General features: G+C 70.8%; 44 protein-coding genes. 20 read left to right on the top strand and 24 right to left on the bottom strand.

Annotation, left to right across the window (positions count from 1 at the left end; genetic code table 11):
* Nucleotides 1-419 (bottom strand): hypothetical protein (locus VGR37_12420; GenBank protein ID HEV2148200.1); only part of this gene is annotated, 419 nt, incomplete at its 3' end.
* 159 nt (nt 420-578) lie between these two features.
* Between VGR37_12420 and VGR37_12415 the strand changes: the two genes are divergently transcribed.
* The 10 genes from VGR37_12415 to VGR37_12370 all read left to right on the top strand — a co-directional run bounded on the left by VGR37_12415 (nt 579) and on the right by VGR37_12370 (nt 10301).
* Nucleotides 579-1253 carry a TetR/AcrR family transcriptional regulator gene (locus VGR37_12415; GenBank protein ID HEV2148199.1) on the top strand — a complete coding sequence of 225 codons (675 nt, stop codon included), beginning with the start codon at nt 579-581 and terminating at the stop codon, nt 1251-1253.
* Nucleotides 1254-1284: 31 nt separating this feature from the next.
* The gene (locus VGR37_12410; GenBank protein ID HEV2148198.1) at nt 1285-2115 is read left to right on the top strand and encodes an enoyl-CoA hydratase/isomerase family protein; all 831 of its coding nucleotides are present in this window, start codon (nt 1285-1287) and stop codon (nt 2113-2115) included.
* A gap of 96 nt (nt 2116-2211) precedes the next feature.
* Nucleotides 2212-3681, top strand: coding sequence for an aldehyde dehydrogenase family protein (locus tag VGR37_12405; protein HEV2148197.1), 1470 nt, complete (start codon nt 2212-2214; stop codon nt 3679-3681).
* A 4-nt stretch (nt 3682-3685) separates the two neighbouring features.
* A complete protein-coding gene (locus tag VGR37_12400) occupies nt 3686-4885 on the top strand; it encodes an acetyl-CoA C-acyltransferase (protein HEV2148196.1) in 1200 nt (399 codons plus the stop codon).
* Nucleotides 4882-5685: an enoyl-CoA hydratase-related protein gene (locus tag VGR37_12395; protein HEV2148195.1), complete on the top strand. Its 804-nt coding sequence runs from the start codon at nt 4882-4884 to the stop codon at nt 5683-5685. Before VGR37_12400 ends, VGR37_12395 begins: the two co-directional genes overlap by 4 nt.
* 163 nt (nt 5686-5848) lie before the next feature.
* The gene (locus VGR37_12390) at nt 5849-6718 is read left to right on the top strand and encodes a 3-hydroxyacyl-CoA dehydrogenase family protein (GenBank protein ID HEV2148194.1); all 870 of its coding nucleotides are present in this window, start codon (nt 5849-5851) and stop codon (nt 6716-6718) included.
* A complete protein-coding gene (locus tag VGR37_12385; protein ID HEV2148193.1) occupies nt 6715-7494 on the top strand; it encodes an enoyl-CoA hydratase-related protein in 780 nt (259 codons plus the stop codon). The genes VGR37_12390 and VGR37_12385 overlap by 4 nt, the downstream gene beginning before the upstream one ends.
* 230 nt (nt 7495-7724) lie before the next feature.
* Nucleotides 7725-9308 carry an SIR2 family protein gene (locus tag VGR37_12380; GenBank protein HEV2148192.1) on the top strand — a complete coding sequence of 528 codons (1584 nt, stop codon included), beginning with the start codon at nt 7725-7727 and terminating at the stop codon, nt 9306-9308.
* A 536-nt stretch (nt 9309-9844) separates the two neighbouring features.
* Nucleotides 9845-10045, top strand: coding sequence for a hypothetical protein (locus tag VGR37_12375; GenBank protein HEV2148191.1), 201 nt, complete (start codon nt 9845-9847; stop codon nt 10043-10045).
* A 70-nt stretch (nt 10046-10115) separates the two neighbouring features.
* Entirely contained in the window at nt 10116-10301 is a 186-nt protein-coding gene (locus VGR37_12370) for a hypothetical protein (GenBank protein ID HEV2148190.1), read from the top strand.
* Nucleotides 10302-10316: 15 nt separating this feature from the next.
* On the opposite strand, the gene VGR37_12365 is transcribed toward VGR37_12370, so the two are convergent.
* The 4 genes from VGR37_12365 to VGR37_12350 all read right to left on the bottom strand — a co-directional run bounded on the left by VGR37_12365 (nt 10317) and on the right by VGR37_12350 (nt 14825).
* A complete protein-coding gene (locus tag VGR37_12365) occupies nt 10317-10766 on the bottom strand; it encodes a hypothetical protein (GenBank protein ID HEV2148189.1) in 450 nt (149 codons plus the stop codon).
* 82 nt (nt 10767-10848) lie between these two features.
* Complete coding sequence (locus tag VGR37_12360; GenBank protein ID HEV2148188.1) at nt 10849-11307, bottom strand: hypothetical protein; 459 nt, start codon at nt 11305-11307, stop codon at nt 10849-10851.
* Nucleotides 11304-13982, bottom strand: coding sequence for a DNA ligase D (gene ligD / locus VGR37_12355; protein ID HEV2148187.1), 2679 nt, complete (start codon nt 13980-13982; stop codon nt 11304-11306). Before ligD ends, VGR37_12360 begins: the two co-directional genes overlap by 4 nt.
* A gap of 3 nt (nt 13983-13985) precedes the next feature.
* On the bottom strand, nt 13986-14825 hold the full coding sequence (locus tag VGR37_12350) for a Ku protein (protein HEV2148186.1): 840 nt from the start codon (nt 14823-14825) through the stop codon (nt 13986-13988).
* Nucleotides 14826-15009: 184 nt separating this feature from the next.
* Between VGR37_12350 and VGR37_12345 the strand changes: the two genes are divergently transcribed.
* The 4 genes from VGR37_12345 (at nt 15010) to VGR37_12330 (ending at nt 17404) form a co-directional block, all read left to right on the top strand.
* Nucleotides 15010-15597, top strand: a complete 588-nt coding sequence (locus VGR37_12345; protein ID HEV2148185.1) for a HigA family addiction module antitoxin — start codon at nt 15010-15012, stop codon at nt 15595-15597.
* 121 nt (nt 15598-15718) lie between these two features.
* On the top strand, nt 15719-16516 hold the full coding sequence (locus VGR37_12340) for a ParA family protein (protein ID HEV2148184.1): 798 nt from the start codon (nt 15719-15721) through the stop codon (nt 16514-16516).
* A gap of 285 nt (nt 16517-16801) precedes the next feature.
* Nucleotides 16802-16993 (top strand): hypothetical protein, encoded by a 192-nt coding sequence (locus tag VGR37_12335; protein HEV2148183.1) that lies wholly within the window; start codon nt 16802-16804, stop codon nt 16991-16993.
* Between the two features lie 60 nt (nt 16994-17053).
* Nucleotides 17054-17404 (top strand): hypothetical protein, encoded by a 351-nt coding sequence (locus tag VGR37_12330; GenBank protein ID HEV2148182.1) that lies wholly within the window; start codon nt 17054-17056, stop codon nt 17402-17404.
* Between the two features lie 10 nt (nt 17405-17414).
* On the opposite strand, the gene VGR37_12325 is transcribed toward VGR37_12330, so the two are convergent.
* From VGR37_12325 to VGR37_12290, 8 genes are all read right to left on the bottom strand, one after another.
* Nucleotides 17415-18110, bottom strand: coding sequence for a hypothetical protein (locus tag VGR37_12325; GenBank protein ID HEV2148181.1), 696 nt, complete (start codon nt 18108-18110; stop codon nt 17415-17417).
* A 170-nt stretch (nt 18111-18280) separates the two neighbouring features.
* Nucleotides 18281-19297, bottom strand: a complete 1017-nt coding sequence (locus tag VGR37_12320; GenBank protein HEV2148180.1) for an ectonucleotide pyrophosphatase/phosphodiesterase — start codon at nt 19295-19297, stop codon at nt 18281-18283.
* 147 nt (nt 19298-19444) lie between these two features.
* On the bottom strand, nt 19445-20689 hold the full coding sequence (locus VGR37_12315; GenBank protein HEV2148179.1) for an aminotransferase class I/II-fold pyridoxal phosphate-dependent enzyme: 1245 nt from the start codon (nt 20687-20689) through the stop codon (nt 19445-19447).
* A 137-nt stretch (nt 20690-20826) separates the two neighbouring features.
* Entirely contained in the window at nt 20827-21132 is a 306-nt protein-coding gene (gene rpmA, locus VGR37_12310) for a 50S ribosomal protein L27 (GenBank protein ID HEV2148178.1), read from the bottom strand.
* A 12-nt stretch (nt 21133-21144) separates the two neighbouring features.
* Nucleotides 21145-21459, bottom strand: coding sequence for a 50S ribosomal protein L21 (rplU, locus tag VGR37_12305; protein HEV2148177.1), 315 nt, complete (start codon nt 21457-21459; stop codon nt 21145-21147).
* Nucleotides 21460-21560: 101 nt separating this feature from the next.
* The gene (locus tag VGR37_12300) at nt 21561-23105 is read right to left on the bottom strand and encodes an Rne/Rng family ribonuclease (protein ID HEV2148176.1); all 1545 of its coding nucleotides are present in this window, start codon (nt 23103-23105) and stop codon (nt 21561-21563) included.
* Nucleotides 23106-23404: 299 nt separating this feature from the next.
* The gene (locus VGR37_12295) at nt 23405-24616 is read right to left on the bottom strand and encodes an acyl-CoA dehydrogenase (GenBank protein ID HEV2148175.1); all 1212 of its coding nucleotides are present in this window, start codon (nt 24614-24616) and stop codon (nt 23405-23407) included.
* A gap of 79 nt (nt 24617-24695) precedes the next feature.
* Complete coding sequence (locus VGR37_12290; protein HEV2148174.1) at nt 24696-27083, bottom strand: RecQ family ATP-dependent DNA helicase; 2388 nt, start codon at nt 27081-27083, stop codon at nt 24696-24698.
* Between the two features lie 217 nt (nt 27084-27300).
* On the opposite strand from VGR37_12290, the gene VGR37_12285 reads away from it, so the two are divergent.
* On the top strand, nt 27301-27987 hold the full coding sequence (locus tag VGR37_12285; protein HEV2148173.1) for a hypothetical protein: 687 nt from the start codon (nt 27301-27303) through the stop codon (nt 27985-27987).
* 137 nt (nt 27988-28124) lie between these two features.
* On the opposite strand, the gene VGR37_12280 is transcribed toward VGR37_12285, so the two are convergent.
* Nucleotides 28125-29183: a hypothetical protein gene (locus VGR37_12280; protein ID HEV2148172.1), complete on the bottom strand. Its 1059-nt coding sequence runs from the start codon at nt 29181-29183 to the stop codon at nt 28125-28127.
* 167 nt (nt 29184-29350) lie between these two features.
* Here VGR37_12280 and VGR37_12275 point away from each other — a divergent pair, with 167 nt between their 5' ends.
* The 5 genes from VGR37_12275 to VGR37_12255 all read left to right on the top strand — a co-directional run bounded on the left by VGR37_12275 (nt 29351) and on the right by VGR37_12255 (nt 34766).
* Nucleotides 29351-30775, top strand: coding sequence for a M28 family metallopeptidase (locus tag VGR37_12275; protein HEV2148171.1), 1425 nt, complete (start codon nt 29351-29353; stop codon nt 30773-30775).
* Nucleotides 30776-30938: 163 nt separating this feature from the next.
* Complete coding sequence (locus tag VGR37_12270) at nt 30939-31742, top strand: hypothetical protein (GenBank protein ID HEV2148170.1); 804 nt, start codon at nt 30939-30941, stop codon at nt 31740-31742.
* The gene (locus VGR37_12265; GenBank protein ID HEV2148169.1) at nt 31742-33556 is read left to right on the top strand and encodes a fumarate reductase/succinate dehydrogenase flavoprotein subunit; all 1815 of its coding nucleotides are present in this window, start codon (nt 31742-31744) and stop codon (nt 33554-33556) included. Before VGR37_12270 ends, VGR37_12265 begins: the two co-directional genes overlap by 1 nt.
* Nucleotides 33553-34410, top strand: a complete 858-nt coding sequence (locus tag VGR37_12260; GenBank protein ID HEV2148168.1) for a succinate dehydrogenase/fumarate reductase iron-sulfur subunit — start codon at nt 33553-33555, stop codon at nt 34408-34410. The genes VGR37_12265 and VGR37_12260 overlap by 4 nt, the downstream gene beginning before the upstream one ends.
* Complete coding sequence (locus VGR37_12255; GenBank protein HEV2148167.1) at nt 34407-34766, top strand: hypothetical protein; 360 nt, start codon at nt 34407-34409, stop codon at nt 34764-34766. The genes VGR37_12260 and VGR37_12255 overlap by 4 nt, the downstream gene beginning before the upstream one ends.
* Before the next feature lie 60 nt (nt 34767-34826).
* Here VGR37_12255 and VGR37_12250 read toward each other — a convergent pair whose 3' ends face one another.
* The 10 genes from VGR37_12250 to VGR37_12205 all read right to left on the bottom strand — a co-directional run bounded on the left by VGR37_12250 (nt 34827) and on the right by VGR37_12205 (nt 42043).
* The gene (locus VGR37_12250; GenBank protein ID HEV2148166.1) at nt 34827-35582 is read right to left on the bottom strand and encodes a succinate dehydrogenase iron-sulfur subunit; all 756 of its coding nucleotides are present in this window, start codon (nt 35580-35582) and stop codon (nt 34827-34829) included.
* On the bottom strand, nt 35582-37321 hold the full coding sequence (gene sdhA / locus VGR37_12245) for a succinate dehydrogenase flavoprotein subunit (protein HEV2148165.1): 1740 nt from the start codon (nt 37319-37321) through the stop codon (nt 35582-35584). Before sdhA ends, VGR37_12250 begins: the two co-directional genes overlap by 1 nt.
* Complete coding sequence (locus VGR37_12240; protein HEV2148164.1) at nt 37318-37752, bottom strand: hypothetical protein; 435 nt, start codon at nt 37750-37752, stop codon at nt 37318-37320. Before VGR37_12240 ends, sdhA begins: the two co-directional genes overlap by 4 nt.
* The gene (sdhC, locus tag VGR37_12235) at nt 37749-38246 is read right to left on the bottom strand and encodes a succinate dehydrogenase, cytochrome b556 subunit (GenBank protein ID HEV2148163.1); all 498 of its coding nucleotides are present in this window, start codon (nt 38244-38246) and stop codon (nt 37749-37751) included. Before sdhC ends, VGR37_12240 begins: the two co-directional genes overlap by 4 nt.
* 84 nt (nt 38247-38330) lie before the next feature.
* On the bottom strand, nt 38331-39251 hold the full coding sequence (gene mdh, locus VGR37_12230) for a malate dehydrogenase (protein ID HEV2148162.1): 921 nt from the start codon (nt 39249-39251) through the stop codon (nt 38331-38333).
* Nucleotides 39252-39412: 161 nt separating this feature from the next.
* Nucleotides 39413-39910 (bottom strand): tRNA (cytidine(34)-2'-O)-methyltransferase, encoded by a 498-nt coding sequence (locus VGR37_12225; GenBank protein ID HEV2148161.1) that lies wholly within the window; start codon nt 39908-39910, stop codon nt 39413-39415.
* Complete coding sequence (gene moaA / locus VGR37_12220; GenBank protein HEV2148160.1) at nt 39907-40962, bottom strand: GTP 3',8-cyclase MoaA; 1056 nt, start codon at nt 40960-40962, stop codon at nt 39907-39909. Before moaA ends, VGR37_12225 begins: the two co-directional genes overlap by 4 nt.
* Nucleotides 40959-41408 (bottom strand): molybdenum cofactor biosynthesis protein MoaE, encoded by a 450-nt coding sequence (locus VGR37_12215; protein HEV2148159.1) that lies wholly within the window; start codon nt 41406-41408, stop codon nt 40959-40961. Before VGR37_12215 ends, moaA begins: the two co-directional genes overlap by 4 nt.
* Nucleotides 41409-41410: 2 nt before the next feature.
* Complete coding sequence (moaD, locus tag VGR37_12210) at nt 41411-41656, bottom strand: molybdopterin converting factor subunit 1 (protein ID HEV2148158.1); 246 nt, start codon at nt 41654-41656, stop codon at nt 41411-41413.
* 81 nt (nt 41657-41737) lie between these two features.
* Complete coding sequence (locus VGR37_12205) at nt 41738-42043, bottom strand: hypothetical protein (protein ID HEV2148157.1); 306 nt, start codon at nt 42041-42043, stop codon at nt 41738-41740.
* Between the last annotated feature and the right edge of the window lie 72 nt (nt 42044-42115).

Below are 42115 nucleotides of genomic sequence, written 5' to 3'. Positions count from 1 at the left end.
GCCTCCAGCACCCCCTCCGCCTCCGCCGCCCAGGCGTCCAGCGCCGCCAGCGCCCGGCCGACCGTGGCGCGGTCCGGCGTCTTGGCGAGCGCTCCCGCGGCGGTCTGCGCCGCCAGCTCCTCCGCCCGCAGCGCCTCCTCGAGCCGCCCCGCGCGCCGGTGCTCCTTCGCCTTCGCGCGGAGCGCCTGCACCCGCTCCAGGGCGGGCGAGCGCTCCCCCTTGCGCGCGGCCACGAAGGGGAGCCAGGTTCGGTCGTCCGGGAGGGTGCTGGGCGGAGCGACGGCCGCCCACGTCCTCCCCCCCGCCGGGTGCGTCCGCGCCGACGGGCCGGTCACGTCGTCCTGGCACCCGGCGAGCGCCAGGGAGCAGCACGCGGGGACCAGGAGCGCGCGGAGACCGCCGAACGGGAAAAAGCGCATGGGCACCGGGGAGTCGGGAAACGGATGCCGGGCGGGCAAGCTGAAGCTACCCTGCGCCCGGGCGGGGGTCAAGCGGGGGGCGTTCTTGACACCCCTTCGGCGCGGCGGATAGGTTGGGATCGGACGTTCGATTGAACGAGGAAACGGATCCACGGGAGCATGGCCGCAACGCGCACCGCCTACGACGAGAAGCTGGAGAGCATTCTCCGGGCCGCCGCCGCGATCTTCGCGGAGAAGGGGTACCACCAGGCGAGCATCCGGGACATCGCGCGGGCGACGCGGGTCAGCCTGTCGGGGCTCTACTACTATTTCACCTCCAAGGAAGAGCTCCTCTTCCTGATCCAGGACCACGCCTTCGGCACCCTGGAGGACACGCTGGACCGGCTGCTGGAGGGGGTAAGCGACCCCCATCGCAAGCTCCGGCTCCTGGTTGAGAACCACCTACGGTACTTCGTCGGCAACATGGCGGAGATGAAGGTGCTCTCGCACGAGGCGGAGTCGCTGACCGGGGAGTACCGGGAGCGGGTCAACGCGCGCAAGCGGCGGCTCAGCGACCGGGCGGCGGCGATCCTGGAGGAGCTGGGCCCCGGGAACGGGATCGACCTCCGACTGGCGACGTTCTCGCTCTTCGGGATGATGAACTGGCTGTACAACTGGTACCGGCCGGGGAAGGACGTCCCGGTGGAGCAGCTCGCCGACCAGATGAGCCGCCTCTTCCTGGGCGGCTTCCTGCAGGACGGCACGGAAGTTCCCGCGGGCGCGCGCGAGGCCGCCCCCGGAGAGAACGCCCCCTCGATCTGGCGCTCCCAGGCCGACGGGGCCGCGTACGGCTGACCGCAGCACCAACCCTGAAACGGAGAGACGGATGGCTACCGCAACGACCGAGATCCCCGAGACCGCCGCCCAGACCCTGGTCCGCTACGAGGTCCGGGACGGGATCGCGATCTTCACGCTCGACGATCCGCCCGCGAACACGTACACGCACGAGATGATGCGCGACCTGGACGCGGCGATCCTCCGCGCGCGCTTCGACCCGTCGGTGGACGTGATCGTCGTCACCGGGAAGGGCGAGAAGTTCTTCTGCGCCGGCGCGAACATCAACATGCTGCAGAAGGCGGACCCCACCTGGAAGTACTACTTCTGCCTGCACGCCAACGAGACGCTGCTCCGCCTGGAGCACACTCCCAAGCTGGTGATCGCCGCGCTCAACGGGCACACCGTGGGCGGCGGGCTCGAGATCGCCATGGCGGCGGACCTCCGCGTCGCGCGCCGCGGCGCGGGCAAGGTGGGGCTCCCCGAGGTGGCGCTGGGCGTGCTCCCCGGCACCGGCGGCACCCAGCGGCTGACGAAGCTGGTGGGCGCCTCGAAGGCCATCCAGATCATGACCGAGGGGACCAACTTCGACTTCGACGAGGCGGAGCGCCTGGGGATCGTGAACCGGGTGGTCGACGCCGACTCCGGCGAGGCGTTCCTGGAGCAGGTCCTGGAGTACGCCCGCCAGTTCACCCGCCCCAACAAGGCCACCTTCGCCGTCGGCAACATCAAGCGCTCGTGCCAGAGCGGCGCCGAGCTGCCGCTGGAGCAGGGGCTGGCGCTGGAGCGTGAGCTGCAGGCGCTCCTCTTCAACTCGGAGGACGCGAAGGAGGGGCTGACCGCCTACGTCGAGAAGCGGCAGCCGAAGTTCTCCGGCAAGTAACCACCACGCGGGGAAGACGGGGGCGGGACCGCCGCGCGCCGGGAGCGCACGCGCGGGTCCCTCCCCCGCTTTCTCTTTTGGGAGACCGAGACCACCATGGCGACCGAAATCGAAGCGGGGGTGAGCCCCGGCAGGCTGTACATCGGCGGGGAGTGGCAGGACGCCGCCTCCGGCCGGACGTTCGAGACCGTGAACCCCTCCACCGGGGAGACGCTGACCACGGTGGCGGAGGGGGACGCGGAGGACGTCGACCGCGCCGTGCGCGCGGCGCGCGAAGCGTTCGAGGGAGGGAAGTGGGCGGAGATGTCCGCCCGCCAGCGCGGCAGGATCCTGTACCGCATGGGCGAGCTGATCGACCAGCGGCTGGACGAGCTGGCACGCCTGGAGACGCTGGACAACGGGAAGCCCTACCGCGAGGCCCGCGGCTTCGACATCAAGGACTCGGCGGAGTGCTTCCGCTACTACGCCGGCTGGGCCGACAAGGTGGAGGGGGAGGTGATCCCCGTCTCCGGCAGCTTCCTGAACTACACCCGCCGCGAGCCGGTGGGCGTCTGCGGGCAGATCATCCCCTGGAACTACCCGTTCCAGATGGCCGCCTGGAAGGTGGCGCCCGCGCTGGCGATGGGGAACACCGTGGTGCTGAAGCCCGCGGAGCAGACGCCGCTCACCGCGCTGGAGCTGGCCCGCATCGCGGAGGAGGCGGGGCTCCCCGCGGGGGTGCTGAACGTGGTCCCCGGCTTCGGCGAGACGGCCGGCGCCGCGCTGGTGGCGCACCCCGACGTGGACAAGATCGCCTTCACCGGCTCCACCGCGGTCGGCAAGCTGATCCAGCGCGAGGCCGCGGGCACGCTCAAGAAGCTGTCGCTGGAGCTGGGCGGGAAGAGCCCCAACATCGTCCTGGCGGACGCGGACCTGGACGCCGCGATCAAGGGCGCCACCATGGGGATCTTCTACAACACCGGCCAGGCCTGCACCGCCGGCTCGCGCCTGCTGGTGCACGAGAGCGTCCGGGACGAGTTCGTGGAGAAGCTCGCCAAGCGCGCCGCCGGGATGACGCCAGGCGACCCCTTCAACAAGGGCACGCGCATGGGCCCGCTCGTCTCGCGGGAGCAGCTGGACCGGGTGATGGGCTACGTCGAGAAGGGGAAGTCCGAGGGTGCCGAGCTGGTGCTGGGCGGCGACCGCCCGGTGGTCAACGGCGGCGGCGGCTTCTTCATGAACCCCACCATCTTCGACCGCGTCACGCCGGAGATGACCATCGCCCGCGAGGAGATCTTCGGCCCCGTGCTGGCGGTGACCACCTTCCGCGAGGTGGAGGAGGCGGTGGAGATCGCCCACAACACGGAGTACGGCCTGGCCGCGGCGGTGTGGACCCGCGACGTGGGCACGGCGCACCGGGTGGCGCACTCGCTCCGCGCCGGCACCGTGTGGATCAACATGTACCACGCGCTGGACGTCGGTGTGCCGTTCGGCGGCTACAAGCAGTCCGGGTACGGGCGGGAGCTGGGGAAGTACGCGCTGGACCTGTATACGCAGGTCAAGTCGGTGTGGGTGAACCTGACGTAGCGGAATGACCGAAGCCTACATCATCGACGCCTGCCGTACGCCCGTCGGGCGCTACGGCGGCGCCCTCGCCGCGGTGCGCCCGGACGACCTGGCGGCCATCGTCGTCCGGGCCATCGTGGAGCGCACCGGGGTCGAGCCGGAAGCGGTGGACGACGTGATCTTCGGGTGCGCCAACCAGGCGGGGGAGGACAACCGCAACGTGGCGCGCATGGCGTGGCTGCTGGCGGGGATGCCCGTCTCCGTGGCGGGGCAGACGGTGAACCGGCTCTGCGGGTCGGGGCTGCAGGCGGTGCGCTCGGCCTTCCACGCCATCTCCGCGGGCGAGGGGGAGGTGTTCGTCGCGTGCGGGGTGGAGAGCATGTCGCGGGCGCCCTGGGTGATGCTCAAGCCCGCCGAGGCGCCGCCGCGCGGGGTGCCCGAGATGGCGGACTCGCTCCTGGGATGGCGGTTCGTCAACCCGAAGATGCCGAAGGAGTGGACGGTGTCGCTCGGGGAGACGGCCGAGATCGTGGCGGAGGAGTTCGGCGTCTCGCGCGAGGACCAGGACGCGTTCGCGCTGGCGAGCCAGCAGCGCGCGGCGGCGGCCATCGCGGCGGGGCACTTCGCCGGGGAGATCGTCCCGGTGGAGGTGCCGCAGCGGAAGGGACCGCCCCGGGTGGTCCGCGACGACGAGCACCCGCGGGCGGACACGACGCAGGAGACGCTGGCGGGGCTGAAGCCGGCCTTCCGGAAGGAGGGGGGGACGGTCACCGCCGGGAACGCGTCGGGGCTCAACGACGGGGCCTCGGCGCTGCTGGTGGCGTCGGCCCCGGCGGCGGAGCGGGCGGGATGGAAGCCCATGGCGCGGATCGTCGCCAGCGCTGTGGCGGGGGTGGACCCGCACCGGATGGGGATCGGGCCGGTGCCGGCCACGCGCAAGGCGCTCGCGCGCGCGGGGCTGGAGGTGCGCGACCTGGGGCTGGTGGAGCTGAACGAGGCCTTCGCGGCGCAGTCGGTGGCGTGCATCCGGGAGCTGGGGCTGGACCCGGAGATCGTCAACGTCACCGGGGGCGCGGTCGCCATGGGGCATCCCCTGGGCTCCTCCGGCGCGCGCATCCTCACCACGCTGGTGCACGAGATGCGGCGGCGCGAAGTGCGCTACGGCCTCGCGAGCATGTGCATCGGCGTGGGACAGGGGATATCCATGATCGTGGAGCGCGTGTGAGCGCGGAGGGCACGTCGGACGCGGTCCTCCTCCGGGTCGAGGAGGGGGTCGCGTGGATCACACTGAACCGGCCGGACCGGCTGAACGCCTTCGCCGGAACGATGCGGGACGACCTGCACGACGCGGTGGACCGCGCGGCGGACCATCCGGAGACGCGGGTAATCGTCATCACGGGGGCGGGGCGCGGGTTCTGCACGGGCGCGGACGTGGAGGTGATGTCGGACCTCCTCGCGCGCGGCGACGCGGACACCTTCGAGCGCTACGTGGAGGCGGGGATGCGGGTGGTGCTCCGCCTCCACTCGGTGCGCCAGCCGGTGATCGCGGCGGTGAACGGGCCGGCGGCGGGCGCGGGCGCGTCGCTTGCACTCGCCTGCGACCTGCGCCTGGCCTCGGCGCGGGCGTCCATCGGCTTCACCTTCAACCGCATCGGGCTGCACCCGGACTGGGGGGCGAGCTGGTTCCTCCCCCGGATGGTGGGCGCCGGGCGCGCGGCGGAGCTGGTGTTCAGCGGGCGGATGGTGGACGCGGCGGAGGCGGAGCGGATCGGCCTCTTCGAGCGGGTGCTCCCGGAGGACGCCTTCGAGGAGGAGGTCCGCAAGGTAGCTCGAGAGTACGCGGCCCGGGCCCCGCTGGCGCTCGCGGCCGCCAAGGCGACGCTGGGACGCTCCTGGGGGAGCGACCTGAACACGATCCTCGCCGCGGAAGAGGAGGCGCAGCTCCGCTGCTTCCGCTCGGCCGACGCGCGCGAGGGGATCGCCGCCTTCCACGAGAAGCGGCGGCCGGAGTTCCGGGGGGAGTAAGCCCCCTCTCCCCCCGGCCCCCTCTCCCCCGCAAGCGGGAGAAAGGGGGAGAACGGCAGGAGCCGGTGCGGGGGAAGCGGCCGGGCAGTGATGATGACATACCTCCCCTCTCCCGCTTGCGGGGGAGGGGCCGGGGGAGGGGGCCTTCACGGAGGGAAGACGGGTGGACGAGAAGCTGGAGCGCGTGGGCGTCCTCGGCGCGGGGACGATGGGGCACGGGATCGCCCAGGTGTGCGCCATGGCGGGGTTCGGGGTCAGCCTTTTCGACCCGCAGCCGGGGCAGGTGGACGCGGCGCTGGCCGCGATCAAGGGGAACCTCGACAAGGGGGTGGAGCGCGGGAAGGTGTCCCCGGAGGTGCGCGGGATGGCGATCGCCAACCTGCACAAGGCGGCCGACCTGCGCGACGCGGTGAACGACGCGGACCTCGTCGTCGAGGCGGTGCCGGAGCGGATCGACGTCAAGCTGCGCACCTTCGAGGACGCGGACTGCCACGCGCCGGCGCACGCCGTCCTGGCGAGCAACACGTCGTCCATCAGCATCTCCCGGATCGCGGAGGCCACGGGGCGGCCGGCCCAAGTGGTGGGGCTGCACTTCTTCAACCCCGTCCACATCATGAAGCTGCTGGAGGTGGTGCGCGGCGAGGCCACCTCGCAGGCCACCGTGGACGCGGCGCTCGCCTTCGCGCGGAAGATCGGCAAGGAGCCCATCGTCGTGACGGACACGCCGGGGTTCGCGTCGTCGCGGCTCGGCGTGGTGCTCGGGCTGGAGGCTATGCGGATGGTGGAGCAGGGCGTCGCGTCGCCGCAGGACATCGACACGGCCATGACGCTGGGCTACAACCACCCCATGGGGCCGCTGCGGCTCACCGACCTGGTGGGGCTGGACGTGCGCCTCGGCATCGCGGAGTACCTGAACGACGCGCTCGGCGGGGAGCAGTACCGCCCGCCGGAGATCCTGCGGCGCATGGTGGCGGAGGGGAAGCTCGGGAAGAAGTCGGGCGAGGGATTCTACCGCTGGGAGGACGGCAAGTGAGCTACGAGACGATCCTGGTCGACATCGACGGCGCGGTCGCAACGGTCACCGTCAACCGGCCGGAGAAGCGGAACGCGCTCAACTCCCACGTCCGCGGTGACGTCGTCACGGCGCTGGACTTCCTCCGCGAGGAGGAATCGGTCCGCGTGGTGGTGTTCACCGGCGCGGGGGAGAAGGCCTTCGTCGCCGGGGCGGACATCGGCGAGTTCGCGCAGCGCACGCCGCTGGAGCAGCGCGCGGCCATGACGGGGCGCCGGGTGTTCGACGAGATCGCGGCATTCCCGAAGCCCACCATCGCCATGATCAACGGCTTCTGCCTGGGCGGCGGGTGCGAGCTGGCGCTGGCGTGCGACGTGCGGATCGCCTCGGACGGGGCGCGGCTCGGGCAGCCGGAAATCAACCTGGGGATCATCCCGGGCGGCGGCGGGACGCAGCGCCTCCCGCGCGTGGTCGGCACCGGGCAGGCCATGCGGCTGATCCTGTCCGGCGAGATCATCGACGCGGCGGAGGCGCTGCGGATCGGGCTGGTGGACGTGGTGCACCCCGCGGCGGAGCTGCGCGAGCGGACCATGGGATTCGCCCGCGGGATGGCGGCGAAGTCGCCGGTGGCGCTCCAGATGGCGAAGGCCGCGGTCCGCGCGGCGGCGGAGATGCCGCTCTCGGCCGGGCTCGCCTACGAGACGGAGCTGTTCGTGACCTGCTTCGGGAGCGACGACAAGCGCGAGGGCGTCGCCGCGTTCCTGGAGAAGCGCCCGGCGGAGTTCACCAGGCGGTAGCACGGACCTTCGGGGCGGGCCGGGAGCGCCGGCCTGCCCTGCCCTTCTTCCACGCTGGAACCGAGGTCGGCGGATCTGTGAAGACCGAGACGAAGCAGCGGTACATCGACTGGCGCTGGTGGCTGACGGTTCTCCTCGTCTCGGCGGTCGCGGCGGGAGCGGGGTTCGCCGTGGGGATGTGGCTGGGGCGATAGTTCAGAGAGGCTCTTAACCCGGATGCGCGACGTTCGATGACTGATACTGAGCTGACTGAGGCGTTACTTGAGCGGATTGGGGACGGGGAAAGCGCTCCGTTTCTCTTCGTCGGTTCAGGTCTTTCTCGCCGCTATCTCGGATTGGAGAACTGGGAGTCTCTACTCAGAAAGTTCGCTCTGCTGGGTGGGAACCCGTACCCGTACTACGCCGCACAGGCAGGGCGCGACAACCTGCCGAAAGTCGCCTCTCTTATCGCCGATGACTACTTCAAGCTGTGGTGGGAGAAGGACGAGTTCAGAGAGGAGCGCGAGAAGTACGGCGAGAGCTGTGCAAGTAAGAGTTCGCCTCTGAAATTCTCTATAGCAAACTACATCGAGGAGTCATCGGATCTCGGACGTATACCTGCCGAACTCCACGAAGAGGTTGAGTTGCTCTCCCAGGTTCAGATCGATGGAATAATCACGACGAACTGGGACAGCTTCTTAGAGCAGGTATTCCCAGATTTCACTGTATTTGTCGGGCAACGAGAGGCAATATTTGCCCGCTCATACTCGGTAGCGGAGATCTTCAAGATCCACGGCAGCCATACCCAACCGAATTCTTTAGTCCTAACCGAGGAGGACTACAGCGAATACAATGCACGCAATAAATATCTTGCCGCCAAACTCATAACGACCTTCCTAGAGCATCCAGTGGTCTTCTTTGGGTACTCCCTTAGTGACGATAACATCAGAGAAATTCTCAGCTCGGTTCTAGACTGCCTCGACGAGGAGCGAGTCGAATTACTCCGTAAACGGTTGGTCTTCGTTCAGCGAGCGACTGATGGGGTTGCTCCCTCTATCTCGGAATCGACTATCAGCATTGGTGATCGCGACCTTCGAGTGACTACTGCGAACGCTACGTCTTTTGGCCCGGTTTACCGTGCCCTTGCATCGACTGAGCGGCGTATCAGCGCGAAGCTCCTGCGGCAGCTCAAGGATCATTTATACGAACTGGTCAGAACTAATGATCCGACCGAGCAGATTGCGGTCGTGGATATCGAGAATCTAGACTCCTTCAAAGACGTTGACATAGTAGTTGGAGTGGGTATCGCAAGTGAGCTTGGCGAGAAGGGATTCAAGCCGATCACAATGTCGGAAATTTATTCCGATGTGGTTCATGGGGAGCATCGATTTGACGGCCGAGCAAAGGAAGTAGTTGAGTACACGCTCGCGAGTAACATCAAGGGCAACCGAAAGAACGTTCCGATTTTTAAGTATCTTCGTTTGGCGGGACTCCTTGATGAAAATGGGAGACCCTGTCGTGGGCAGATGCCTGAAAACGTATTTGAGAATGCAATGCTAGACAAAGCATCGTTCGAAGATACTGCATACGCGTACAAGCGCGGAGAAGTACAGGGCATGTCAATTCGGGATCTGGAGGCACAATACGGTCCAGGTCGCGCATGTGCGTACATCACGTTCACTTACCCCGACGTGAATGAGTTAGAAGAGTTTCTGCGTCGCAACTACTCCCTTCTAGACGACAAGAACTCTGGAAATTGGTACCGCAAGCTAATTTGTATCTATGATCGCCTAAAATACGGACCTGGCTTTCCGGTGGAGGCGGCTGACTGTTGAGTGTTGACACCGACGTTATCTCGCAATTCGACAAGGTCCCGATTTCTGACGCTCGTGCGAGGTCGCGGCTTAGAGCAGTTTTAATTTGCGCGTGGGTGCGGAGGAACCGCTACGACGGTCCGCCGCGCCATTCGAGCCTGAGGGGGAGAGGCTTTCTAACCCACAGGCAAACCGCTCCAACGAAAATTGAGCCGCAACAACATAGCCATTCGGCGGTCCGAGAAACGCTGGGCGAATTCCTTCAAAGGTGATGCAGGCTCTCTGGCGGCGCTCAAGGCCCTAAAGGAGCACGCCGCTGGGCGCTACCTGCTATGGATGCGTCCACACACTCTGCCTATTCTCGCCCCACCATCGCCCCCTCCGCCGCCCGCAGCAGATCGTCGCTCTCCGCCCGCAGCCGCCACCCCCCTTCAGCCGCCGCGCCCACCACATGTCCGCGTCCTCCGGCTGGCTCATCGAACACGAGCGGCTTGCGCGGAGCCTTCACATGCGTTCAGAGGATTGCTCGATGGCGACACCTGTCTAAAGTTCTAGGCATGAGTACAGTTCAAGAAATCGAGCGGGCAGTCATCGGGCTGTCGCTGGCGGAACTGGCCGAGTTCCGGGCCTGGTTCCTCGAGTTCGACGCTGCCGCATGGGACCGGCAGATCGAGCAGGATGTCGCATCAGGACGGCTCGACGCTCTTGCGGAGGAGGCACTCGAGGATCTGCGGGCCAACCGTACACGTAGGCTGTGACGCATCGCGGCAGCCCACGATTCTGGCGGGCAGCCGATGGGCTTCGTCCGGACGTCCGGCGCGTGCCGACGTGAGCTTGGAGCTGCTCAAGCGCGACCAGCGGCATCCGTCACTTCACTTCAAGAGAGTCGGCCGGTTCTGGTCGGCCCGGGTGGGGCTGCACTACCGGGCGCTGGCGGTGCGGCAGGACGCCGATCTGGTCTGGTTCTGGATCGGCTCTCACGCCGAGTACGACCGGCTGATCCACCCGCGTTGAGGATTCGCGCCCGTCCTACGCCACCATCACCCCCTCCACCGCGCGCAGCAGGTCGTCGCCCTCGAACGGCACCCGCAGCAGCCGCCCCACGGCGAGCCGGCGCGCCCACCACAGGTCCGCCTCCTCCGGCTGGTTCACAAGCGCCACCACCCCCACCCGCTCCGTCCGCGGATCGTCCCGCAGCCGCCGCACCACGGCCCAGCCGTTGTCGCGTGGGTCGCGCACGTCCACCACCGCCGCGTCCGGCGGGAACATCGCGGCCGTCTCCACCGGCAGCTCGCCCGCGGGCGGCTCCACCACAGTGAAGAGCGAGCGCAGCAGCCTGCGTCGGATCTCCGTGCGCAGCGCCTCGTCCACGATGGCGAGCACCACCGTGGGCCGGCGCGTCGCCTCCTCCCAGATTGCATCCACCAGCCCCTCGATGGCCGCCGGCGGGAAGCCGGCGTTCGGACGCGGACGGTTCATCGGCTCCTCCGCAGCGCGGCGGTGAGCCGGAAGGGCAGACCGCCCCCCCGGAAGACACCCTCTGGCACCGCGATCCTGGCGATCATCCGCGGTCGTCCCGCGCCGGCCCCTCCGTCACCCGCTCCATGACCGCCAGCAGCCCCTCCGGCGCAAACGGCACCGGCACCAGGCAGGCGACCCCGAGCTGCCGCGCCCGCGAGCGGTCCGCCTCGCGCGGCGCCGACACCAGCCCCACCACGGGGATGCGCCCGGCCCGCGGGTCCAGCCGGAGCCGGCGGACCCCGTCCCAGCCGGCCGGCGTGCGCAGGTCCGCCAGCACCGCCCCGGCCGCCGGGTCCTCCCCGGCGGGCCGAAGCTCCCCCTCCGGCGGCTCCACCACCGTGAACCATCCCCGCACCAGGATCCGGCGCACCTCACCGCGCAGCGGCTCGTCCGCGATGGCGAGCAGCGCGGTGGGGCGGCGCTCCGCCTCCTCCCACACCGCGTCCACCGCGGCGGCGATCTCCGCGGACCGGTCTGCGCCCAGCAGCAGGCGAGTCATCGCTTCCCCTTCAGCAGGCCGGCGAGCTTGTTCGGGCGGCGCATGGCCTCCGCCCACAGGTCGCCCACTTCGGCGACGCGCTCCGGCACGGTGTCGATGGTGAACGCCCGGAAGTCCAGGTCGTCCGTGAGCTCGTCCCAGCGAAGCGGAGTGGAGACGGTGGCGCCCGGCTTGGCGCGCACCGCGTACACCCCCGCGACGGTCTTTCCCAGGATGTTCTGCAGGTAGTCCACGTAGACGGTGCCTTTCGGGCGGCGGCGCGTCATCCGCTCGACCGTGGCGGCCTCCGGGTGGAGGGCGGCCACGCGCGTCGCGACGATCTGCGCCACCAGTGTGGCGGCCTCCAGCGGCGTCTTCGGAGGGAGAGGAAGGTAGACGTGCAGCCCCGACGAGCCCGACGTCTTCAGCGCGCCGTGCAGCCCGAAGCCGTCCAGCTCCTCCCGGATCCAGCGCGCCACCTGCACGACCGTGCGGAAACCGGCGCCGGGCCCGGGGTCCAGGTCCAGGATGGTGTAGTCCGCGAACTCCAGCCGCCCCACCCGCGAGTGCCAGGGATCGTAGGAGACTGCCCCGAGCTGGACGGTGTAGAGCAGCGTCGCCAGGTTCCCGCCCACGAAGCGGCGCTGCGGCTCCCCCTCCTCGCTCACCAGCGCCTCCACCCGCACCCCCGGGGGCACCGATTCGGGGGCGGACTGCTGGTAGAACGCTTCCCCCCGGATCCCGTCGGGGAAGCGCCTGAGCACCAGCGGCCGGTCCTGCATGGCGGGGAGGACAAGATCGGACATCCGGGCGTAGTAGTCCAGGAGGTCCCCCTTCGTCCGTTTCGGACGGGGGAAGAACGTCTTCCCCAGGCTGGACACCTCCAGCCTTCCCTCGGGCAGCTCCAGCACCCCGTCGCCCCCGCCCTCCCGGACCGCGGCGACCTGCTCCACCACGTCCGCGGCGCCCCTGCCGGCCGCGCGGCGACCCCGCCGCTTCTGCTTTGCCGAAGCGGGAGGCTCTGGAGCCGGAGCGCCGCCGACGGGCTCCCGCACCACCTCCTTGGGGTCCTTGTCGTCGCGGACGCCGCGGAAGACCGGCTGGCGGAGCTTGCCGTCCGCCGTCCATTCGTTGAAGCGGACCTCCACCACCACGCGCGGCGTCACCCAGTGCGCCGGCTGGTTCGTCTGCGGGCGGCTGGAGAAGGGCGGGGTCTTCCGCTCCAGCGGGCGGAGCCGGCGCGCCATGTCGGCCAGGCCGGCGCGGGTGAGCCCCGTCCCCGTGTGCCCCGCGTACACCAGCTTCCCCGCGGGGTCGTAGTAGCCCAGCAGCAGCGCCCCGATGTGCTGCCGGGTGTTGCGCGGCTCCGTCCACCCGCCCACCACGAACTCCTGCGTGTTCTCCAGCTTCAGCTTGCGCCAGGCGGAGGAGCGGCGCCCCGGCTCGTACGCTGCGTCCGTCCGCTTCGCCACGATCCCCTCCCACCCCTCCGCCCGGGCACGCCGCGCCAGCGCGTCGGGGTCCGCCTCCGTCTCGCCCAGCCAGAGCCGCTCCGTGGCGCGCCCGCCGAGCAGCGCCTCCAGCGCGGCCCGGCGCTCCGTCCACGGCTCCGCCAGGAGCACCTCGTCGCCGTCCACCAGCAGGTCGAAGGCGACCAGCGAGACCGGCGCCTCCTCCGCCCCGCGGCGGATCTCCCGCGCGTCCTCCAGGTGCATCCGCCCCTGCAGCTCCCCGAAGCGTCCCGCCCGCCCTCCCGAGACCGCCACGACCTCGCCGTCCAGCACCACGGGGCGCTCCGCCTCCGCCGCGAGGGCGCGCGCCGCCTCCGCGGCCTCCGGGAACTGCCGCGCCTTGTCGTTGCCGTTGCGCGTCAGCAGCACCGCGGCGTCCGGCGTGGCGAAGGCCAGCACCCGGATCCCGTCGTACTTGGGCTCGAAGGTCCACCCCGCGCCTTCGGGCGCCTCCGTTCCGGAGGTGGCGAGCATCGGCCGCAACGCGGACGCGTCCGGGAGGGTGGGCGCTTCGCGCGCGGGGGCGCCGGCCGGGGCCGCCGGCTTCGAGCGGTTGGAGCGCCAGGTGCGCCGCCCGCCCTTCCCGGCGGCGATCTCCTCCATGCTGCGCCCGGTAGCCACCGAGGTCGTCGCCTCGGCCGTGAGGTCGCGCGCGGCGTCGGCGGCGGGGTCCTCGTGCTTGATCAGCAGCCACTGCGGCTTGCCGTCCTCGTCGTCGCCGCGGCGCGTCCGCACCAGCGCCCACGAGCCGCGCAGCCGCTCGCCGTGAAAGGTGACGCTGAGCTTCCCCCGGCGCAGCCCCGCCCGCATCGCCCGCTCGGGGTCCTCACCCGCCTCCAGGTCGTCCGGGGCGTAGGTGCCGCGGTCCCAGAGCATCACCGTCCCGCCGCCGTACTCCCCCTTCGGGATCGTCCCCTCGAACGCGTTGTACTCCATGGGGTGGTCCTCCACCTCCACGGCCAGCCGCTTCACGGCCGGGTCCAGGCTGGGGCCCCTGGGCACCGCCCAGCTCTTCATCACCCCGTCCACCTCCAGCCGCAGGTCGTAGTGGAGGTGGCTGGCGGCGTGCTTCTGCACCACGAAGGCGAGCCCCTTCGCGCCGGTCGGCGAGCCGGTGCCGCGCGGCTCCGGCGTCCGGCGGAAGTCCCGCTTGCGGCGGTACTCGGCGAGGCGGGTCCCTGCCATGGATCAGGCCGTCTTCCGCTTCGCCGTCTTCTTCCCGGAGGACGCCTTCTTCCTGGGCGCCGCCTTTCCGCCCTTCTTCTCCAGGCTCTTCTGCAGCCGCTCCATCAGGTCGATGACGCCCGCCGTGTCCGGCTCCGGGGCCTCCTTGAGGTTGACCTTCTTCCCCTTGAGCTTGGCGTTGATGATCCGCAGCAGGTTCGCCTGGTACTCGTCCTTGTACTTCCCGGGCTCGAAGTCCGTGGTCAGGCTGGCGACCAGCTGCTGCGCCATCTTCAGCTCCTGCGGGCGGATCTCGTCCGCGGCCGGGAACTGGAACTCGCCCTGGTCGATCACCTCGGTGGCGAAGCGCATCAGGTCCAGCACCAGCGCGTCGTCCACCACCTTCACCGAGGCCAGGTACTGCTTCTGCCGCAGCGTGATGGTGCCGATCCCCACCGTCGCCGTCTCGCGCATGGCCTCGCGGAGCAGGGCGTACGCCTTCCCCCCCTGCCCCGTGGGCACCAGGTAGTAGGGCTTCTCGAAGTAGCGCGGGTCGATCTCGTCCTCGCGCACGAAGTCCTGGATGTCGAAGGTCTTCGAGGTGGCGAGCGCCGCCTGCTTGAAGTCCTCCTCCGCCATGACCACGAACTTCCCCTTCTCGTACTCGTAGCCCTTCACCACCTGGTCCCAGGGGACCGGCTCCCCCTTCTTGTCCTTGCAGACCCGCTCGTACCCCAGGGGGCACTGGTCCTTCTCGCGCAGGAGCTTGAAGCTGATCCCCTCGCTGCGGACGGCGCTGTGCAGCCCCACCGGGATGTTGACCAGGCCGAAGTTGATGCTACCCTTCCAGATCGTGCTCGCCATGAGTCCCTCGGATGTCGATCGATGGCCCTCGCCGGGTCGGGACCCAAGCGCAAGACGGATGCCGCAGATTCGTCTAAATGCCCATATAAGCGGCAGTTACGGGTTACGGGCCATGTAACAGCCCGCGTGCCGGGGCACGGGAAATGCTGTTCTCTTCCGCGACGCGACCAGCCACCGAGCAGAGATGATCTCCGCATCCGCCGTCGACGCACCCCGCAGCCCCGGGCAGCTCCTCAAGGAGGCGCTGCAGGGCTCCCCCGACGCCCAGGACCTCCACGCCGTGCGGCTGGGGATCTCCAGGCGCCGGCTGAACGAGATCCTGAACGAGCGCCGCGGCGTCACCGCCGACTCCGCGCTGCGGCTGGCCCGCTACCTGGGGACCACCCCGGAGTTCTGGCTGGAGTCGCAGGCGTGCCACGACCTGTCGCACGCGCGCCGCGACCGGAAGCTGATGCGGGAGATCGAGGGGATCCAGCCGCTTCGCTCCGTCGGGAGCGGGCGGCCGCACGGGGTGCTGAGGCTGGTGGGCGCCACGGGGGAGGACGGGCCTTCGGAGTCGTCCGGGAGGGCTGCGGAAGCCGACGCGGACGGGGCAGCGGCGCTCCGCCGGGAGGTGGAGCTGCTGCGCGCGGCGGTCGCGCGCCAGGGGCGCGAGCTGCGGGAGGCGGCCCTGCTTCGCGAGTTCCTGCGCGGCAGGGGGCTCCTCCGCGAGGCGGAGCGCTACGCCCGCGTCAAGTCAGAGCTGCAGGGGATGGAGACGGAGGAGCGATAGCCCCGGTGCGCGGAGCTTGCCCGGAAGGGCGGGCGCCGCCTACATTGCTCCGCTCCCCCGTCGCGCCACCGCTCTCCCGGCGCGCTCCCGTCCCCGGCGGCCACCACGCCGAACAGGCGCCATGTCCCACGTCATCGCCATCGCCAACCAGAAGGGCGGGGTCGGCAAGACCACGACCGCGATCAACCTCGGCGCCAGCCTGGCCGCCGCCGAGCGCCGCACGCTCATCATCGACATGGACCCGCAGGGGAACACCACCAGCGGGCTGGGGGTGGACCCGCACCGGGCGAGCGCGTCGCTCTACAGCGTGCTCCTCGACATGGCGCCGCTGGGGATGGCGATCACCCGGTCGGCGCACCTCCCGCTCCTGGACGTGGTCCCCACCACCACCGACCTCGCCGGGGCGGAGGTGGAGATGCCGGAGATGCCGGACTGGCAGCTCCGCCTGCGCGCCGCGCTCGCCAGCGTGCGGGGGCTGTACGATTTCGTCCTGCTGGACTGCTCCCCCTCCTTCTCGGTCCTGACGCTGAACGCCCTCACCGCCGCCGACTCGGTGGTGGTGCCCATGCAGCCGGAGTTCTTCGCGCTGGAGGGGCTCTCCCAGTTCACGGACCTCGTCCGGGTGGTGCGGCAGCACCTCAACCCGGAGCTGCGGATCGAGGGGGTGCTCCTCACCATGGTCGACCAGCGGCTGGGGCTCACCCGGCAGGTGCGCGAGGAGGTCCGCAGGCACTTCGGCGGCCAGCTCCTCCAGACCGTCATCCCGCGCAACGTGACGCTGGCCGAGGCTCCGGGGTTCGGGCAGCCGGTCCTCACCTACCGGATCGACTCGGCCGGGGCGCAGGCGTACCTCGCCCTCGCGCGGGAGATCATCGGCCGGACGAGCCCCACGGAGCTCCCCCGCAGGGCCGCCGGTTGAGCCGCGGCAGCCGCTCCGAAGGGGCCTGCACGGCCCGTCCGGGGCGGTAATCCGCGCCCCGAACATGCCCTTCGCAAGCAAGTGCCGCCGCCACATGGGCTTACGCGTAAGCTGTTGTCTCGATTGCGTTTACGAAATGCGAAGGATCCCGTTGACTCCCTCCCCGCCGGGCCCTATACTTGTCTCCCCGGGGGCCGCCGGCCCCCTCCCGCCGACCGATCCGATCCTGGCGCGCGGCGCTACGATCGCTCCTTTTTCTGTACCTGCCCGGGGGGGTGTTTCACGATGGGAGATCTGCGTCCGGTCACGTTGAGCCTCGCCCTTCCGGCCGAGGTCGCCGACAAGGTCGAGGAGCTGCAGCGCAACCAGCCCGAGGTTCTCAGCCAGGGGCTCCGCTACGTGCTGCTCCGGAGGGAGATCTTCGACGTGCTCTCGACGGCCGCGGGGGGCCGCCTGGAGCCGAAACTGTTGACGTAGCCCCGCGCGGACCGTATAAATGGGGTCGGGACGGCTCTTAGAACCGCTCTCGGACACCCCATGCCGCACCTGGACCAAGAGCTCCGCACCAAGTACTCGGACTGGTGCTCGGCGCGCATCGCCGAGCACCTGCTGGCGCTGAGCCCCGAGGACGTGTTCCTCCTCAGCGAGCGCGGCGCCCTGAGCGACGCGACCCCGACGCCGGACGAGGCGTCGGGGTCGTTTTCATTCAGGAGCGGGTACTCGCCCGCGGAGCGCACCATCCGGGCAGCGTTCGAGGAGCTGGGGCTCCCCCCGTTCGCGGAATGGGCGGCGGAGTACACCCGCGACCCGGACCGCTTCGAGCGCGACCTCCTGGGCTTCCGGACCGTCGCACGGGGCGGCGAGGGGCTCCCCCGCACCGGGACCTGACCGCCCCGCCTTACCCCTCCCCCCCTCGGGACAGGAACCAGTCCACCGCCTCGCGGGCGATCTCCGGCGGGACCGAGTGGCCGCCCTCGAACTCGTGGTAGGTCACGTCGTACCCCACGCTCTGCACCCGCGGCACGATCTTCCGGCTGCACGCCTCCACGGGGAGCACCCGGTCGCCCCTGCCGTGCGAGACGAAGAGCCGCGGCGCCCCCTCCTGCCCCGCGGGCGCCAGGAAGCCGGGCGAGAAGGCGATCACGTGCGTGAACAGGTCGCCGTTGGTGATCCCCAGGGAGAGCGCGTACGACGCCCCGTCGGAGAAGCCGCCCACCGCCAGGCGGGCGGGGTCCACCGCGCAGCGGTCGAAGGTCTCCAGCAGCGCGCGGTCCAGCACCTCCACGTCCGGCCCGAAGCCGCCCATGATGACGTCCCACGTCTGCCCGCGCGACTCCGTGGCGAGGAGGACGATCCCGGCCTCGTCCGCCAGCGGCATCAGCGGGACCAGCCCGTGCTGCGCGTTCCCGCCCGCGCCGTGGAGCATCACCGCGAGCGGCGCCGGGCGGTTCGCCAGGTGGCAGGCGGGCAGGTAGAGCAGCCCGTCCCGCTCGTCGTCCGGCCCCAGCCGGTGGAGCCCCGGCGCGCCGAGCGTGCGCGGCTCCCCGGGGCGCACCCGCAGGCGCCCGTCCTCGTAGCCGAGGTCCCGCTGCATCGTCTCTCCCCTGGAGGTTCGGCCCGCCCTGCCGCCCTTCGGCCGCGGCGGAGGCGCGGCAGCGTGCAGGTTGCAGGCCGCTGCGGATGCCGGATGCGGAACGGCCCCGCCACGTGCGCCGTGGCGGGGCCGTCCAGCGTGGCTCCCCGGGTCTCGTCTTCCGGCCGATCTTACCGCGCCGCGAGCGCCGGGCCGGCGGAGCGGCGGTTGAAGGCGTAGGAGACGGGGTTCCCGTCCTCGGCCGTGGCCGTGGTGACGCCCAGCAGCCAGAGCGCGGTCGCCGCGGTGTCCATGGTGCGGACGTCGCCGGCCAGCTGCGTCCCGGCGCGGACCCCCTTCCCCCAGGTGATCCAGGGGATGGTCACGTCACGCGGATCGGAGCTGCCGTGGTTCCACCCGTGGCCCCCGTGGTCGGCGGTCACGATCACCGTGTAGTTCCCCTTCCCGAAGGCGCCGTCGGCGGCCTCCAGCACCGACTCCACCGCGTCGTCGGCCTTGCGCACGTTCCGGCCGTACATGTAGCTCATCCACCCCCAGAAGTGTCCGGCGTAGTCCGGCTCGCCGATGTGCACGAACATCAGGTTCGGCTTCTCCGTCCGCAGGTACTTCCTCACCTCGCGCACCGTCTGGCCCGCGGAGAGCTTGCCGCTGGTCGGAGAGTTGACGAAGCTCAGCGACCGCGGCGCCTCGAGGTGGTGGAACTTGGTCTTGCTGAAGAACGCCGCCGTCTTCAGTCCCTTCGCGTGCGCCGCCGCGAAGATGGTGGGGACCTCCACCGTCCCGTGCGAGTGCGTCCTGTCGGTGTTCCAGGTGATGCCGTGGTCCTCCGGCTCCAGCCCCGTGAGCATGGAGGTGTGCGACGGGAGCGTCTTGCTCGGCATGATGGTCCGGGCGTTGAGCGTGTAGCTCCCCTCCCGCATCAGCCGCATCAGCGTCCCGGCCCGGAACCTCCGGATCGCGTCCGGGCGCAGCCCGTCCAGCGAGATCACCACCACGTGGTCCGTGAGGTCGCCCCGGAAGGGGTTGGTGACCGCGGGCGTCCCCGGGTCCACCGCCAGGGCCGCCGCCGCTTCCGCCCGGAGCGGCGCGGCCGGCCGGTCCACGAGGGGCGCAAAGGCACCGAGCAGGGCGACGGACGCAAGAGTGGAAAGCGCCCGAAGCGGGGTGCGAAGTCGATTGGATCGCATCGGCTGTCCTCCAGTTCGGGGTCGGGGGCGCGCGGCGACGCTCCCGGGGAGCAGGCGCCCCAGGGGCGCCCTACCGGAGGGGCGTCTCACCAGCTATGTGTTTTCGTAGTAACAATTTAACACATCTGCCGGTAAAATTCCAGGGCGTCAGGCCGCCACCCCGCCCCGCAGGACCGCTCCCACTCGCTGCGCGGCCTCCCGCAGCCGCTCCTCGTCCTCGATCAGGGCGAAACGGACGTGTCCCTCCCCCTCCGGCCCGAAGCCGATCCCGGGGGAGACCACCACCCCCGCCTCCCGCAGCAGCATCCGCGCGAACTCCACCGACTGCATCTCCCGGAAGGGCTCCGGGATGGGGGCCCAGACGAACATGGTGGCGCGGGGGGCGGCGATCTCCCACCCCGCGTCGCGGAGCGCCCCCACCAGGGCGTCGCGGCGGCTCCGGTAGGTGTCCCGGGTGTCCGCGACGCACTCCTGCCCCGCCCGCAGCGCGTGCGCCGCGGCGATCTGGATGGGCTGGAAGATCCCGTAGTCCAGGTAGCTCTTGATCTTGGTGAGCGCCTGCACCATGGCCGCGTTCCCCACGCAGAAGCCCACGCGCCACCCGGCCATGCAGTACGACTTGGACATGGAGAAGAACTCCACCCCGATCTCCTTGGCGCCCGGCACCTGCAGGAGGCTGGGTGGCTCCTCCCCGAAGCCGAAGTCCGCGTACGCGAAGTCGTGCACCAGGAGGATCTGCTCGCTGCGGCACAGCTCCACCGCGCGCTCGAAGAACCCCAGGTCGGCCGTCAGCGTGGTGGGGTTGTTGGGGAAGGAGAGGACCAGCGCCTTCGGCCCCGGCGTCCCGGAGTGGGCGGCCTCCTCCACCTCGCCGAGCAGGGCGTCCGCGTCCACCTGGCCGGCGCCGTCGTCCTGGAGCGGGATGGTGCGGACGTTCCCCCCGGCGAAGATCACGGAGTAGGTGTGGATGGGGTACGCCGGCGCGGGGACCAGCACCGTGTCGCCGGGCGCCAGGATGGCGAGCATCAGGTGCGAGATCCCCTCCTTGGCGCCGATGGTGACCACCGTTTCCGTCTCCGCGTCCAGCTCCACCCCGTAGCGGCGGGCGTAGTGCTCGGCGATCCCCTCGCGCAGCCCGTAGATGCCGCGGGAGGCGCTGTAGCGGTGGTGCTTCCCCTCGGCCGCGTGCGAGACCAGCTCGTCCACGATGTGCTCCGGGGTGCGCAGGTCGGGGTTCCCCATCCCCAGGTCGATCACGTCCTCCCCCGCCTCGATGCGCTCCCGCTTCTCGGCGTTGATCTGCGCGAAGACGTAGGCGGGGAGGCGCCCCACCAGGGGGAAGTCCGCGGGGGTGCGGGGAGGCCAGGGGGCCTGCTCGTTGGGCTCGCTCATGCGTTCTCCGGCTCCGGTTCCAGGGGTTTCCGGCCCGGGACCATGCAGGATCCTCGCCGCGCGGGAGCGGGGAGCAGAAAAAAGCGCCCCGGCCGTGGGCCGGGGCGCTTTCGCCGCGCTCGGGTGCGTCGCGTGCCTCAGTCGGCGGCGACGTCCATGGGGGCCTCGGCCTCTTCGGCCTCGACCAGCTGCAGCGGGGTCACGGAGACCTTCTTGCGCTTCTTGTCGAAGCGGCCGAACTGCACGTGGCCGTCGACGAGCGCGAAGAGGGTGTCGTCGCTCCCGATCCCGACGTTCTCGCCCGGATGGAGCTTGGTGCCGCGCTGGCGCATGATGATGTTGCCGGCGCGAACGAACTCGCCGCCGAACTTCTTCACGCCCAGGCGCTGCGCGTTCGAGTCGCGGCCGTTGCGGGTAGAGCCGCCGCCCTTCTTATGTGCCATGGCCGGCCTCCTTTAGCCGAGGTTGATCTCGTTGACGCGGACCTCGGTGAACTTCTGCCGATGTCCCTGCTTGCGCCGGTAGTTCTTGCGGCGCTTGTGCTTGAAGATGATGATCTTCTCGCCCTTGCCGTGCCGGAGCACCTCCGCCGTCACCGCCGCACCGGAAACCAGGGGGGCGCCGACCTGCACCTGGTCGCCGTTCGCGCCGAGGAGGATGTCCTCGAAGCGGAGGGTCTGGCCCGGCTCGATGTCGACGGACGGGATGCGAAGCGTCTTGCCCGGCTCGGCCCGGAACTGCTTGCCGCCGGTGCGGATGATGGCGTACATGGTGGTTGAACTCCGTGAATCGGACGAAAGCCGGAACAAATGCAAGCCCTGAATATCAGCCGAAACCGCGCCCCTGTCAACCCGGGAGCGCGGTTCTTCGTTTACCCGAGAGCGTACTTCTGGGTCAGGTCCTGGCCGGACGAGCCGGAGGCGATCCGGAACCCGTCCTGGTTGAGCAGGGGGTCGTCGCGCAGGGTGAGCTTGACCTTGGTCTCCCGCTCCAGGCGCTTCGTGAAGTCACGCTCCTGCTCCACCACGTAGAGCGCCACCTCCGGGTGGACGCGCGCCACCAGGGAGCGCTCCTTCCCCTCCGTGGCGGCGCGGCGCACCGCGCGCTCGATGCGGCGCACGATGGTCTCCGGGGTGAAGATGCGGCCGGTGCCCGAGCAGCAGGGGCACCCCTCGGTCTGCGACTGGTAGAGCGACTGGCGGACCCGCTGCCGCGTCATCTCGATCAGCCCCAGCTCCGACACCTGGAACGCCTTGGTGCGGGCGCGGTCGCGGGCCAGGTGCGAGCGGAGCTCCTGGAGGACGCGCTCGCGGTTCTGCTTCGACTCCATGTCGATGAAGTCGCAGACGATGATCCCCCCCGTGTCGCGCAGCCGGATCTGCCGCGCGATCTCCTTGGCGGCGTCCAGGTTGGTCTTGAGGATCGTCTTCTCCGGGTCCTTCTTCCCGGTGTAGCGCCCGGTGTTGACGTCGATGGAGACCAGCGCCTCGGTGGGCTCGATGATGATGTACCCGCCCGAGGGGAGGAACACCTTGCGCTGGAAGGCCTCGTGGATGGCCTTCTCGATCCCCATGGCGTCGAAGAGCGGGACCGGCTCCTGGTACAGGTGCACCCGCTCGTTCAGCGACGGGTCCACGGTGTCCAGGTACTGGCGGACCTCCGCGTACACGTCGCGGCTGTCCACCGTGAGCGAGTCCACCTTCTGGGAGAACAGGTCGCGGATGATCCCCGCCGTGAGCTTCGCCTCGCGGTGCACCGGCGCGGGGGCCCGCCCCTTGGAGGCGCGCTTGCGGATCTGCTTCCAGGTGCCGATCAGCGACTGCATCTCGCGCGCGAAGGTCTCCTGCGTCAGCTCCTCGCCCACGGTGCGCACGATGACGCCGCCCGCGCCCTCGGGGAGGATCTCCTTCGCCAGGGCGCGGAGGCGGGCGCGCTCCTCGCGGTCCTCGATCTTGCGGGAGACGCCGACGTGGTCGGAGCCGGGCATGTACACCAGGAAGCGCCCGGGGAGGGAGACGTTCGCGGTGACGCGCGGCCCCTTGGTCCCGATGGGCTCCTTGGAGACCTGGACGATCAGGTCCTGCCCCTTCTTCACCACGTCCTGGATGGGCGGGTACCGGCGGGTGCGCCTGCGGTCGCCCCCCTCGTCGTCGTCCTCGTCCTCGGCGCCGCCGCCGTTGCCGTTCTCCTCCGCGGCGACGTCGGAGACGTGCAGGAAAGCCGCCTTCTCCGTCCCGATGTCGACGAAGGCCGCCTGGATCCCGGGGAGGACGGCGTCCACCTTCCCCAGGTAGACGTCGCCCACCATGCGCGCGGCGTCGGGACGGTCCACCATCAGCTCTACGAGGACGTCGTCCTCCAGGATGGCGACGCGCGTCTCCTTCGCCGTCGTGTTCATGAGGATCTCGCGCTTCACGCCGCCCCTCCCTTCCGGGCGGCGGCGGGACGACGCACCGTCCCCGCGCGCGGTCTCCCCGGGCGGGCGCTCCACGGCGCCCGCCGCACCTTGTTGCTCGTCATCTCGGACACCTGCTTCCGTGCGCCCGCTCGCGCGGGCACCGCAAACGCCCGCCGGCCGGCAGCCGCCGGCTCAGGGTGCCCCGGCCCGGGACGAACGTCGCCCCCCGGCGCGCACGGAGTGCCCCGCCCGGAGGCGGTGGCGTGCGCGCGCGGGAGCGGCGTTCCCCCGGTGCCGGTGCGGCACCCGGCGAGCTATCAGTGGGACAGCTCCTTGAGGAGGTTGCGGGCGATCACCAGCCGCTGGATCTCGCTCGTCCCCTCCCCGATCTCGCAGATCTTGGCGTCGCGCATCATGCGCTCCACCGGGTACTCCTTGGTGTAGCCGTACCCGCCGTGGATCTGCACGGCCTTGGTGGTCGCGCGCATGGCCAGCTCCGAGGCGAAGAGCTTGGCCATGGCGGCCTCCTTGGTGTACGGCCTCCCCTGCTCCTTGAGCCACGCGGCGTGGTAGACGAGGTGCCTGGCGGCCTCGATCTCCGTCGCCATGTCGGCCAGCATGAACTGGATCCCCTGGAACTCCGTGATCGCCCTGCCGAACTGCTTGCGCTCGGCGGCGTACGCGAGCGCCTGCTCGTAGGCGCCCTCGGCGATCCCCAGCGAGAGCGCGGCGATCCCGATCCGCCCGGAGTCCAGCGTCTTCATGAAGTTGATGAAGCCCATCCCCACCTCGCCCAGGACCTGTTCGTCCGGGACGAAGGCGTCCTCCAGGATCAGCTCGCGGGTGTCGGAGGCGCGCCACCCCATCTTGTCCTCCTTCTTCCCCGCCCGCACCCCCTCGGTGAAGGGGAGGTCCTCGGCGTGGCCGATCCCCAGCTCGCGGGCCTTCTCCAGGTCCGTGGTGGGCTTGGCGACGATGAAGGAGGTGATCCCCTTGCTGCCGCGCTCGCGGTCGGTGACCGCCGTGGCGACGAACACCTCGCCTACCCCGGCGTGCGTGATGAAGATCTTGCTCCCGTTCAGCACCCACCCGCCGTCCTTCTTCACGGCGGTGGTCTGGGTGCCGCCCGCGTCCGAGCCGGCGCCCGGCTCGGTGAGCCCGAACCCGCCCAGCACCTGCCCGGAGGCGAGGAGGGGGACGAAACGCTCCTTCTGCTCCGGCGTCCCGAAGTTGACGATGGGGGAGGTGCCCAGCGTGGTGTGCGCGGAGACGGTGATGGCGTGCGACGCGTCCACCTTGGCGAGCTCGTGGATCACGATCATGTAGGCGATGCCGTCCATCCCCGTGCCGCCCAGCTCCTCCGGCCAGGGGACGCCGAAGAGGCCCAGCTCGGACATCTTCTTGACGTTCTCCCAGGGGAACTCGGAGGTCTGGTCCAGCTCGCCGGCGACGGGCGCGATCTCGTTCCGGGCGAAATCGCGAACCATGTCGCGGATCATCAGGTGGTTCTCGTCGAAGTAGCGTTCCATGATCGGGCGTTCGAGGGCGACGGGTCGCGCGCGAAAAACACCGGAATGTAAGCCCGCGCACGCCGCCCGGAAAGAGACCTCAGGCGCGGGAGCCCTCCGCCTCCCCGGCCGCGGCCTCGCGGATGGCCCGCAGGAACGCTTCGCCGTACTTCTCCATCTTGGCCGGGCCGATCCCCGGCACGTCCAGCATCTCCGCTTCGTCGCGCGGGGCGCGCTTCGCCAGCTCCACCAGCGTGCGGTCGGCGAAGACGCAGTACGGGGGGAGCTTCGCCTCGCGCGACAGCTCGGTGCGGAGCGAGCACAGCCGCCCATACAGCTCCGCCTCGCGCCCGTCGGCGGGGCCGGGGCGCTCCTCCTTCCGCCGCGCCCGGCGCGCGCGCGGCTCGGGCTCCGCGACCTCGGCGCCCGGGTGGTCGGGGGCGTGCCGCTGGAGGACCTCCAGGAAAGGGTGCCCGTACTTCTCCAGGGTCTTCTCCCCCACCCCGGGGACGGCGAGCAGCTCCTCGGGGGTGGCGGGGCAGCGCGACGCGAAGGTGCGCAGCACCGAGTCCGGAAACACGAAGTACGGCGGGATCCCGGCCCGCAGCGCCACCCGCTTGCGCACCTCCCGCAGCTCGGCGAAGAGCGCCTCCTCGGCCTCGGAAGGGGGCGCCTGGGGGGCGGCGGCGGCGGCGTGGGAGGGCGTCTCCCCCGGCGCGCCCGCCGCCCCGGCCGGTAGGATCCCGCCGCCGCCGGCCCGCATGCAGTTGTCGCAGGCGCCGCACTCGTCCATGGCGGCCGCGTCGCCGAAGTAGCGCAGGACGAAGCCGCGCCGGCACCCCTCCGCGTAGGCATAGCGCTGCATCTCGGCCAGCTTGCGGGTGTCGCGCCGCTTCTTGGCCTCCAGCCCCTGCCAGTCGATGGGGAGACGCTGCACGGGGGTGGAGCGGTCGAGCACCACCACGCCCTCGCCGCTCCAGGCGCTCCACTCCACGAAGCCCTCCGCCTCCAGCGCGTCCAGCAGCCCTGCCACGCGCGCGCGGGGCCCCAGGTCGCGCCACTCCAGCTCCACGCCGCGGTACACGGCCTCGCCCCCGCCGACCTTCCAGAGCTGGCGGAGGAGCGCCACCTCGGCGTCGCGCCCCGCCTCGCCCAGCTCGCGGGTGATGCGCTTGGGGGTGGCGATGAGCCGCACGCGCAGCGCGGCGCCGCCGGCGGGGCTCTGCCGCACCAGCCCGAAGTCCTGCAGGATGCGGAGCGAGGAGTACACCTGCCGGTCGCCCTTCATCCCCGGGAGGGTGGCCGCGAACTCCGGGATCGGGATGGAGAAGAGCCCGGAGGAGTCCACCCCGTTGCGCAGGCCGCGCATCACCTCCTCCACCACCTTGCGGGGCGGGTTGCCCTGTTCGATGAAGAACTCGTGGGTGAAGCGGTCCTGGTACGCGTGCAGCAGGACGCACTCGGAGGGGGCGCCGTCCCGCCCGGCGCGCCCGGCCTCCTGGTAGTACGCCTCCATGTTGCCGGGCATGTTGTAGTGCACCACGATGCGGACGTCGGACTTGTCGATCCCCATCCCGAAGGCGTTGGTCGCCACCACCGCGGGGACCTCGCCGCTCATGAACGCTTCCTGGATCCGCTTCCGCTCGCCGTCCACCAGCCCGGCGTGGTACCCCACCGCCCGCACGCCTACCCCGTTCAGGAGCGAGGCCAGGGCGTCCACGCTCTTGCGCGTGGAGGCGTACACGATGGCGGAGCCCTCGCGCCCGCGCAGGAGCTTTAGGAGCAGGCGGTCCTTCTCGGAGTCGTTCTTGGCCCGCAGCACGTGCCAGTTCAGGTTCCGGCGGTCGAACCCGGTGACCAGCACCTCGGGGTCGCGCAGGTCGAGCTGCCGGACGATGTCGCGGCGGACCTCCTCCGTGGCCGTGGCGGTCAGCGCCGCAACCGGCGGGCTGCCGAGCGCCTCGCGGACGCGGCCGAGCCGCAGGTACGAGGGGCGGAAGTCGTGCCCCCACTCGGAGACGCAGTGGGCCTCGTCCACCGCCAGGAGAGACACGTTCAGGCGCGCGAGGCGGTCCTGGAAGCTCTCGGCGTCGAACCGCTCCGGGGCGACGTAGAGGAGCTTGTACTCGCCCCGCTCGGCGCCGTTCAGGCGCGCCGCCATCTCGCTCCCGCTCAACGTGGAGTTGATGAAGGTGGCGGGGAGGCCCCGGGCGTCCAGGGTGTCGACCTGGTCCTTCATCAGCGAGATCAGCGGCGACACCACGATGGTGACGCCGGGGAGCATCATCGCCGGGACCTGGTAGCAGAGCGACTTCCCTCCCCCGGTGGGCATCACCGTGAGCGAGTCGCGCCCGGAAAGGACGTTGCGGACGGCCTGGTCCTGCCCCGGCCGGAAGTCCGGGTACCCCCAGCACCGGTGCAGGACCTCGCGTGCGGGGTCGAGCGTCGGGTCGGCGGGCGCGTCGGCTCTGGGGGCGTCGGATGCCATCACGGTCAGCGGGAGTTCACGAAGGGTACAGGATCACGGCGGCTGCCTGTACACGAATGGGGGCGGGAGGGTCCGCCGCGGGGGAGGGGCCGGACCGGGAGTATCGGCAGGTGCGGCGGGACGGATGAGGGACGGCCTGGAGAAGGCGCGGCTCCGCGATCGAACGATCGGCGGCGTTCCGGGTACGGTTCCGGCACACACGTCATCCGAGGTGATCATGCGAGCACTCCTCCTCCTGGCCGGGCTCACGCTCTCCGTGGCGGCCCCCGGCCCGGGTTCCGCGCAGGCGGCGGCCGGCTCCGGAGCGCCGCACGTCCGCGTGCACGCCCACGTCCTGCTGATCGACCGCGCCGAGGCCCGGCGCATCGGCCTTCGGTACGCCCAGGCGGGCGGCGGCCGCATCCTGGCCGACCCGGGGAGGGGCCGGCGCGGGAGAGGGGGCGTCGGCGCCGTCGGCGAGGTCGCCGGCATCCCCTTCTCCGCCTTCGTGGAGCTGGCCCACGACCGGCGGCTCGTCCGCTCCGACACGCGGATGCAGGTGCTGGCGCTCTCCGGCTCCACCGCCGCCCTGGGGAGCGGGAGCCTGCGCGTGGGGCCCTACGGCACCGCACGCGCCCAGGGCCCGGAGCTCGTGGTGACCCCCACGGTCCAGGACGACGGCCGGGTGCGGCTGGAGGTGCGGGCCCGTCTCCGCGACGAGGTGACGGACCCGTACGGCTACGGGGTGGACGCCTCCCCGGTGGACGCCGCGACGGTCGTGGTGGTGCGCTCCGGCGACGAGGCCACGGTGGGGAACGTGCAGACCTCGACGCAGCGGGAGGACGCCGCGCTGCTGCGCTGGGAGGACGCCTCGGGATCGCGCGACGTCCTGGTGGTGCTCCGGCCCGAGATCGAGGAGCCGTAGCGTTCTAACCCCCCGACCTGTCGGCGCGCGGACGGACGGAACGAGGCCCCGGCACCACTCACGGTGCGGGGCCTTTCTGTCTGCTGAAGCGTCTGCCGGGGGAGCAGGTTCCTGCCGGCTGTGTCGGCGGTCCGCCATCAGTGCTCCCGCGCATCCGGTGCGGCCGCCGCCGGCCGGCTCTCCTCCCCCGCGAGCGCCGCCTCCAGCCCCCAGCGCGCCCCGTGCTCCCGCTGCAGCTCCCGCACGCGGCGCACCACCTGGGCGTACGCCACGTCCTCCGCGGTGGCGCGCGGCGCGCGCTTGGCCGGGCAGCGCGACTCCAGCGCCATCACCGAGCGCCAGCTGCAGGTGTGGCCGAACCCGAGGGCGTGCAGCAGCTCGTGCGCGACCAGGCCGGCTCCGCTCGGCTCGGCGAGGAGGGAGCCCCGCTGCAGCCGCACCTCGCCGTAGACGATGTCGCGGCCGTAGGCCCCGCTCACTCCCAGCCCGGCCGCGCGGAGCGACGGGTCGATCTGCACGTAGATGATGTCGTTGGGCGTGCTGTCGCCCACGGCGGCCGCCTCGCTGAACCGGGCCGGGCGCACCAGCCGGGCGCCGAAGTCGCGCTCCAGCGCCTCCGCCCCGCGCCAGAACCAGACCGAGTCGCGCGCGGTGACCGGCGCGCCGGAGAACTCCCGGTCGAAGACGACCCGCAGAGGGAAGAACGCCTCCGGCCAGGTGCGCACCCCCGCCTCGGTGCCGGCGCCGCGCCGCAGGAACGCCGAGCACCCGTCGCACACCGGCGCGAAGGCGAGGCGCGGACTGATCTCCACCCGCTCGCCGGCGTACGCCCCCGCGGGGATGGTCCACTCCCGGGGCACGAGCACGAAGTCCTGCCCCTCGTCCACGTCCTTCGCCTCCACGCGCACCTCCGCCGGGTGGTAGCGCGCCGCCGCCGCATCGCCCTCGCGGACCGCCAGCGTCAACCCGTCGCGGCCGACCCCTTTCGGCAGCGGGAGCACAAACCTCCCGTCGGAACCGACCGTCGCCGATTCCGCGAACGCCCCGTCCGAGAGGACGACGCGCACCCCCGCGACACTCCCCCCGTCCGCCGCCACCACCCGGCCGGCCACCGCCGGGCCGTCCGCCTGGGCCGCCGCGGACAGCGCGGCGCCCCCCAGGAAGAGGAGACCGGCGGAGAGAATAAGAAGCTTCATGATCCTCTGGCGGGCAACGCGTTCGAGCGACACACGTGTTTCCCCGTACACGGCGGCGCCGATTTCGTTTGCCGTCGGCGCGTGACGTGGAAGGTTGGCGCCGGAGGTGCGCCCGCCGTATGTTCAAGCGTTCACGCCAGAACCGCTCCGCCCTGTCCCCGTATGCCATGAAGCGAGCATCGTTCTCCCGCGCCCTCGTCGCGGCGGCACTGGCCGCGGCCGCCCTGCCCGCGAGCGTCCCCGCGCAGACCCCCGGCGCCGCCCAGGCCGCCGGTCCCGTGACCGCCGCGTACCGGGAGCGCGCCGACCGGCTGATCGACCGCGCCCTGGCGGACAGCACCGGCTGGAACCGCCTCGCCGTGCTGGTGGACCGCTTCGGCCCCCGGTTCAGCGGCTCGCCCAACCTGGAGGCGGCCATCGACTGGATCCTCGCCGAGATGCGGAAGGACGGGCTGGACAACGTCCGCGGCGAGCCCGTGATGGTGCCGCACTGGGTGCGCGGCCGGGAGTCCGCAGAGATGGTCTCGCCCCGCCTGCAGAGCCTCCCCATGCTGGGGCTGGGCGGGAGCATCGCCACGCCGCCCGGGGGGATCACCGCCGAGGTTCTGGTGGTGGGGAGCTTCGACGAGCTGACCCGCCGCGCCGCCGAGGCACGCGGGAAGATCGTCGTCTTCGACGTCCCCTTCACCACCTACGGCGCGACGGTGCGCTACCGGACCAACGGCGCCATCGAGGCGGCCCGCGTGGGCGCAGTCGCGAGCCTGGTCCGCTCGGTCACGCCCTTCTCCATGAAGACGCCGCACACCGGCAGCATGCGCTACGACACCGCGGTCGCGAAGATCCCGCACGCCGCGATCACGGTGGAGGACGCCATGATGCTCCACCGCATGCAGGAGCGCGGCGAGCGCCCCCGGGTGCGGCTGGAGATGAACGCGCAGACGCTCCCGGACGCGCAGTCGCGCAACGTGGTCGCCGAGATCCGCGGGCGCGAGCGCCCCAACGAGGTGGTGGTGCTCGGCGGGCACATCGACTCGTGGGACGTGGGCCAGGGCGCCATGGACGATGCCGGCGGGAGCGTGGCCGCGTGGGAGGCGGTGCGGCTGATGAAGGAGCTGGGGCTCCGCCCGCGCCGCACGGTCCGCGTGGTGCTCTGGACCAACGAGGAGAACGGCCTGCGGGGCGCCAATGCCTACCGCGACCGGCACCGCGCCCAGGTCCCGAACCACGTCCTCGCCATCGAGTCGGACGCGGGAGTGTTCAAGCCCACCGGCTTCGGCTTCACCGGCCCGGACTCGGCGTACGCCCTGGTGCGCCAGGTAGGGAGCCTGCTGGAGCGGATCGACGCCGGCAACGTCACCCGGGGCGGCGGCGGCGCGGACATCGGCCCCATCATGGCGCTGGGGGTCCCGGGGATGGGGCTCGCCGTGGAGCCCACCGAGTACTTCTGGTACCACCACACCGACGCGGACACCCTGGACAAGCTGGACCCGCGCGAATTCGCCGAGTCGGTGGCGGCGATGGCGGTGATGGCCTTCGTCGTCGCCGACATGCCGGAGCGGCTGCCGTTCGGCACACCGGCCGCGGCGAACTGAAGCCGGGAGACGAGCCGCCGGGCCCGGGGCGAGGAGCCGGCCGTCCGGGTCCGCCGACGGCAGAAATCCTTGCCTGACGCCCCTCCGCCGCTCATCTATAGTTTATCGCCGGACCAACGAACTCCGAAGCTCGCCCTGTCCCCCACCAGGAGCGCAACGATCGATGTCCACTCTCCCCGTGGTGATCCAGCCACGCCGCTTCGGTCAGACCTCGCGCCGCGACGCCTGGTGGGTACAGCCCGCGGTGACCTTCACGATCCTGGCGTCCTTCGTCGTCTACGCCACCTGGGCCGCCCTCCAGGGCGAGCACTACACCTTCGGACCGTACCTCTCGCCCTTCTACTCGCCGGAGCTCTGGGGCAGCTCGCCGCACGCCTGGCTCGGACCGAAGCCGGCGTGGTGGCCGGGGTGGCTCCTCTTCTCCCCGGCGCTGCTCATCCTCCCCTTCCCCGGCCTCTTCCGCTTCACCTGCTACTACTACCGCGGCGCCTACTACAGGGCGTTCTGGGCCGACCCGCCCGCCTGCACCGTGGGGGAGCCGCGCAAGGGCTACCTGGGGGAGCGCTTCTTCCCCCTGATCCTGCAGAACGCCCATCGGTACTTCCTCTACATCGCCCTGTTGTTCCTCGTGATCCTGGCCTACGACGCCTGGAAGGCGTTCTGGTTCGCCGACGAGGCCACGGGGAGGACCGAGTTCGGCGTGGGGCTCGGGACGCTGGTGCTCACCCTCAACGTGGTGCTGCTGAGCGGCTACACGCTGGGCTGCCACTCGCTGCGCCACCTGGTGGGTGGGCGGATCGACCAGCTTTCCCGGCACCCGGCGCAGCACGCCTGCTACCAGGGGTGCAGCCGCCTCAACGGCCATCACATGAAGTGGGCGTGGGCCAGCCTCATCGGCGTGGCCTTCGCCGACCTCTACGTGCGGATGTGCTCGATGGGGATCTGGACGGACTGGAGGATCCTCTGATGGCCGAATACCAGACCCACGAGCACGACGTGCTGGTGATCGGCGCGGGGGGGGCGGGGCTCCGGGCCGCGATCGCCGCGGCGGCGGAAGGGGTCTCGGTGGGGCTGATCTGCAAGTCGCTCCTGGGGAAGGCCCACACCGTGATGGCCGAGGGCGGCGCGGCGGCGGCGATGGGGAACGTGGACGAGCGCGACAGCTGGCAGGTGCACTTCGCCGACACCATGCGCGGAGGTCAGTACCTCAACAACTGGCGGATGGCCGAGCTGCACGCCAGGGAGGCCCCGGAGCGGATCCGCGAGCTGGAGGCGTGGGGCGCGCTCTTCGACCGCACCGCCGACGGCCGCATCCTGCAGCGCAACTTCGGGGGGCACCGCTACCCGCGCCTGGCCCACGTCGGCGACCGCACCGGGCTGGAGATGATCCGCACCCTTCAGGACCACGGGGTGCACCGGGGGATCGACGTGCACATGGAATGCACGGTGCTCACCCTCCTGCTGGACGGGGAGCGGGTCTCGGGGGCTTTCGCCTACGACCGCGAGCGGGGGCGCTTCCGCCTCTTCCGCGCCCGAGCGGTGGTGCTGGCGACCGGCGGGATCGGGCGGGCGTACAAGATCACCAGCAACTCGTGGGAGTACACCGGGGACGGGCACGCCCTGGCCTACCACGCGGGAGCGGCGCTGCAGGACATGGAGTTCGTGCAGTTCCACCCCACGGGGATGGTGTGGCCGCCGAGCGTGCGCGGGATCCTGGTGACGGAGGGGGTGCGCGGCGAAGGGGGAATCCTGGTGAACAGCGACGGCCGGCGCTTCATGTTCGACGACATCCCCGAGAACTACCGTGCGCAGACCGCCGACTCCCCGGAGGAGGGGTGGCGCTACACCCAGGGCGACAAGGACGCCCGCCGCCCGCCGGAGCTCCTCACCCGCGACCACGTGGCCCGGTGCATCGTGCGCGAGGTGCGGGAGGGGCGTGGGAGCCCGCACGGCGGGGTGTACCTGGACATCGCCTGGATCCGCGAAAGGCTCCCCGACGCCGCGGAGCACATCCGCAGGAAGCTCCCCAGCATGTACCACCAGTTCATGCAGCTCGCCCACATCGACATCACCAGGGAGGCGATGGAGGTGGGGCCGACCACGCACTACGTCATGGGCGGGATCCGGGTGGACGGGGACACCCAGATGTCCACCGTGCCGGGGCTCTTCGCCGCCGGCGAGTGCGCGGCCGGCCTGCACGGCGCCAACCGGCTGGGGGGGAACTCCCTCTCCGACCTCCTGGTCTTCGGCAAGCGCGCGGGAGAGCACGCCGCCCGATTCGCCCGTGAGAACGGGCCGCCCGCCGCCGACCCTGCGACCGCGGACGAGGCCGCACGCCGCGCGCTGGAGCCGTTCGACCGCGGCGCCTCCGGCGAAGGCCCCTACCAGGTGCAGTACGACCTCCAGGAGATGATGCAGGAGCTGGTGGGAATCGTGCGCCGTGAGGAGGAGATGGAACGCGCGCTGGAGGGGATCGCCGAGCTGTGGGAGCGGGCGGCGCGGGTGGGGGTGGCGGGGAACCGGGAGTACAACCCCGGCTGGCACACCGCGCTCGACCTCCCCAACCTGCTCACCGTCTCCGAGGCGGTGGCGCGCTCGGCGCTGGAGCGGAAGGAGAGCCGCGGCGGGCACTTCCGCGACGACTACCCGGACAAGGACCCGGCGTACGGCAGCTTCAACGTCCTCGTCCAGAAGGGACCCGACGGGGAGATGCGGATCACGCGCGAGCCCATCCGCGAGATGCCGGCGGAGCTCAAGCAGATCATCGAGGAGAACCGATGAGCACGACCGAGAGGGCCGCGGCGCCCGCGGGCGCGCGGGGTGAGGAGGTCGTGCGCGCCGGCCAGCGCGCGGCGGAGAAGCTGGAGCGGGCCGCTCCACCGCCTGGACAGCGGGCGACCTTCCGCATCTGGCGCGGGGACGCTGCGGGGGGAAGGCTCCAGGACTACACCACAGACGTGTCCGAGGGGATGGTGGTGCTGGACGCCGTCCACCAGATCCAGGCGGAGCAGGCCAACGACCTGGCGGTGCGCTGGAACTGCAAAGCGGGGAAGTGCGGCTCCTGCTCGGCCGAGGTCAACGGGATGCCCAAGCTGATGTGCATGACCCGCCTCAGCGACCTGGACCTGGGCCAGCCGGTGACGGTGGAGCCGATGCGCGCCTTCCCACCGCTCCGCGACCTGGTGACGGACGTGTCGTGGAACTTCCGGGTCAAGGAGCGCATCAAGCCGTTCCGCCCGCGGGCGCCCGACGCCCCGGACGGCACCTGGCGGATGGACCAGCGCGACGTCGACCGGGTGCAGGAGTTCCGCAAGTGCATCGAGTGCTTCCTCTGCCAGGACGTCTGCCACGTGCTGCGCGATCACGGGAAGCACGAGGAGTTCATCGGCCCGCGGTTCCTGGTGCAGGTCGCCGCGCTCGAGATGCACCCCCTCGACACCGAGGACCGGGTGGACGAGCTCAGGGAGGCGTACAACATCGGCTACTGCAACATCACCAAGTGCTGCACCAAGGTGTGTCCCGAGCACATCACCATCACGGACAACGCCATCATCCCGCTCAAGGAGCGGGTGGTGGACCGGCACTACGACCCACTCGCCAAGCTCGTCCAACTCGTACGCGGGAGGAAGCCATGATCCGGGTCGTCCACCTGTTCGACGTCAAGAAGGGAGTCTCCGAGGTCGCCTTCATCGAGTGGCTCGACGCGAAGCTCGACGTCGCCTCGCGCCAGTTCGGCTGCGTCGACCGGAAGACGTGGGCGCTTCTGGAGGGCTTCGCCGGCAGCTACGCGCACCCGAAGCCGGTCAGGGACCGGCCGAAGTACGTCAACGAGGCATACTGGCGCGACATGGACGGGCCGAACCAGTTCCGGGACTGGCTCACGAAGACCGCCGAGGGGCGGGAGATCCACGACCACTGGTTCAAATCCATCGAGAACCACACCGTGCTGCGCTACGTCGAGGGCTGGGCGAAGGTCGAGATGGAGGGCTGAAACGGAGAGCCGGCCCCGCGCGAACGCGGGGCCGGTCTCGTGGGGTCCGCCAGGCCGACGCTAGGTCGTCTGCTTGTACAGGATCGCCTTCTTCACCTCGCCGATGGCCTTGGTGATCCGGATCTCGCGGGGGCACGCGTCCGTGCAGTTGAAGATGGTGCGGCAGCGCCACACGCCCTCGCGGGTGTTCAGGATCTCCAGCCGCTCGCTCCCCCCGTTGTCGCGCGAGTCGAAGATGAAGCGGTGGGCATTGACGATCGCCGCCGGCCCGACGAACTCCTCGCTCGCCCAGAACGACGGGCACGAGGTGGTGCACGCCGCGCAGAGGATGCACTTGGTGGTGTCGTCGAAGCGCTCCCGGTCCTCGATGGACTGGAGGCGCTCCCGCACCGGCGGGCGCGAGTCGTTGATCATGAAGGGGAGCACGGAGCGGTACTGCGCGAAGAAGGGCTCCATGTCCACCACCATGTCCTTGATGACCCGGAAGCCCATCAGCGGCTCCACCGTCACCGTGTCGCCCATGTCCTTCATCAGCACCTTGCACGCCAGGCGGTTCACCCCGTTGATCCGCATGGCGTCCGAGCCGCACACCCCGTGGGCGCACGAGCGGCGGTAGGAGAGCGTCCCGTCCTCGTACCACTTCACCTGGTTCAGCGCGTCGAGCACCCGGTCTGTGGGCTCGACGTTCACGGTGTACTCGCGCGTGGTGGGCTCCCGGTCCGTCTCCGGGTTGAAGCGGAAGAGCCGGAGCGTCACCCTGCGGGTTCCCGGAGGAGCCGCCGCGGGCCTGTTCGTGTTGGCAGCCGTCTGCGCCATCAGTACACCCTCTCCTTCGGCTGGAACCTGGTGATCGTGACCGGCTTGTAGGAGATGTCCAGCTCGCCGCCGTCACCCAGCGTCACCAGCGTGTGCTTCAGCCAGTTGGCGTCGTCGCGCGTCTCGTAGTCCTCGCGCATGTGGGCGCCGCGGCTCTCCGTGCGGTTCAGCGCGCTCAGCGCCGTCACCTCCGCCAGGTCCAGGAGGTTCCCCGCCTCCCAGGCCTCCAGCAGGTCCGTGTTGAAGCGGCGCCCCTTGTCCATCACCACCACGTTGGCGTAGCGCTCCTTCAGCCCGCGCACCTTCCGGAGCGCCTCCTCCATCCCGGCGCCCTCGCGGAAGATGCCGACGTTGTCCTGCATCGTGTCCTGCATCTCCTCGCGGAGCCGGGCCGCGGGCTCGCCCTTCTCCGTCGCCAGCAGGCGTGCGAAGGTCTCCTCCACCCGCGCCGTCGGGTTGGGCGGGAGCGGCGGCAGCTCCGCCTCCCGGCAGTAGCGCGCCATGTCCAGCCCCGACCGCTTGCCGAACACCACCAGGTCCAGGAGCGAGTTGGTCCCCAGCCGGTTGGCGCCGTGCACCGAGACGCAGGCGCACTCGCCGGCCGCGTAGAAGCCCGGGATCACGGTGTTGTCGGCGTCGCCCAACACGCGGCAGTTCACGTCGGTGGGGATCCCGCCCATGGCGTAGTGCGCCGTGGGCTGGATGGGCATGGGGTCCTTCACCGGGTCCACGCCCAGGTAGGTGCGGCAGAAGTCCGCGATGTCCGGGAGCTTCTTCTCGATCACCTCGGAGCCCAGGTGCGTGGCGTCCAGGTAGACGTACTTCTTCCCGTTGATCCCCCGCCCCTCCCGGATCTCCCGGTTGATGGCGCGGGCCACCACGTCGCGCGAGGCCAGGTCCTTCATGGTGGGGGCGTAGCGCTCCATGAAGCGCTCGCCGTGGTCGTTGCGGAGCACCCCGCCCTCGCCGCGCACCCCCTCCGTGATCAGGATCCCCAGCTTGTAGATCCCGGTGGGGTGGAACTGGTAGAACTCCATGTCCTGCAGCGGCACCCCGCGCCGGAGCGCCACCGCCACCCCGTCGCCCGTGTTGGCGTAGGCGTTGGAGGTGATGGACCAGATGCGCCCGTGCCCGCCGGTGGTGAAGTTCACCGCCTTGGCGCGGAACACGTGCAGGTCGCCCGTGTCGATGTGCCAGGCCACCACCCCGCAGCAGCGGCCGTCCTCGATGAGGACGTCCACCACCTGGAACTCGTCGAAGAAGTCGACCCCGTTCTTGATGCAGTTCTGGTACAGGGTCTGGAGGATCATGTGCCCCGTGCGGTCCGCCGCGTAGCACGAGCGGCGCACCGGGCCCTGCCCGAAGTGGTGGGTGTGCCCGCCAAAGGGGCGCTGGGCGATCCTGCCGTCCTCCGTGCGCGAGAAGGGGAGCCCCATGTGCTCCAGCTCCACGATCACGTCGACGGCCTCGTTGCACATGACCTCGATGGCGTCCTGGTCGCCCAGGTAGTCCGACCCCTTCACGGTGTCGAACGCGTGCCACTCCGGGCTGTCCTCCTCCAGGTTCGCCAGCGCCGCGCCGATCCCGCCCTGCGCGGCTCCGGTGTGCGAGCGGGTGGGGTACAGCTTGGAGATCACCGCCGTGCGGAGGCCGGGCTGGCGGGAGAGGTAGATCGCGGACATGAGCCCGGCCCCCCCGCCGCCGACGACCAGGGCGTCGTACGTATGGGTATGGATCATCGGTTGACGAGGGTCGCGGGGTCGAAGGTGAGCAGCGCGAACACCGCCACCGTCATCGCGCCGAGCACGATCGTGTACACCACCGCCTTGACCGCCAGCTGACGCCCTGGACTCCGGACGTAGTCCTCGATGTTGTAGCGGGCGCCGTTCAGGCCGTGCAGCATGGCGAAGAGCACGAGCGCCACGTTGAAGAGGCGCCAGAAGGGGTTGTTCCAGCGCTCGATCACCACGGCCGAGTCCAGGTGCTCCACCCCGATCACGAGGTTCCACCACACCAGGTGGTACAGCGAAAGGAAGATCAGGACGAGCCCCGAGATGCGCATGAAGAACCAGGAGAGCACCTCGAAGTTGCTGCGCTTCCCCGTGGGACGGAGGTACCCGCCGCCGCCGCGCGCGGAGCCGCGCTCCACCACCTGCGCGGGGGCGCTCACAGGACCACCTCCCCGTCGGCGTGGCCGGCCGTCTCGATGCAGGCCGGGGCGTCGGGGAACTGCGCGCACCGCTCCCGGTGCCGCTGCACGCCGGGCTCCTCCGCCAGCCCGAAGAGCGGCGCGAGCATCATCCAGGTCACGGGGAGCATCGCGAGCACCACCACCACCGCGGACGCCCACACGAGCTGCCGCTGCCGCTCCATCACGTACGGCCAGAAGTCCTGCACGATGATCCGCAGCCCGTTCACGGCGTGGAAGAGGACCGAGAAGAAGATGATGAGCTCCGCGAAGCGGAAGAGCCCGGTCTTGTAGCTCGCCAGGAAGTTGTCGTAGATGTCCGGGAAATAGATGACGGTGGCGGTCTCCACCACGTGGATGATGAGGAAGAGCAGGATGCCCAGCCCCGTCACCCGGTGCAGGATCCACGTCCACATCCCCTCGCGCCCGCGGTAGCTGAGCGAGTTGCCGAGGGAGGTGCGTCGCGCGTTGGCCATGATGCAGTCTCCGGGGGATACATAGCGCACACAACACGAACACGGCGCGCCCCGTCACCCGGGGCGCGCCGTGCGGTCGGAGCCTCAGACCAGCTTCATCGGCTCGCGGACCGCGTCGGCCGACTTCTCCAGCTCGGCACGCTCCTCCGCGGTCAGCTCCACCTCGATCACCCGCTCCAGGCCGTTCCGCCCCAGCTTGCAGGGGACGCCCAGGAACAGGTCGCTCATCCCGTACTCGCCCTGCAGCCACGCGGCGCAGGGGAGGATCCGCTTCTTGTCCTTGACGATCGCCTCGGCCATCTGCACCGCGCCCGCCGAGGGGGCGTAGTAGGCGGAGCCGGTCTTGAGGTACTTCACGATCTCCGCGCCGCCGTTGCGGGTGCGGTCCACGATGGCGTCCAGCGTCGCCCGGTCCATGAGCTGGGTGACGGGGATCCCGGAGACGGTGGTGTAGGAGATCAGCGGCACCATGGTGTCGCCGTGCCCGCCCAGCACCATCGCCTGGATGTCCTCGACGGACACGTCCAGCTCCATGGCGATGAACGAGCGGTAGCGCGCCGTGTCCAGCACCCCCGCCATCCCGATCACCCGCTCGCGCGGGAAGCCGGAGGCCTGCATCGCCACGTAGCACATCACGTCCAGCGGGTTGCTGACCATGATGATGATGGCGTCCGGGGAGACCCGGGCGATGTTCTCGGAGACCTGGCGGACGATCCCGGCGTTGGTGGTCAGCAGGTCGTCGCGGCTCATCCCCGGCTTGCGGGCGATCCCGGCCGTGACGATGTAGATCCCCGACCCGGCAGACTCCTCGTATCCGTTGGTCCCGATCACGCGCGCGTCGAAGCCCTCGATGGGCGCGGACTCCCACTGGTCGAGCCCCTTCCCCTGCGGGATCCCCTCGGCGATGTCGATCAGGACGACCTGGCGCGCGAGCTCCTTCTCGGCGACGCGCTGCGCCGCGGTGGCGCCCACATTCCCGGCGCCGACTACCGTAATCTTGTCCATTTATCCGGAAGCTGGAGTGTTGGCCCGAAAAACCGCGATTTTCGCCCGGTTCCGCGCCAAATTAGACCCCCGCCCCCGCGGTGTCAACCAAACGGGACACCCCGGATACACAGTCGTTTCGGGGGATGCTGGAAGCTCGGAAATGGTCCGCCGGGGCGCGGTCAGCGGAGCTCGGGAGGGGAGAGCTGGCGGAGCGCTTCGTACAGCGCGATCCCGACGGAGGTGGAGAGGTTGAGCGAGCGCGTCTCCGGCCGCATGGGGATGCGGACGGCGTGGGCGGGGTCGGCGATGAGGGCGTCCGGGAGCCCCCGCGACTCCGGCCCGAAGAGGAGCACGTCGCCGGGGGCGAAGCGGGCGTCCCAGAGCGTGCGCTCCGCCCTGGTGGTGAAGCTCCAGACACGGCGCCCCTCCACCTGCGCGGCGAAGTCCGCCCAGGCGGCGTGCACGTGGTACTCCACGTGCTGCCAGTAGTCCATCAGCGCCCGCTTCGCCTTGGGGTGCGTGAAGGAGAAGCCCAACCGGCCGATCAGGTGCAGCGGGGCGCCCGCCGCGCCGCAGGTGCGCGCCACGGCGCCGGCGTTCCCCGGGATCTCCGGCTCGAAGAGGGCGACGTGGACGGGATCGGCGGGCATTCCCGACGGGTCCGCCGCGTCCGTCATCCCCCCACCTGCGAGAGCGCCCGCAGCCCGCCGCTCCCCGCGTCGCTCCCCTGCACCAGCCAGTGCCGCTCCGGCTTGATCCGCAGCGTCTCGCGCACCCGCGGCTCGATGGGCTCGCCGCGGCGGAGCGGCCCGCGCAGGTCGGTCTGCAGGTGGCCGAAGAGGCAGGGGCGGAGCTGCCCGTCGGCCGTGAGGCGCATCCGGTTGCAGCTCCCGCAGTAGTTGTGGCTCATGGGCGTGATGACGCCCACCGTCCCCGCGGCGCCCGGGAAGGCATGGTAGCGCGCCGGCCCGTTCCCCGCCGGCCCCGGCACCGGCCGCAGGTCGCCGACCTCGCGGACCCGCGCCAGCATCTCGTCCGCCGACACGTACTCGTCCTGCGACACGCCCAGGTTGTCGCCGGTGGGCATCACCTCGATGAAGCGAACGTGCCAGGGGCGCTCGCGCGTGACCGCGGCGAAGTCCGCGACCTCGTCGTCGTTGCGGCCGCGCATCACCACGCAGTTCACCTTGATCGGCGCGAACCCCGCCCGCTCGGCGGCCATGAGCCCCGCGAAGATCGCCTCCGCGGACCCGGCGCGACGCGAGATGGCGTCGATCCGCTCCGGGCGGAGCGAGTCCAGGGAAACGTTCACCCGGTCCACCCCCGCCTCGCGCAGCGCCCCCGCCTGGTCGGCCAGCAGCACCGCGTTGGTGGAAAGGGCCACGTCCTCGATCTCCGGGACCGCGCGGATCAGCCGCACCAGCTCGGGGAGGTCGCGCCTCACCAGCGGCTCGCCCCCGGTCAGCCGCACCCGCCGCAGCCCCATCCCCGCCATGACCCGCACCAGCTCCGCGATCTCCTCGTAGCGCAGGATCTCCTCGCGCCGGAGCCAGGGCAGCCCCTCCTCCGGCATGCAGTAGACGCAGCGGAGGTTGCACTTGTCCGTCACGGAGATGCGCAGGTACTCGATGCGCCGCCCGAAGCCGTCCCGCATGGGGCCGGCCTCCGGGACCTCGCGCCGCTCCGCCGGAGGGGTGGTCCCCCCGATCTGCACCAGCGGCCCGCTCACCGTGCCCCCTCCTCCACCTGCGGGGTGAAGCCCGGCACCCACTCCGAGTCTCCGTCCACGTACCCCTCCCGCTTCCAGACGGGGACGCGCCGCTTCAGCTCCTCGATCACGTAGCGCGACGCCTCGTACGCCTCCGCGCGGTGGGGCGAAGCCACGACGATGGCGACGCTCGCCTCCCCCACCTCCAGCCGTCCCACCCGGTGCACCACCGCGATCTCCCCCGTCCCCCACCGCTCCCGCGCCTCGGCGGCGATCTCGCGGAGCTTCGCCTCGGCCATGGGGGCGTACGCCTCGTACTCCAGGTGGCTCACCGGCCGCCCCCCGTGCTCGTTGCGGACGACGCCCCAGAAGAGGAGCGCCGCGCCGTCCGAGGGAGCCACCGTGTCCCGGAGGAGCGCCGCGGCGTCGATCGGGTCGCGGGTGACGTGGAACCGGGTCGCCGACACCGTCACCCTCCGGCCACCGGCGGGATGAAGGCGACCTCGTCCCCGTCGCTCAGCGGCGTGGAGAGCGGGGCGTACTCCAGGTTCACGGCGACGGCGGGAGAGTCCGGGAGCGCGGCGAGGCCCGGCCGGGCGGCGCGCAGCTCGCGGACCAGGTCGCGCACCGTCGCGGCGGCGGGGAGCTCCACCTCCAGCTCCTCGGCGCCGGCCAGGTCGCGGTAGGTGGCGAAAAAGAGGGAGCGGACGGTCATGGGCCGGAGCGCAAGAGAAAGCGGGGCAGCAGGAACCCCCTGCTACCCCGCCCTCCCACGCAGGTTCGGAGGCGCCGGGCGTCACCCCGCGCCGGAAGCGCCCGGCCCCGGCAGGTTCTGCCGCACCTCCTCCGGCGGGGCGAGCGTCACGAAGAACTGCGACACCTCGTGGTGCATCCGCGAGCTGGAGCCGCGGACCACCGTCTTGCCGTCCCGCGTCCCCACCCCGATGCTCACGTCGGCCGCCTCCGTCCGGAGACGGATGTGCGAGTCGCTCGAATCCACCTCGAAGGCCCCGTAGGGGGAGAACTGCATCGAGAAGAAGGAGCGGGCCTGCTCGATCACCTCCGCGGGGGAGAGGTTCGTCTCGACTTCCTGGATCAGCATACGCCCTCCGGTCAGGGTTCGGTCCGCGCCCCGGGGGGGCAGGGACCGTGCCAGCCGCGGCGGGCCTCAGCG

Source organism: Longimicrobiaceae bacterium, from assembly GCA_035936415.1.
In the GTDB taxonomy this organism is placed as follows: domain Bacteria; phylum Gemmatimonadota; class Gemmatimonadetes; order Longimicrobiales; family Longimicrobiaceae; genus JAFAYN01.
The sequence above is the reverse complement of the archived record's forward strand: the minus strand, read 5'-3'. Positions and strand labels throughout refer to the sequence as shown.

Bases quoted from the DNA above. Each gene is read 5' to 3' on its own strand.
- VGR37_12415 (HEV2148199.1), top strand. From the start codon at position 579: ATGGCCGCAACGCGCACCGCCTACGACGAGAAGCTGGAGAGCATTCTC.
- VGR37_12410 (HEV2148198.1), top strand. From the start codon at position 1,285: ATGGCTACCGCAACGACCGAGATCCCCGAGACCGCCGCCCAGACCCTG.
- VGR37_12405 (HEV2148197.1), top strand. From the start codon at position 2,212: ATGGCGACCGAAATCGAAGCGGGGGTGAGCCCCGGCAGGCTGTACATC.
- VGR37_12400 (HEV2148196.1), top strand. From the start codon at position 3,686: ATGACCGAAGCCTACATCATCGACGCCTGCCGTACGCCCGTCGGGCGC.
- VGR37_12380 (HEV2148192.1), top strand. From the start codon at position 7,725: ATGACTGATACTGAGCTGACTGAGGCGTTACTTGAGCGGATTGGGGAC.
- VGR37_12375 (HEV2148191.1), top strand. From the start codon at position 9,845: ATGAGTACAGTTCAAGAAATCGAGCGGGCAGTCATCGGGCTGTCGCTG.
- VGR37_12365 (HEV2148189.1), bottom strand. From the start codon at position 10,766: ATGAACCGTCCGCGTCCGAACGCCGGCTTCCCGCCGGCGGCCATCGAG.
- VGR37_12360 (HEV2148188.1), bottom strand. From the start codon at position 11,307: ATGACTCGCCTGCTGCTGGGCGCAGACCGGTCCGCGGAGATCGCCGCC.
- ligD (HEV2148187.1), bottom strand. From the start codon at position 13,982: ATGGCAGGGACCCGCCTCGCCGAGTACCGCCGCAAGCGGGACTTCCGC.
- VGR37_12350 (HEV2148186.1), bottom strand. From the start codon at position 14,825: ATGGCGAGCACGATCTGGAAGGGTAGCATCAACTTCGGCCTGGTCAAC.
- VGR37_12345 (HEV2148185.1), top strand. From the start codon at position 15,010: ATGATCTCCGCATCCGCCGTCGACGCACCCCGCAGCCCCGGGCAGCTC.
- VGR37_12340 (HEV2148184.1), top strand. From the start codon at position 15,719: ATGTCCCACGTCATCGCCATCGCCAACCAGAAGGGCGGGGTCGGCAAG.
- VGR37_12335 (HEV2148183.1), top strand. From the start codon at position 16,802: ATGGGAGATCTGCGTCCGGTCACGTTGAGCCTCGCCCTTCCGGCCGAG.
- VGR37_12330 (HEV2148182.1), top strand. From the start codon at position 17,054: ATGCCGCACCTGGACCAAGAGCTCCGCACCAAGTACTCGGACTGGTGC.
- VGR37_12325 (HEV2148181.1), bottom strand. From the start codon at position 18,110: ATGCAGCGGGACCTCGGCTACGAGGACGGGCGCCTGCGGGTGCGCCCC.
- VGR37_12320 (HEV2148180.1), bottom strand. From the start codon at position 19,297: ATGCGATCCAATCGACTTCGCACCCCGCTTCGGGCGCTTTCCACTCTT.
- VGR37_12315 (HEV2148179.1), bottom strand. From the start codon at position 20,689: ATGAGCGAGCCCAACGAGCAGGCCCCCTGGCCTCCCCGCACCCCCGCG.
- rpmA (HEV2148178.1), bottom strand. From the start codon at position 21,132: ATGGCACATAAGAAGGGCGGCGGCTCTACCCGCAACGGCCGCGACTCG.
- rplU (HEV2148177.1), bottom strand. From the start codon at position 21,459: ATGTACGCCATCATCCGCACCGGCGGCAAGCAGTTCCGGGCCGAGCCG.
- VGR37_12295 (HEV2148175.1), bottom strand. From the start codon at position 24,616: ATGGAACGCTACTTCGACGAGAACCACCTGATGATCCGCGACATGGTT.
- VGR37_12290 (HEV2148174.1), bottom strand. From the start codon at position 27,083: ATGGCATCCGACGCCCCCAGAGCCGACGCGCCCGCCGACCCGACGCTC.
- VGR37_12285 (HEV2148173.1), top strand. From the start codon at position 27,301: ATGCGAGCACTCCTCCTCCTGGCCGGGCTCACGCTCTCCGTGGCGGCC.
- VGR37_12280 (HEV2148172.1), bottom strand. From the start codon at position 29,183: ATGAAGCTTCTTATTCTCTCCGCCGGTCTCCTCTTCCTGGGGGGCGCC.
- VGR37_12275 (HEV2148171.1), top strand. From the start codon at position 29,351: ATGAAGCGAGCATCGTTCTCCCGCGCCCTCGTCGCGGCGGCACTGGCC.
- VGR37_12270 (HEV2148170.1), top strand. From the start codon at position 30,939: ATGTCCACTCTCCCCGTGGTGATCCAGCCACGCCGCTTCGGTCAGACC.
- VGR37_12265 (HEV2148169.1), top strand. From the start codon at position 31,742: ATGGCCGAATACCAGACCCACGAGCACGACGTGCTGGTGATCGGCGCG.
- VGR37_12260 (HEV2148168.1), top strand. From the start codon at position 33,553: ATGAGCACGACCGAGAGGGCCGCGGCGCCCGCGGGCGCGCGGGGTGAG.
- VGR37_12255 (HEV2148167.1), top strand. From the start codon at position 34,407: ATGATCCGGGTCGTCCACCTGTTCGACGTCAAGAAGGGAGTCTCCGAG.
- VGR37_12250 (HEV2148166.1), bottom strand. From the start codon at position 35,582: ATGGCGCAGACGGCTGCCAACACGAACAGGCCCGCGGCGGCTCCTCCG.
- sdhA (HEV2148165.1), bottom strand. From the start codon at position 37,321: ATGATCCATACCCATACGTACGACGCCCTGGTCGTCGGCGGCGGGGGG.
- sdhC (HEV2148163.1), bottom strand. From the start codon at position 38,246: ATGGCCAACGCGCGACGCACCTCCCTCGGCAACTCGCTCAGCTACCGC.
- mdh (HEV2148162.1), bottom strand. From the start codon at position 39,251: ATGGACAAGATTACGGTAGTCGGCGCCGGGAATGTGGGCGCCACCGCG.
- VGR37_12225 (HEV2148161.1), bottom strand. From the start codon at position 39,910: ATGACGGACGCGGCGGACCCGTCGGGAATGCCCGCCGATCCCGTCCAC.
- moaD (HEV2148158.1), bottom strand. From the start codon at position 41,656: ATGACCGTCCGCTCCCTCTTTTTCGCCACCTACCGCGACCTGGCCGGC.
- VGR37_12205 (HEV2148157.1), bottom strand. From the start codon at position 42,043: ATGCTGATCCAGGAAGTCGAGACGAACCTCTCCCCCGCGGAGGTGATC.